Origin of the sequence: Melioribacter sulfuriphilus (assembly GCF_051488685.1) — a bacterium.
Classification (GTDB): domain Bacteria; phylum Bacteroidota; class Ignavibacteria; order Ignavibacteriales; family Melioribacteraceae; genus Melioribacter.
In genome coordinates this window covers 57,672-115,342 of the sequence record NZ_JBPSEH010000008.1, presented here as the reverse complement: position 1 = coordinate 115,342, position 57,671 = coordinate 57,672, and the positions used below count along the sequence as shown (strand labels likewise).

Annotated in this window: 54 protein-coding genes (2 of these 54 cut by a window edge); 4 read left to right on the top strand and 50 right to left on the bottom strand. The window is 36.8% G+C overall.

All coding sequences use genetic code 11. The features are described from left to right. The 5 genes from ACSSV9_RS11765 to ACSSV9_RS11745 form a co-directional block, all read right to left on the bottom strand. Positions 1–824, bottom strand: the 5' portion of a protein-coding gene (locus ACSSV9_RS11765; protein WP_437347454.1) for a hypothetical protein. It extends 1,549 nt beyond the left edge of the window; only the first 824 of its 2,373 coding nucleotides appear in the window; it begins with the start codon at positions 822–824; its stop codon lies off the left edge, out of view. A 22-nt stretch (positions 825–846) separates the two neighbouring features. Continuing rightward, positions 847–1,566 (bottom strand): FecR family protein, encoded by a 720-nt coding sequence (locus ACSSV9_RS11760; RefSeq protein ID WP_437347453.1) that lies wholly within the window; start codon positions 1,564–1,566, stop codon positions 847–849. 5 nt (positions 1,567–1,571) lie between these two features. Continuing rightward, the gene (locus tag ACSSV9_RS11755; RefSeq protein ID WP_437347452.1) at positions 1,572–2,624 is read right to left on the bottom strand and encodes a hypothetical protein; all 1,053 of its coding nucleotides are present in this window, start codon (positions 2,622–2,624) and stop codon (positions 1,572–1,574) included. A gap of 104 nt (positions 2,625–2,728) precedes the next feature. Beyond that, positions 2,729–3,052: a DUF3467 domain-containing protein gene (locus ACSSV9_RS11750; protein ID WP_437347451.1), complete on the bottom strand. Its 324-nt coding sequence runs from the start codon at positions 3,050–3,052 to the stop codon at positions 2,729–2,731. A gap of 75 nt (positions 3,053–3,127) precedes the next feature. Further along, complete coding sequence (locus tag ACSSV9_RS11745) at positions 3,128–4,300, bottom strand: tetratricopeptide repeat protein (RefSeq protein WP_437347450.1); 1,173 nt, start codon at positions 4,298–4,300, stop codon at positions 3,128–3,130. A gap of 179 nt (positions 4,301–4,479) precedes the next feature. Here ACSSV9_RS11745 and ACSSV9_RS11740 point away from each other — a divergent pair, with 179 nt between their 5' ends. Genes ACSSV9_RS11740 through ACSSV9_RS11725 form a run of 4 tightly spaced genes read left to right on the top strand, consistent with a single transcriptional unit; the run spans position 4,480 to position 8,775 of the window. Beyond that, positions 4,480–5,568 (top strand): adenosine deaminase, encoded by a 1,089-nt coding sequence (locus ACSSV9_RS11740; protein ID WP_437347449.1) that lies wholly within the window; start codon positions 4,480–4,482, stop codon positions 5,566–5,568. A 2-nt stretch (positions 5,569–5,570) separates the two neighbouring features. Further along, positions 5,571–5,909, top strand: coding sequence for a hypothetical protein (locus ACSSV9_RS11735; protein WP_437347448.1), 339 nt, complete (start codon positions 5,571–5,573; stop codon positions 5,907–5,909). Then, the gene (gene hutU, locus ACSSV9_RS11730) at positions 5,902–7,557 is read left to right on the top strand and encodes a urocanate hydratase (protein WP_437347447.1); all 1,656 of its coding nucleotides are present in this window, start codon (positions 5,902–5,904) and stop codon (positions 7,555–7,557) included. The genes ACSSV9_RS11735 and hutU overlap by 8 nt, the downstream gene beginning before the upstream one ends. Before the next feature lie 30 nt (positions 7,558–7,587). Next, positions 7,588–8,775, top strand: a complete 1,188-nt coding sequence (locus ACSSV9_RS11725) for an NAD(P)-dependent oxidoreductase (protein ID WP_437347446.1) — start codon at positions 7,588–7,590, stop codon at positions 8,773–8,775. 52 nt (positions 8,776–8,827) lie between these two features. Here ACSSV9_RS11725 and ACSSV9_RS11720 read toward each other — a convergent pair whose 3' ends face one another. The 45 genes from ACSSV9_RS11720 to ACSSV9_RS11500 all read right to left on the bottom strand — a co-directional run. Continuing rightward, a complete protein-coding gene (locus ACSSV9_RS11720; protein WP_437347445.1) occupies positions 8,828–9,574 on the bottom strand; it encodes a type 2 periplasmic-binding domain-containing protein in 747 nt (248 codons plus the stop codon). A 54-nt stretch (positions 9,575–9,628) separates the two neighbouring features. Then, entirely contained in the window at positions 9,629–9,976 is a 348-nt protein-coding gene (rplS, locus tag ACSSV9_RS11715; protein ID WP_437347444.1) for a 50S ribosomal protein L19, read from the bottom strand. Between the two features lie 2 nt (positions 9,977–9,978). Further along, positions 9,979–10,659, bottom strand: a complete 681-nt coding sequence (gene trmD, locus ACSSV9_RS11710; RefSeq protein ID WP_437347582.1) for a tRNA (guanosine(37)-N1)-methyltransferase TrmD — start codon at positions 10,657–10,659, stop codon at positions 9,979–9,981. Next, positions 10,649–11,182: a ribosome maturation factor RimM gene (rimM, locus tag ACSSV9_RS11705; protein ID WP_437347443.1), complete on the bottom strand. Its 534-nt coding sequence runs from the start codon at positions 11,180–11,182 to the stop codon at positions 10,649–10,651. Before rimM ends, trmD begins: the two co-directional genes overlap by 11 nt. Positions 11,183–11,196: 14 nt before the next feature. Further along, positions 11,197–11,430, bottom strand: a complete 234-nt coding sequence (locus ACSSV9_RS11700) for a KH domain-containing protein (protein WP_437347442.1) — start codon at positions 11,428–11,430, stop codon at positions 11,197–11,199. A 68-nt stretch (positions 11,431–11,498) separates the two neighbouring features. Continuing rightward, positions 11,499–11,942 carry a 30S ribosomal protein S16 gene (gene rpsP / locus ACSSV9_RS11695; protein WP_437347441.1) on the bottom strand — a complete coding sequence of 148 codons (444 nt, stop codon included), beginning with the start codon at positions 11,940–11,942 and terminating at the stop codon, positions 11,499–11,501. Between the two features lie 22 nt (positions 11,943–11,964). Then, complete coding sequence (gene ffh / locus ACSSV9_RS11690; protein ID WP_437347440.1) at positions 11,965–13,299, bottom strand: signal recognition particle protein; 1,335 nt, start codon at positions 13,297–13,299, stop codon at positions 11,965–11,967. Positions 13,300–13,378: 79 nt separating this feature from the next. Next, positions 13,379–14,260, bottom strand: a complete 882-nt coding sequence (gene atpG / locus ACSSV9_RS11685; protein ID WP_437347439.1) for an ATP synthase F1 subunit gamma — start codon at positions 14,258–14,260, stop codon at positions 13,379–13,381. Positions 14,261–14,268: 8 nt separating this feature from the next. Beyond that, positions 14,269–15,816, bottom strand: coding sequence for a F0F1 ATP synthase subunit alpha (gene atpA / locus ACSSV9_RS11680; protein ID WP_437347438.1), 1,548 nt, complete (start codon positions 15,814–15,816; stop codon positions 14,269–14,271). 9 nt (positions 15,817–15,825) lie between these two features. Then, the gene (gene atpH, locus ACSSV9_RS11675) at positions 15,826–16,398 is read right to left on the bottom strand and encodes an ATP synthase F1 subunit delta (protein WP_437347437.1); all 573 of its coding nucleotides are present in this window, start codon (positions 16,396–16,398) and stop codon (positions 15,826–15,828) included. A gap of 1 nt (position 16,399) precedes the next feature. Then, entirely contained in the window at positions 16,400–16,945 is a 546-nt protein-coding gene (atpF, locus tag ACSSV9_RS11670; protein ID WP_437347436.1) for a F0F1 ATP synthase subunit B, read from the bottom strand. Between the two features lie 32 nt (positions 16,946–16,977). After that, complete coding sequence (gene atpE / locus ACSSV9_RS11665; protein ID WP_014854956.1) at positions 16,978–17,196, bottom strand: ATP synthase F0 subunit C; 219 nt, start codon at positions 17,194–17,196, stop codon at positions 16,978–16,980. 29 nt (positions 17,197–17,225) lie between these two features. Next, entirely contained in the window at positions 17,226–18,065 is an 840-nt protein-coding gene (atpB, locus tag ACSSV9_RS11660) for a F0F1 ATP synthase subunit A (protein WP_437347435.1), read from the bottom strand. A gap of 6 nt (positions 18,066–18,071) precedes the next feature. After that, a complete protein-coding gene (locus tag ACSSV9_RS11655; RefSeq protein ID WP_437347434.1) occupies positions 18,072–18,386 on the bottom strand; it encodes a hypothetical protein in 315 nt (104 codons plus the stop codon). A gap of 61 nt (positions 18,387–18,447) precedes the next feature. Then, complete coding sequence (locus ACSSV9_RS11650; RefSeq protein ID WP_437347433.1) at positions 18,448–18,693, bottom strand: AtpZ/AtpI family protein; 246 nt, start codon at positions 18,691–18,693, stop codon at positions 18,448–18,450. Next, positions 18,677–19,045 (bottom strand): bactofilin family protein, encoded by a 369-nt coding sequence (locus ACSSV9_RS11645; protein WP_437347432.1) that lies wholly within the window; start codon positions 19,043–19,045, stop codon positions 18,677–18,679. Before ACSSV9_RS11645 ends, ACSSV9_RS11650 begins: the two co-directional genes overlap by 17 nt. Before the next feature lie 9 nt (positions 19,046–19,054). Continuing rightward, a complete protein-coding gene (locus tag ACSSV9_RS11640) occupies positions 19,055–19,900 on the bottom strand; it encodes a M23 family metallopeptidase (RefSeq protein WP_437347431.1) in 846 nt (281 codons plus the stop codon). 37 nt (positions 19,901–19,937) lie between these two features. Then, entirely contained in the window at positions 19,938–20,978 is a 1,041-nt protein-coding gene (locus tag ACSSV9_RS11635; protein ID WP_437347430.1) for a glycosyltransferase family 9 protein, read from the bottom strand. Beyond that, entirely contained in the window at positions 20,966–21,841 is an 876-nt protein-coding gene (locus tag ACSSV9_RS11630; RefSeq protein WP_437347429.1) for a lysophospholipid acyltransferase family protein, read from the bottom strand. The genes ACSSV9_RS11635 and ACSSV9_RS11630 overlap by 13 nt, the downstream gene beginning before the upstream one ends. Before the next feature lie 2 nt (positions 21,842–21,843). Continuing rightward, positions 21,844–23,202: a GWxTD domain-containing protein gene (locus ACSSV9_RS11625; RefSeq protein ID WP_437347428.1), complete on the bottom strand. Its 1,359-nt coding sequence runs from the start codon at positions 23,200–23,202 to the stop codon at positions 21,844–21,846. 136 nt (positions 23,203–23,338) lie between these two features. Next, positions 23,339–24,367 (bottom strand): PorV/PorQ family protein, encoded by a 1,029-nt coding sequence (locus ACSSV9_RS11620; protein WP_437347427.1) that lies wholly within the window; start codon positions 24,365–24,367, stop codon positions 23,339–23,341. A gap of 20 nt (positions 24,368–24,387) precedes the next feature. Beyond that, on the bottom strand, positions 24,388–27,669 hold the full coding sequence (locus ACSSV9_RS11615; protein WP_437347426.1) for a T9SS type A sorting domain-containing protein: 3,282 nt from the start codon (positions 27,667–27,669) through the stop codon (positions 24,388–24,390). Between the two features lie 31 nt (positions 27,670–27,700). Continuing rightward, on the bottom strand, positions 27,701–30,709 hold the full coding sequence (locus tag ACSSV9_RS11610) for a TonB-dependent receptor (protein WP_437347425.1): 3,009 nt from the start codon (positions 30,707–30,709) through the stop codon (positions 27,701–27,703). A 392-nt stretch (positions 30,710–31,101) separates the two neighbouring features. After that, on the bottom strand, positions 31,102–31,425 hold the full coding sequence (trxA, locus tag ACSSV9_RS11605) for a thioredoxin (RefSeq protein ID WP_437347424.1): 324 nt from the start codon (positions 31,423–31,425) through the stop codon (positions 31,102–31,104). Between the two features lie 11 nt (positions 31,426–31,436). Then, the gene (locus ACSSV9_RS11600) at positions 31,437–32,579 is read right to left on the bottom strand and encodes an acyl-CoA dehydrogenase family protein (RefSeq protein WP_437347423.1); all 1,143 of its coding nucleotides are present in this window, start codon (positions 32,577–32,579) and stop codon (positions 31,437–31,439) included. A 30-nt stretch (positions 32,580–32,609) separates the two neighbouring features. Then, the gene (locus tag ACSSV9_RS11595; RefSeq protein ID WP_437347422.1) at positions 32,610–33,419 is read right to left on the bottom strand and encodes an enoyl-ACP reductase FabI; all 810 of its coding nucleotides are present in this window, start codon (positions 33,417–33,419) and stop codon (positions 32,610–32,612) included. A gap of 84 nt (positions 33,420–33,503) precedes the next feature. After that, complete coding sequence (gene dnaE, locus ACSSV9_RS11590; RefSeq protein ID WP_437347421.1) at positions 33,504–36,965, bottom strand: DNA polymerase III subunit alpha; 3,462 nt, start codon at positions 36,963–36,965, stop codon at positions 33,504–33,506. 14 nt (positions 36,966–36,979) lie between these two features. After that, a complete protein-coding gene (gene dut / locus ACSSV9_RS11585; RefSeq protein ID WP_437347420.1) occupies positions 36,980–37,435 on the bottom strand; it encodes a dUTP diphosphatase in 456 nt (151 codons plus the stop codon). A gap of 93 nt (positions 37,436–37,528) precedes the next feature. Next, positions 37,529–38,992, bottom strand: a complete 1,464-nt coding sequence (locus ACSSV9_RS11580; RefSeq protein ID WP_437347419.1) for a lipopolysaccharide biosynthesis protein — start codon at positions 38,990–38,992, stop codon at positions 37,529–37,531. A 315-nt stretch (positions 38,993–39,307) separates the two neighbouring features. Beyond that, a complete protein-coding gene (locus tag ACSSV9_RS11575; RefSeq protein WP_437347418.1) occupies positions 39,308–39,718 on the bottom strand; it encodes an acyl-CoA thioesterase in 411 nt (136 codons plus the stop codon). A 26-nt stretch (positions 39,719–39,744) separates the two neighbouring features. Further along, complete coding sequence (locus ACSSV9_RS11570) at positions 39,745–40,695, bottom strand: acetyl-CoA carboxylase carboxyltransferase subunit alpha (protein ID WP_437347417.1); 951 nt, start codon at positions 40,693–40,695, stop codon at positions 39,745–39,747. Positions 40,696–40,697: 2 nt separating this feature from the next. Then, a complete protein-coding gene (locus ACSSV9_RS11565; RefSeq protein ID WP_437347416.1) occupies positions 40,698–42,698 on the bottom strand; it encodes a glycosyltransferase in 2,001 nt (666 codons plus the stop codon). Between the two features lies 1 nt (position 42,699). Continuing rightward, entirely contained in the window at positions 42,700–43,416 is a 717-nt protein-coding gene (locus tag ACSSV9_RS11560) for a polyprenol monophosphomannose synthase (protein WP_437347415.1), read from the bottom strand. 16 nt (positions 43,417–43,432) lie between these two features. After that, positions 43,433–44,836, bottom strand: a complete 1,404-nt coding sequence (locus ACSSV9_RS11555) for a sugar transferase (protein WP_437347414.1) — start codon at positions 44,834–44,836, stop codon at positions 43,433–43,435. An 18-nt stretch (positions 44,837–44,854) separates the two neighbouring features. Beyond that, positions 44,855–46,042, bottom strand: a complete 1,188-nt coding sequence (gene lhgD, locus ACSSV9_RS11550; protein WP_437347413.1) for an L-2-hydroxyglutarate dehydrogenase — start codon at positions 46,040–46,042, stop codon at positions 44,855–44,857. A gap of 4 nt (positions 46,043–46,046) precedes the next feature. Continuing rightward, on the bottom strand, positions 46,047–47,180 hold the full coding sequence (locus tag ACSSV9_RS11545) for a glycosyltransferase (protein WP_437347412.1): 1,134 nt from the start codon (positions 47,178–47,180) through the stop codon (positions 46,047–46,049). Continuing rightward, complete coding sequence (locus tag ACSSV9_RS11540) at positions 47,177–48,283, bottom strand: glycosyltransferase family 4 protein (protein WP_437347411.1); 1,107 nt, start codon at positions 48,281–48,283, stop codon at positions 47,177–47,179. The genes ACSSV9_RS11545 and ACSSV9_RS11540 overlap by 4 nt, the downstream gene beginning before the upstream one ends. Positions 48,284–48,291: 8 nt before the next feature. Further along, positions 48,292–49,530, bottom strand: coding sequence for an O-antigen polymerase (locus tag ACSSV9_RS11535; protein WP_437347410.1), 1,239 nt, complete (start codon positions 49,528–49,530; stop codon positions 48,292–48,294). Then, the gene (locus ACSSV9_RS11530) at positions 49,527–50,960 is read right to left on the bottom strand and encodes a flippase (protein ID WP_437347409.1); all 1,434 of its coding nucleotides are present in this window, start codon (positions 50,958–50,960) and stop codon (positions 49,527–49,529) included. The genes ACSSV9_RS11535 and ACSSV9_RS11530 overlap by 4 nt, the downstream gene beginning before the upstream one ends. 27 nt (positions 50,961–50,987) lie before the next feature. Then, positions 50,988–51,926: a glycosyltransferase family 4 protein gene (locus tag ACSSV9_RS11525; RefSeq protein ID WP_437347408.1), complete on the bottom strand. Its 939-nt coding sequence runs from the start codon at positions 51,924–51,926 to the stop codon at positions 50,988–50,990. A 160-nt stretch (positions 51,927–52,086) separates the two neighbouring features. Beyond that, the gene (locus ACSSV9_RS11520) at positions 52,087–53,319 is read right to left on the bottom strand and encodes a GumC family protein (RefSeq protein ID WP_437347407.1); all 1,233 of its coding nucleotides are present in this window, start codon (positions 53,317–53,319) and stop codon (positions 52,087–52,089) included. A 14-nt stretch (positions 53,320–53,333) separates the two neighbouring features. Beyond that, complete coding sequence (locus ACSSV9_RS11515; RefSeq protein WP_437347406.1) at positions 53,334–54,797, bottom strand: SLBB domain-containing protein; 1,464 nt, start codon at positions 54,795–54,797, stop codon at positions 53,334–53,336. Positions 54,798–54,885: 88 nt separating this feature from the next. After that, positions 54,886–56,085 (bottom strand): glycosyltransferase family 4 protein, encoded by a 1,200-nt coding sequence (locus ACSSV9_RS11510; protein ID WP_437347405.1) that lies wholly within the window; start codon positions 56,083–56,085, stop codon positions 54,886–54,888. A gap of 15 nt (positions 56,086–56,100) precedes the next feature. Then, a complete protein-coding gene (gene rfbB, locus ACSSV9_RS11505) occupies positions 56,101–57,120 on the bottom strand; it encodes a dTDP-glucose 4,6-dehydratase (protein WP_437347404.1) in 1,020 nt (339 codons plus the stop codon). 11 nt (positions 57,121–57,131) lie between these two features. Next, positions 57,132–57,671, bottom strand: partial view of a hypothetical protein gene (locus tag ACSSV9_RS11500; protein ID WP_437347403.1) — the 3' portion only. Its footprint extends 183 nt past the window's final position; only the last 540 of its 723 coding nucleotides appear in the window; the start codon falls outside the window, past its right edge; the stop codon is at positions 57,132–57,134.

The following is a 57,671-nucleotide window of genomic DNA, read 5'->3' as shown; positions in this document are numbered from 1 at the left end:
TCTAAATTCAAGAAACCGTATGATGCATTTAATGTTGCGTTGATGTTGGAATACTGAGTGCTCGATTCGCTCATGTTTTCAGATCGGGTTTCAGCGCGTATATTCCCTCTTAATTTAAATTGATTTTCCAGCTGCTCCATTGTCTCAGTTGATACAACCTGAACTGAGCGGGATATTGTATGATAGATGTTGCCATCTTTGTTGTACACTTCCACTTTTAGAACATAATTTCCTGGTTCTATATTTATATTCGACGAGCTCAAAATAATCAGATCACCCGCAATAAGTGTTTTAGAACTGACATCTTCGTTGTTTAATAATATCCTGGTCTTCTTTATATCAACTGTTTCAGGGGCTTTCATGAAAGATAAACTTAACAGGAAATTATCTGGGGTTAATTTTTCTGATTGTGCGGGACTTAAAATTAAAATCTCTTTATCTTTTTCAGATGTCGCTTGAACTGCTATTTGAATGGGCGGGGCACCATTAAGTACTCCCTCCGGATAAGTCTCGGTAGATCCGTCTTTCAGATTTATGACAATGTAATATTCGATGTAAGGGCTTTGTACAGACTCGCCGACAATATTAACAGATGCAGTATTACCTTTAATCTCCATCTCTTTAAGACTATATTCATCTTTACCGAACTGTCTGAAAGCAATTTCCATCGAGGAAATATTTTCACCGGATGTCAGATTGGCAGTAATATTTAACGGCGAATTTTCGATGGCTTTACTTACCTGCACATCTGTAATATAATTACTGACCTGAGCATACATTAAGCTCGCCAATAAACACAAAACAATGATATATTTTTTACTCATAAATATACCTTGTAATAAATTTTTATTCTTCGGGAGCGTAGTACTCAATCTCAATTGTACCTTCATCAGTTTCAATATAAATTTTCTTAACTGCTGCATGCTTGGACATATTTAATTTATTCAGGTCTTCCTGATTTTGAGTGCGGAATTGGAAATTGCCATCGGGTGTGATAACAACTGTATTCCCTCCGTTCAATTGTCCACTACCGCCCTGAGGACCTCGAAAAGATAGGTCGGCCATTCCTGATTCTAAAGACATGGTAAAAGTGCTATCCTCGTCAAATTCGAGAAATCCATTCGTGCCTCGTATAGATGCAACGACCGTAGGAGTAGTAAAACGAAATTCTTCTCCCTCGTCTTGTTTATTCACATCAAAGCCGATCATCCCTCTTTGAAGAAACGCATCCTTGTTTAATTTACGTCCTTCCGAGGCACCGTAAATATGAAGTATTGAATTTTCTCGCACTCTTAAGATTCCCGACCCGTCTTTGAATAACACAACTGCCAGGGATTTCGAACCTGTTCTCAGTTCGTTTCCGTCAGAAAGGGGTAACCCAATTTTTGCTTCCTGCCAATTAGATTCTTTTTCGGTCAAGCGAAATGTTACACTATTAAATACTTTTTTAATTAGGGCAATGATTTCCTTTGTATCGTCGGCAGGTTTTTGAAGATTGCCAACTTCTCCACTTTTAAATCCAAAGAGAAGTGGAATAATTAATAAGATAAAAACTTTACTCTTCATTGCCTTCACCTGTTTTTAAACTCTACTGAAATTATAGATTGTTCATTTTGATCAAAGAAATCGAGAAGAGCATTCAAATCGCTGAAGTCAAGTTGATTTCCTTCGCTGTCTGAAATCTTAATCCCTTCGGGAGAAATCTCGCCGTTAAGAAATTTATTTATCAATTCCGAGCTTATCTTGTTTTGAAGGAAATTTGCCAATCGCAATATTACGGGATTGACCTCACGCACATTTGCAGCTTCTCCACCAGCAGTAGAAGAAGTTCTGAAAACTCTTGGTTTACTTCTCAATAATAAAATTTCACCGGCTCCTTCAATCTTTGCAGTAACCGAAACAACCACATTAGTATCCTGCAGGATTTCTCTTCCCAGGTAATTAGTAAGGTTTATTTGAGTGATATTTGCATCGACTTCAAGATTATCCACAAGCGGATTGCCAGAATTAAGAGCGTCTTCGTCGGATGCCTCATCATTCTTATAATTTGCCTTAATTATATAGCTGCTTGCTCCTATTGATTGGTCCCACGTAATTATAATGTTTCCAACATCGACTTCTTCAAATTGGAGAGGCGAGGTGATTTCAGGTGCAGTAGCATTAAGAAATGTAAAAATCCTTTCCACTTCATCTTGTTCACCTGAATTAATGTCCTGTACTTTCAAAACTACCCTGAAAATACCTCTTGGTTTTCCAATACTGACAATATCGGAAATAACATCAGAATTCAATTCGGATTCTTCATAAATTAAATCGTCATTATCCAGTTCGTCGTTATAAAAACTTCTGGATAAAAAAGGGGCGGTTTTGAAGTAGGCAACTTGAACAAAGCCGGAAGTTTCATCTTTTTTCCATTCTACAAATCCTTCAACAATTACTTCTACATTTTCGGGAAAAATTGATACTCTCATAACACGAGGTTGATTGGCGATATTGTTGTCCGGCAGGAATGCCGCAAGGTCTATAGTACTGAGGTCCTGAAAAATATCCAGTTGAATTGAAATCCCTTGCTGTGCATTTAAAGTTGTCGCCAGCAGAAAAACCAAAAGGGTAATTCTCTTCATTGCAGCTCCGATTTATTTTACCAGCCCTAATTGAAGACGACAGAAATGTAATTAAATATTATGATTTACTCAATTAAAATTTCGGAGCTTGCCCGGCGCTGTTTTTAATTTATCTTGTTTTCCTTATCGGGATTTATAAACCCATATTGAGGAGAAGTGTGAGCGTCGATTCGTATTTCGCCAAAGCGTGCTTCAAATTTTTCTATGTTGTCTTTAAGAGCACGCATTAGCATTTTTGCATGTTGCGGCGTTGTTATTATTCTTGCTAACACTTTTGCTTTTGGCACTCCAGGTACCACTCTCGTAAAGTCGATTACAAATTCAGCGGGAGAATGTGTTATTATTGCGAGGTTCGAATAGATGCCTTCGGCTTCTTTTTCACCCAATTCGATATTTATTTGTTGAGCTTTTATTTCGTTCTGTTCCATTGCCGCTCCTGTTTTATAGGGAAGTTTGCATTGCGAGGGAAAAACCGGGGGAAATCAAATTCCCCCGGCAAAAAATTATTTTCTTAACTGATCCGCCTTATTGAAAGCTTCTGCCGATTTTTCTTCGTTGCCAAGATTAGCGTGAACTTTACCCAATAATTCCCATATTGCTGCTTCGTTGGGATTTACTTCCAGATACTTTTCAAGATAAGGAATGGCAGCCTGGAATTTTTCCTTGTACTTAGTTTCGTCTATTTTCACATTTTCATTTTGTTCCATCTCCTCGCGTATCTTTGCACCCCAGCGAATATATGTTACAGCCAGGTTGTAAATTGCATTTGTGTACTGTGGGTCGAGCTCTATCGCTTTTTTGAAATGTTTTTCTGCACCTTCAAAATCATTTGCATTCAAAAGTAGAACACCTAAATTGTACTGATAGAATTTATTTTCGGGATCTTTTTCAACGCCTTTTTTGAAAGCTTCGAGTGCCACGTCGAGCTTATTTGCCGAAATATAAGCATTCGAAAGTCTCAATAAAATTTCGTTGTCATCCGGGAATAAATCTCTTCCTTTTTCAAGTACAGAAATAGCCTTATCAAAATATTCGTATGCTTTAACGCTATCCTGTTCATTTTTAGATTCGCGATATGAATCGATTAAAGTATTACCTTTTTCTGTATAGATTTGTCCTAACATTGAAAATGCTTCTGCCGAATTTCCAAGTGAAGTTAATTTTTCAAGCGGTTCAATTGCATCGTCAATTTTATTCATATTAAGATAAGTATAGACAAGATTAATGTAGCCAACCGACGAATCGGGTTGACACAAAATCGAGTTTTTAAATTGTTCCGCAGCCTGTTCGAAGAAGATTTGCATTGTATCCTTAGAGGCTGTATTGCTGGCTTTATTGAAGAAATTTACGCCTTTGTTGAAGCTCGTTGCCCAGTAATATTTTTTAGAATCTTCAATCTGACTTTTGTACTTATCACTTATTGATAAAGATTTATCGAAAGCATTTAACATTTCGGGAATGTTACCTTCTTCACCATAAATATATCCCAGAAGATACCATCCTTCGTCACTATTTGGATTTTTAGCAATATCTTTTTGAAGTGCTTCTTTAGCTTTTTCGTACTGCTTTTGATTAATATAAAGCTTTGCGCCTGTCAATTCCGCCGAAGCACACTGAAATGCCGTAATCCCCAAAGCCATCCCCAAAATACTTAAAAATATAAGCGCTTTTTTCATTGATACTCCTGAATTTTATCTTAAAAAATACCTCGAAAAATAACCAATTTAAGATTCCTAAGTCAAGATTTTTTTCAATGCTTCACTAAAGAATCTCGCATTGAAGCTCTCCATTTTACTAAATGTCAAATTGATTTTAGAGTGTTAAAAGGATATTTTTAAAAATAAAAGAGGACATAATGAAAACAGAAGAAATCATCAGAAATGTGCCCAAAGTAATGCTTCACGACCATCTCGACGGTGGTTTGAGACCTCAAACGATAATTGAACTTGCAAAACAAATTGGATATAAAAAATTACCTACAACCGACGCAGAGGAACTTGCTGAATGGTTTCATAGAGGTGCAAATAAAGGAAACCTCGTTGAATACCTTCAGGGTTTTGAACACACCTGTGCAGTTATGCAGACGAAAGAAGCTCTCAAAAGAGTAGCTTATGAAATGCTGGAGGATATGAAAAACGACGGTGTATGCTACGTCGAAACCCGTTTTGCCCCGGTCTTTCATACGCAAAAAGGTCTTTATTACGAGGACATTCTTGATGCTGTCCTTGAAGGTCTGGAAGAAGGCAAAAGAGATTTCGGAGTTGGTTATGGATTGATTTTATGTGGAATGAGGAATATGAAGAATACACTCGAGATAGCCGAGCTGGCTGTAAATTACAGAAATCAAGGCGTGGTAGGATTTGACCTTGCGGGCGAAGAAGGCGGATATCCTCCCAAAAAACATCTCGACGCATTCCAGTACATAAAGCAAAAAAATTTCAATATTACAATTCATGCAGGCGAGGCTTTTGGTAAAGAATCGATATGGCAGGCTATTCAAATTTGTGGGGCTCACAGAATAGGACACGCAACACGACTTGTCGAAGATATTGTGTTCGATAAGGATGGCAACGTGGTTCAATTGGGGGAACTCGCACAATATATACTCGACACGAGACTGCCTCTGGAAATCTGTCTTTTGAGCAACGTCCATACCGGCGCAATCGACAAACTCGAAAATCATCCGTTCATCAAACTGTTCCGTGAAAAATTTAGAGTCTTCCTTAATACCGACGACCGCCTGATGAGCAATACTACTCTTACCAAAGAATATACAATAGCAAGTGAGCTGTTTGGACTTAATCTGGACGACGTCGAAAAGCTTAATATAAATGCGATGAAGTCATCATTTATTCCATACAAAAAACGATTATATTATATTTACCATGTTATTAAACCCGGTTTTCAGAAAATGAGAGAAAAATTACTATCATTAAAGGTATAATTATGGCTAAACCACTCTTTAAAAATTATTCTTATGAATTCGACAAGAACGAAAAAAAATTATTAATCACTTTTTGTAAATCAATTGTGAAACAAATGTCGAATGACGAGAGATTTTACACCGAAATTAAAACATTTAACTCGTTGATTCAAAAATTAGAAAGTAAAGATAACCCTATCAAACTGACAAAAGACGAAAAGACAAAACTCGTATTCCGACTGAAAGAAAATGAAAAGCATTTAGAAAAACAGATTAAAAATGCGGGATTCATAAAAAAATTGTTTTTCAAACCTCTCTACAAACAATATAAAAACATAATAGAGACGCACTTTAATGACTAAACGAGTAGTGAAAGCACCAACAGGCACAAAATTAACTTGTAAAGGCTGGATTCAGGAAGCCGCAATGCGTATGCTTATGAACAACCTGGATCCTGAAGTTGCAGAACGACCCGAAGACCTGATAGTCTACGGAGGCTCTGGTAAAGCTGCCCGCAACTGGGAGAGTTTTGATGCTATTGTAAGATCTCTGAAAGAATTAAACAATGACGAAACTTTGTTAATTCAATCGGGTAAACCTGTTGCTATTTTTAGAACTCATGAAAATGCACCGCGAGTTATAATATCAAATTCAATGCTCGTTCCTGATTGGGCAACCTGGGATGAATTCCGGCGACTCGAAAGTCTGGGACTTACAATGTACGGTCAAATGACAGCAGGTAGCTGGATTTATATTGGCACTCAGGGAATACTTCAGGGTACATATGAAACTTTTGCAGCATGCGCCGATAAGTACTTTAACGGTTCGTTATCCGGTAAATTTTTGTTGACTGCAGGATTAGGTGGAATGGGCGGAGCTCAGCCTCTCGCCGCTACTATGAACGGTGCTGCATTCCTGGGAATCGAAGTCGATCCTTCCAGAATTCAAAAACGACTCGATACAGGCTATATCGATGTAATGACCTACGACCTCAACGAAGCTCTTAAACTTGTACTCGATGCCAGAGAAAAAAAAGAAGCACTTTCGGTTGGACTGGTAGGTAATGCAGGCGAAGTGCTGCCGGAAATTCTAAAAAGAAATATCATTCCAGATATCGTCACAGACCAAACGTCTGCACACGACACTCTTAATGGCTACGTCCCGATGGGTATGAGTCTCGAAGAAGCATTGAGTCTTAGAAAACAAAATCCAGAAAAATATATTTCATTGGCAAAGAAAACAATTGTAGAGCATGTAAAAGCACTGCTCGAATTTCAAAAGAGAGGCGCAGTTGCGTTTGATTACGGTAACAATATTCGTGGAGAAGCAAAAGATAACGGTGTGGAAAATGCATTCGATATTCCGGGATTCGTACCAGAATACATAAGACCTCTATTTTGCGATGGTAAAGGACCCTTCAGGTGGGTGGCATTAAGTGGCGATCCAGAAGATATTTATGTTACCGATAATGCAGTTATTGAAGCATTACCAGACAATAAAAAACTTGTACGATGGATTGAAATGGCGGGTAAAAAAGTTCACTTTCAAGGATTGCCTGCGCGTATTTGCTGGTTGGGTTATGGTGAAAGAGCTAAAATTGGGAAAATTTTCAATCAGCTTGTAGCAAGTAAAAAAGTAAAAGCCCCCATTGTAATTGGAAGAGACCATCTGGATTGTGGATCGGTAGCATCTCCCAACCGTGAAACCGAAGGAATGAAAGACGGAAGCGATGCAATCGCAGATTGGCCAATTCTTAATGCTCTATTAAATGCCATTGGAGGAGCTAGCTGGGTATCCGTTCATCACGGCGGAGGTGTAGGGATTGGTAAATCGATTCATGCCGGCATGGTTATCGTTGCAGATGGCACATCTGCTGCTGAAGAAAGACTTGAACGCGTTTTAACTTACGACCCTGGTATGGGAATAGTCCGTCATGCAGATGCTGGATATGAAAGAGCCATCGACAACGCCTTGAAATTCAATATCAATATACCAATGCTCAACAAATAGAAATCATTAACAAACACAGGATAAATTAAAATGAAAGTATTAATAGCCGACAAATTTCCTGAACAGTATATTAAAAAACTGGAAGAAGCCGGTATTGAAGTCATCTATAATCCTAATTTAGGAGAAAAAGATTTGCCGGAAGCTGCACAAGAGGTTGATTGTTTAGTTGTGCGTTCAACAGTCGTCAGCGCCGAGACAATTGAGAAATCGAAGAATTTGAATTTAATTGTACGTGCAGGTGCCGGTGTAAATAATATTAATATACCTGCTGCAAACAAAAAAGGAATTTATGTTGCTAATTGCCCGGGTAAAAATGCAATTGCAGTAGCCGAGCTGGCTATCGGACTAATGATTGCCTGTGACAGGCGTATACCAAATAATGTAATTGATTTCAGGAATGGCAAATGGAACAAGGCCGAATACTCTAAAGCAAAAGGACTTTACGGCAGAACTCTTGCTATCGTAGGATACGGTCATATCGGAAAAGAAGTAGCAAAACGTGCTCAAGCTCTTGGCATGAATATCTATGCAAAAGATATTTCGAGGATTGAGGGTTACGGCGTTAAAGACTTTTCCGAATTCGACAAAGTTTTACCGATTGCAGATGTAGTATCAGTTCACCTCCCATCAACCCCAGAAACCAAAGGATTATTTAACGAAAAGATGTTTAATATGATGAAAGATGGAGCAATATTTATCAATACTTCGCGTGCCGACGTCGTAGACGAAGAAGCATTGATCAAGGCAGTAAAAGAAAAAAATTTGCGCGTGGGACTGGATGTTTTCAATGACGAGCCGGAAGACAAAAAAGGAAGCGTCTCTTCAAAACTTCAAGAACTCGAAAATGTTTATGTTACTCATCATATCGGAGCATCAACAGAACAGGCACAAAACGCAGTTGCTGAAGAAACTGTTAATATCATCCTTGATTATATTAAAAGCGGAGTTATTGCTCACTGGGTCAACAAAGCAAAAGCACCCGATACACACTATCAACTCGTCGTTAAACATTATGATAAGCCCGGCGTGCTTGCTTCAGTACTCGGTATAATTAAAGACGGCGATATCAACATAGAGGAAATTGAAAACATTATTTTCGACGGTGGACTGGTTGCATGCTGCACTATGAAACTTAAAGCTCCTCTCAGTAATGAAATGCTCGAAAAAATTAGACAAAATCCAGATGTAATTACTTACTCTCACGTAATGCTCGATTAATACAAAAAAAGCTGCCTTCCTGGAGGCAGCTTTTTTATTGTTCAGAACCAGATTAAATAAATTTCACGTCAATAATATCATCGATTATTCCGTGATAATATACCAGTTTAATTAGTTCCTGAATAGCTTCTGTTTCGTTGGGCGTTAGTTCATAATAAATTGAGTTAAAATTGTCGGCTATAAAGTTTTTTGTATCATCGCTCAAACCTAATTCATTCAAAATATTGTCGATATTGTCTTCAATCAATGTGTCGATTTTCTTAAATGTATTATTGAATGATTCAAGATTTTGTTTGTTTTCGGACACCAGCAAATAATTAACATATGGCAGATTTAAAAGATCGGAAATTTCATCTGCCAGACTAAGTCCTTTTTTGTATTTACTGTCAATAAAATTTTCGTCTCCAGCAATCAGATAGTCAAATTGAGGAGCTAATTTTAAAGAAGTATCCAGAATTATTTCAGGGTCAACTGAGTAACGTTCTTCAAAGAGAATCTTCGAAATTAAGGCTTCGTTGACGGAAATGTCGCCGCGAAGATATATTTTATCGATGGTTCTTTCACCCTTTACAAAATAGAGATAAGCGGCTGACAATAAACCATCAAATGAGATACCAATTTTCGAAGAAACGAAAATTTCCTTATTGTTGATTAATTCCAGTGAGGGAATAAGACCGATACTTTCTTTATCGTTCAACAAATTTTTTACTACTAAAGACGAAGGAGAAGGGATGATACAATAATTCTGTTTTATTGTAGGTTCATTGGTGAAAATCTGAATAAAGATATTATTTGGCACATACAAATTCATGGCATAGATAAAAAAAGCCGCATCTTAGAGCGGCTTTTCATATTATTTATCATTCTTATTTTTAATTTTTGCGGCTTTACCCGAAAGATTGCGCAGGTAGTAGAGCTTAGCACGCCTTACTCTACCCTGACGGATAACTTCAATTTTGGCAATTTTGGGTGAATTAAAGGCGAAAATTCTTTCGACTCCCACACCACTTGAAATTTTGCGAACCGTAAAAGTTTTTGTTAGACCTGAGCCGCGTATGTTAATTACGTCTCCTTCGAAAGGCTGAATTCTTTCTTTATCGCCTTCAATAACTCTTACGTGAACTTTAATACGATCGCCACTTCTGAATTCTGGAATATCTGTGCGTATCTGTTCAGCTGTCAGTTCTTTTATCTTATCCATTGTTACTCCGTTTTATTTATTTTTTTCCATTTTTCTGTTAAAATTTTCGATTGCTCTTCTTTCCACATTTTAATTCTTTTTTCGTTGCCCGATCGTAACACTTCAGGAACCTCCATTCCTTTATAAACCGCTGGCCGAGTATAATAAGGTGCTTCAATAATATCACCGTCCATAAGTGAATCGTTCAATGCCGATTCGCTGTCGTTGAGTACTCCCGGAATCAATCGAACAACAGAATCAATTATTATTAGAGCTGCAATTTCACCACCGGTCAAAATATAATTACCTACCGAAATTTCGTCGGTAGCAAATTTTTGTCTTACGCGGTCATCGATACCTTTGTAGTGTCCAGCAATAATCATAATATTTTTTGCCAGCGAAAATTGATTGGCAAGTTTCTGGTTGTAAAACTTACCACCGGGAGTCGGGAATATTATATGGTCGTATTTCCGCTGGTCCATTAATTTTTCAATACATTCAAAGAACGGTTCCGGTTTAAGAAGCATTCCGGGTCCACCGCCAAAGGGTTTATCGTCTATCTGCTTATGCTTGTCGTATGCATAATCCCGTAAATTATGAACGTATACTTCAACTTTTTTTCTTTCTTGCGCTCGCTTGAGTATACTGGTATTTAACGGACTCGTAAAAAAATCGGGCACTGCTGATATAACGTCAATCCTCATTGTCATAGAGCAAATCGCTATCGTCTGTTAAGTCGAGTCTTTTTTTAACAGCATCGAAATTTTTAATATAATTTTTTATTGCCGGAAAAAGGATTTCTTTTCCGTCATTGTCTTTAATAACATAGACGTCATTAGATTTAAGAACCCAAACGTCTTCAATTGTGCCAATAAAAAAACCTGCACGGTAGACCTTACTACCTATCAAATCATGGATAAAGAAAGTAAAATCGTCAAGTTCAACTTTGTTTTCTTCATCCACGAATAATCTCTTTCCAATAAACAAAGCTGCATCTTCAGCCGTGTCGAAACCTTTTATTTTCAGTAAGACACGGTCATCTTCAACCACACTCTCCTCGACTTCGAAACGTTTTACATTGCCAAAAAACTCAGCATAAACATAATCGAGGTTGAAGAATCTCTCAATAAAATCGGAATAGGAATCTACCGCAAAAAATCCTTGCTCGCCTGCAACGGATTTAACAACAGCAATTAAGATTAGATCATTTACCGAAGGATTTTGCATCCCGCAGCAAACGATTAATCTAAGATTTTTAATATGGCACGTTTACCTTCTTTAGCAGCGATAGCTGTCAGCAATGTACGCATTGCTTGAGCAGTTTTTCCCTGTTTTCCGATTACCTTACCGACGTCGTCAGCACCGACTTTAAGAGTAAGTTCAATGGTTTTTTCGTCGGGAGTGGATTCTTCCAGCTGTACAGTATCGGGATTATCCACAAGGTGTTTTGCGATAAATTCAATAAATTCCTTCATGAGAGTACCTATAATATTGTAAATAACGGGTACCTAATTTAGAGTACCTGTTTCCATAATTATCGGATTCAGGCTTCTTCGGAAGCAGTACCCTGTGCTTCCTGTGAATCTTTAGACTTTACTTCATCCGACTGTTTTTCTTCTTTTTTGGTTTTGGCTGCTTTCTTATTCAGTTTAGCTTCTAAATTAGCTTGCTTCATTTTTTTCCATTCTTCGAGTTTTGTCTCTATTTCCTGCTCAGACAAACCCTTTTTTTGTAGTTGTCTTTTAAGGAAAATTCCCTGAGCAGAAAGCAGATTTCGAACCGTTGTAGTCGGTTGAGCTCCAACATTTAACCAGTAGAGAGCACGTTCCTCTTTAATTTCTACTGCAGCCGGTTCAGATTTGGGATTATACGTTCCAATTGCTTCGATAAATTTACCGTCTCTTGGTGATCTCGAATCGGCAGCAACAACTTTATAGATAGGCTGCTTCTTTTTTCCCATTCGTTTCAGTCTTAATTTAACCGCCAATTTATTTATTCCTCCTTTATGTTTAATTTAATCCAAATTTTTTCAAATTCAACATCCCCCTTCCACCACCTTGTTTATTGATCATCTTGATCATTTTCTGCATTTCATTAAACTGCTTAATAAGTCGATTGACATCCTGAATCGAATTACCACTACCCCGTGCAATTCTTTTGCGTCGACTACCATTAAGAATTTTTGGATTTCGACGTTCTTCTTTTGTCATCGATTGAATAATTGCTTCCACTTTTACCAATTGTTTATCGTCAATGTCCGCATTTTTAATTGCCGAACCGACTCCCGGGAGCATTGAAATGATCGATTTTAAAGAACCCATTTTTTTTAGCATCTTAATTTGTTTCAAAAAATCGTCGAAGTCAAACTTATTTGCTAATAATTTTTTTTGTAGCTCTTCGGCTTCCTTTTCGTCGACCTGCTTTTGAGCCTTTTCGACGAGGGAAATGATATCGCCTTTCCCGAGAATTCTGGAAGCCAGCCTGTCGGGATAAAAGACTTCGATCGAATCGAGTTTTTCGCCAGTACTTACAAATTTAACCGGGCGATCGACAACGGCGCGTATTGAAAGGACACAACCGCCTCGCGAATCGCCGTCCAGCTTTGTAATTACAATACCGTCAAAGTCAACTTTTTCATGAAAAGCCTTTGCAGAATTAACAGCATCCTGACCGGTCATCGAATCGACAACGAACAAGGTTTCAGTCGGCTTGACCTTTGCTTTAATTGCAGCGGCTTCTTGCATCATTTCTTCGTCAATATGCAATCTGCCCGCAGTGTCGATAATTACGGTATTGAGCTTATTTCCTCTGGCATACTCGATAGCTTCTTCGGCAATTTTCACCGGATCCATACAGCCGTCAATCGAAAAGACTGGAACGTCGATCTGTTTGCCAAGTATTTTCAATTGGTTGACAGCTGCAGGCCGATAAACGTCGGCAGCAACTAAAAGAACATCTCGTTTTTTGCTTTTTAATAAACCTGCTAACTTGGCGCTGAATGTAGTTTTACCACAACCCTGAAGTCCAATGAGCATAATGGTTGTAATTCCGGAGGGATTTAATTTAATTTCCGCCCCGTTACTGCCAAGTAGCCTGGTTAATTCGTCATAAATAATTTTTGTAATAAGCTGACCGGGAGTAATGGAAGTAAGAACTTCCTTCCCAAGTGCTTTTACCTTGACATCTTCAATAAATTGCTTTGCAACTTTATAATTTACATCAGCATCCAAAAGAACACGACGAATTTCCCGAAGAGTTTCAGAAATATTTTCTTCGGTTAATTTTCCCTGTCCAGTTACTTTCTTAAGTACCCGTTCGAATTTTTCAGTCAGTTCTTCGAGCATAGTTAATCAACTCTCGTTAAGATAATAAAAAGGTGATGAATATCAAACTATTTCAGTTCCGGCTTCTATTCTAACGGGTTTATCCTTCTTTAAGTGCATTTGCCCCGGATACAATTTCAATTATCTCTCGAGTAATAGTTGCCTGTCTTTCCTTATTATATGTTATCTGCAAGTTTCTGATTAATTCTTTGGCATTTTCAGTAGCCATATCCATTGCCGTCATTCTGGCGCCCAATTCTGCAGCATACGATTCGAGCAACACTTTCCACATTTGTGAATTGAGATGCTTGGGAAGCAATGAATTGATTATGCCAACTTTATCCGGTTCGTATATATACTCAGCTACGTTCACTTCTTGATTTTCTTCAACAAATGGTACAATCGGTAATAATTGTTCTACAACTGTTTTTTGTTGAATAATTGACCTGAACTCGTTATAAATAACAACGACTCTATCAATTTGCACGTTAATAAATTTATGCGTCAGTTCTTTGATTAAGCCGGAAGCGAATTCAAATTTCAAGCGAGAAAAAATTCCGGGGTGTGCACCAGCCACTTTGTAATTTCGTGTACTAAAATAATCGAGTCCTTTTTTGCCTACACAATAAAGTTCTAATTTGCCTTCTTCATAATATCTATTGTAGTCGTTTTTGATCAATTCTTCGGCTGTACGGATAACGTTCATGTTAAAACTGCCGCAAAGCCCTCTGTCGGAAGTAACGATAACAAAGGCAACGCTTTCTACTTTGCGATCAGTTAAAAACGGGTGGCTGAAGTTCTTTTCGATCTTTAAGAGGTGAGACAACACTTCGGAAATTTTACGCGAATAAGGACGAGCATTAATAATATTTTCCTGCGCCCGGCGTAGTCGCGCCGCTGCTACCATTTTCATTGCTTTGGTTATTTGCTGCGTGCTCTTTACGCCAATAATTCTTCTTTTTATGTCCCTAAGCGTTGCCATTCTTATAATCAGGATTTATTGAATTTTTGTAAAAATTCTTCTGCTGCCTTTTTAAGCAGTTCTACAGTGTCTTCTTTCAATTCTTTTGTAGTACGGATATTTTCATAAATTTGAGGATACTTCAACTCCACATATTCATGAAATTCTTTTTCAAATCTTTTTACGTCTTTTACTTCTATTGTTTCAAGGTAATCGTTCGTCCCGATAAAAACGCTTACAATTTGTTTCTCAACGGGTATCGGTGTATACTGACCTTGTTTGAGCAACTCAACGAGGCGAGCACCTTTAGCAAGCGTTTTCTGTGTAGCTTTATCGAGGTCCGAGCCAAATTTTGCGAACGCTTCGAGTTCACGATACTGTGCTAAATCGAGTTTGAGTGAACCTGCTACTTTTTTCATAGCTTTGATTTGTGCGTTACCACCCACACGTGAAACCGATATACCCACATTGATTGCCGGGCGTACACCTGCGTTAAACAAATTTGGTTCAAGATAAATCTGACCGTCTGTAATCGAAATAACGTTTGTAGGAATGTATGCCGAAACGTCACCCTGTTGTGTTTCGATAACTGGTAATGCCGTCAGGCTTCCTCCGCCAAGATCTTCACTTAATTTGGAAGCACGTTCGAGTAAGCGGGAGTGAAGATAGAAAACGTCGCCAGGATAGGCTTCGCGTCCTGGAGGTCTTCTCAAAAGAAGCGATAGTTCTCTATATGCAGCTGCTTGCTTCGATAAATCGTCATAAATTACAAGTGCATGACGACCCGAATCTCTAAAATATTCTCCCAGCGCAGTACCTGCATACGGCGCAATATACTGCAAAGGAGCAGGAGCCGAAGCCGGTGCGGAAACTACAGTGGTATATTCCATAGCTCCATTTTCTTCAAGTTTAGCTACTACCTGCGCAACTGTAGAATTTTTCTGCCCGATTGCAACGTAAATACAATAAACGGGTTTAATACCGTATTTTTTCGCTTCCTCGGTATGAGTATACTTTTGATTAATAATTGTATCGATAGCAATGGCAGTTTTACCAGTCTGACGATCACCAATGATAAGCTCTCTCTGGCCTCTTCCAATTGGAATCATCGAGTCGATGGCCGTTATACCAGTTTGAAGCGGTTCTTTAACTGGTTGACGATAAATTACTCCGAGGGCTTTTCTTTCAATTGGAGCGTATTTTTCGAATTGAATAGCGCCTTTGCCATCAAGAGGCTGACCGAGCGGGTCAACCACTCTGCCCAATAGTTTTTCGCCGACGGGAAACGAAGCAACTCGTTTGGTTCTTTTTACAGTATCGCCTTCTTTAATTAAGCTCGATTCGCCAAAAAGTACGCAACCGACACTGTCCTCTTCGAGGTTGAGCACCATTCCAATAACATTATTTGGAAATTCCACCAGTTCGCTTGCCATTACTTTCGACAATCCATAAATACGCGCAATACCGTCACCCACCTGTAATACAGTTCCGACATCATAAACTTCAACTTCGTTGTCGTAGCCGGCAAGTTGTTTTCTTAAAATTGCCGATATTTCGTCAGGTCTGATTTCTACCATTTTTCTTTCCTAATTGTTCGATAAACTAATATCTTCAGATAATTTTTTTCTCAGGCGTCCCAGTTGACTCTTTACAGAGGCATCAATTATAGTATCTCCGTATTGAGCCTTGAAACCACCCATTATTTTTTCATCTACATTGTAAGTAGGAATAATTTGTTTTCTGGTAACTTTCTCAAGATTTTTTTTCAATTCCTCCTTTAATTCGTCAGGAATATCCACCGCGGTAGTTACCTGTGTTCTGAGTATTCCTTTTTTTTCATCATAGAGAGAAAGGAATTCGTGCATAATTTCTTTGAGAATATCCTGTCTGTTTTTTTCGAGAACGAAATCGATAAAATCAACAATAACTTTAGAAATTTTGTTTTCAAAAATCGAATGGAGAATAGCTTTCTTATCAGAATGCTTGACTACTGGATTTTTCAGAATCGCTCTAAGCTCTCTGGAAGCTTCCAGCGTACTGAAAACAAAATCGACATCCGAAGCTGCTTCGTCGAGCAAAGCCTCGTTGTCTTTTGCTTTTTCAAGCAATAAACTGAAAAGTGAATTGGCATAACGATATGCAACTCTGTATACACTCATATCAATTCTTAGATAGATCTTCCAGGTACTTTGTGATAATTTTAATTTGTTTTTCTTTATCGAGATTTTCTCTCAATATTTTTTCTGCTGCTGATACTGCAATGTCTGCCACCTGATCTTTTAATTTAGAAAATGCTTCGGCATTTTTACGTTCGATTTCTTGGGTAGCTTCTTCAATCATTTTCTTGGCTTGTTGTTTGCTGTCTTCGAGAATTTGTTCACGTAACTTATCGGCATATTGCCGACCCTGTTCAATAATTTTTTGAGCTTCAGCTTCGGCTTTTTTGAGGTTTTCTTTATTTTGCTCGAAAAGCTTTTCAGCCTCAATTCTTGCCTTTTCAGCTTTTTCAAGAGATTCTCGTATTAAATTTTCCCTTTCATTTAAGGAATTAAGAATCGGTTTCCAGGCTATCTTCTTCAAAATAACCAGCAACAGAGCAACAGTAACGAGTGTCCAGATTATAAGTCCCGGGTTAACATCAAGTGGACTACCTGGAGCCTCGCCTGTGTTAAAGAGAAGCAGAGCAAACATTTTCCCAAGTATCATTATAATGATTCCTTAAATAAAAGAGTCAAATATTATTTTAATGCCAGAAGAATACAAATAACGAGCGCAAAGAGCGAAATACCTTCGATTAATGCTGCAGCAATAATCATAGAAGTTCTGATATCACCTGCAGCTTCAGGTTGACGACCGCTGGCTTCCATTGCTGAGCTGGCTAATTTACCGATGCCAAAGGCACCGCCAATAACTGTTAATGCTGCTCCAAAACCGGCTGCTAAATATGCGAAATCCATTTAATTCCTCCTTTAATATCTGTTATTAATTAATGTTCTTGATGATATGCCATCCCGATGAACAGGGATGAAAGCATTGTAAAAATGTATGCCTGTATTAATGCAACCAAAATTTCGAGCAAATAGATAAAAAGAGCAAATGCAACTGAAACAGGAACAACAATATATGTTTTAAGAATAAATATCAAACCAAGCAGAGCCAATATAACAATATGTCCAGCTGTCATATTTGCGAAAAGACGAATTGCCAGTGCAAATGGCTTTGTAAAGAGTCCCAATATTTCAACGACAAACATAATAGGTATCAGCCAGACCGGTATACCGTGCGGTATTAGACCTTTGAAATAACCGAAGAATCCATTTTTAATTATGCCACCAATCTGAATAACAAAAAAAGACATAGTGGCCAATGTAGCTGTAACGGCTATATTACTCGTGGCAGTTGCAGCATACGGCACAAGTCCTAAAAAATTACAAGTAAGTATGAAGAAAAAGACTGTCAAAAGGTATGGGAGAAACCTATCGTATCCACTACCGATGGTTGGCCGTGCAATTTCGTCGCGTACGAAAACAATCAGAACTTCCATTAAATTTGATACGCCGTGAGGTACGTGCGATTTCCGGTATTCCTTAGAAACTTTCCAGAAGATAAAAATTAACATTAAAGCAGCAACCCACATAAAGACTACATGTTTGGTAATCGACAGGTCAATTCCAAAAAGGTGAATTTCTGGTAGATGAATAATGCCAAAAGGCTCGAAATCGAGTTCTCTCGAATCGAGTATGTGGTGCATTATCCAACCGGAATCATTTCCTCCCGATTCCGCTGCTTTCAAAGTATCTGTTACTGCAGAGGTATTATACCACATTTTTAATTATTTACCTTTTATTGCATCCGCTTTTGCCTTTACGGCTTTTATCTCGACTATTAAAAACAAAATATACCATATAAAGAATGCAAATATAAACCCATATTTATCAATTTTCAAGAATTTTAAAGAAAGAAAAATTAGAAGCAAAACCAGAATCATCCTTAAACCCATACCTCCCAGGTTATAAAGAAGAAAAATTTTATTCCCTTTTTCTGTCGACTTTTTATACAATAATGAAAAGACAATAAAATTTATGAAAACAATACCACTGGGCACCATTATAGAGATAAATAGACCTGAATTTATAATATTTGTCATAAAGGTCATAAGAACAGTTAAATTCAAAAACATATATAGAACTAATATATTTTTAGCTGCTCTAATCATTTTTTTTCTTATTTAAACTCATAACAGCTTTTATAAAATTGTAAATTCCTGCAAATCCGCCGAAAAACGAAAAAATAATCGTTAACCAGGGATGCAAATTGAATTTTTTGTCGAGCCACCTTCCCAGAAAGAACATTAGTATGATTGTAGCAGCCAGTTGTGTACCCAGACCGAGATACGGACCGACAGTTTTGTAAGTTTCAGTAAGTTTAGACGTTGTGTTATTTATTTTCTTCATTAGATAGCTTGGGTGCATTCATACTGCTATTTCCGTCGAAGACCGCACCTTCTTCTACAATTAATATTCTTGATATAATATCACCCTTGACGACCGCTTTCGATTCAAGGCGCAATTTTTCGGCAGCTATAATTTTACCTTCTACTTTGCCGTTTGTAATTACATTACGTGCTTTAATTTCTCCAATAACTTGAGCTTGCTCGCCCATAGTCAAATTTCCATTAACTGAAAGATTTCCCCTAACTATTCCGTCAATTCTTACGTTTCCTTCGCTATTAATATTACCTTCGATTTTTACGCCGTTGCTAATTATACTTACTTCCTCTTCGTTAATTTCTTTTTTCAATGCCATATTAAACTCCTATTTAATTAGAATATATTGCTCGGGGTCGACAGGTTTGCCTTTAAACCACAATTCGAAATGGAGATGTGGTCCTGTGGTTTTCGTACCCGAATTGCCACTTAGAGCGATTAATTCGCCAGCCACCACATAATCCTGCGGCTTCTTCAAAAGCTCAGAGCAATGTTTGTAGATCGAAATATAATTGTCATCATGTTGAAGAATGATTGTATATCCATAGTCAATTGTATAGTTGGCAAAGATAACCAGTCCACCGGCTGCGGCATAAATTGGAGTCCCTTCTTTAACTCCCAGATCAAGTCCCATATGCCCTTCGGAGGGATTAAATTTTTTTGTGATGACACCTCTGACGGGTGTAAAAAAAAAGATTGGTTTCCCGGTTTCTTTATCTTGCTCGGATAATTTATAATATAATAACGAAATCGCTTTCAAAATATTCCCGCCAAGTTCGATTCGTTTTTTAATATTCTTTTGAAGTGAGTCGTAAAGAATACGCGTAGAATCGGATGAATCTGAATTTGCCAGCATTACCGCATATTTTAACTTTTCATTGGTAGAAGCGATTTTTTCGAGCTGTGAAGTCAATAAGTTTACTTTCCCCTGCAGTTCGTTTATTTTTTCTCGCTGGAGTTTCAGTTCCTGATTGTCCAGTACAAACATAAAATTCTTGATTGGTGTAACTGAAAGAATGAAAATCAGGATGAACCATGCAACTACAGTATAGATAAAAACATAGGCACTTGCACGGAGTAGACTTAACTTATAAGTTTTTGTACCCGAGTCGGGAATATTCGGGGTAAGAAGGAAAAATATTTTTTTGAATTTTTTTAAGTTAAGCCAGTTCATCAATAAATTCCGTGATAGACAGCCTTAAAATAACAATTTAGTTAGATTTTTGCTTTCGAATTAGCAAGCGTTCCAATTCATTAACAATAATGTCCGGCTCGAGCATATACCCGCAATCGAATGATTTAATAGGACATGAATTATGTCCATGAATGCCGCACGGTTTGCATTCGAGACCTGCGTAAGAGACAATCGAACTGAAACGGCTATATGGGTAAAAGCCAAATTCGGGAACCGTTGAGCAATAAACGTCGATAACTGGCGTATCTGTTGCCATAGCCATATGCACTGGTGCACTGTCGTTTGAAATCAGCGCATCGCAATTCATCAGCAAAGCCACGCTTTCAATTACTGTTAATTTTCCTGCTAAAGAAATTAAATCCGTCATGTCGAAGTTTTTACTCAAATTTTCGCATAGAGAGATGTCGTCTGGTCCTCCGATCAAAATTACGAAATAGTTCTTTTCAATTAATTTTTTTATTACTTCGTCGTAGCGTGGGTATCTTTTGGTAGACCATACAGAGCCAGGAGCTATGCATATTATTTTCTTTTCCGAAGATGGCAAAAGAGATTTAACTTTTATCAATACTTTTTCTTCTATTAAAAATTCAGGAAATATTTTCCAGGAATCATCTTTTTCATTCTGCCCAGCAAGTCTGAGATTTCTTTCCACCTCGTGAATAGAATTATGATACTCAGCGCGATAATTATAAACCCAACTCATTGCAGCTTTATCAAATCCCGCTCTGAATTTTATCCCTGACATTAATGCAACGAGAGAAGAACGGAAAGAACGGTGTGGGGAATAAAGTCGCGTATATTTTTTACTTCGTATTCCTTTAATAATAGAGAAGAAAGTATTGAAAGATTTATCCCTTCTTTTGTCGTATAAAATCAGTTCATCCACAAAGGGAGAATTTTCAAATATCTCTTTTGATTGCGGTATAGTAAGTACGTCAATAATACTGTTAGGAAATGAATCTTTTAATTTCCTTATTAGCGGTAGAGTGAGGATTGCGTCGCCCATAAAAGCAGTTTGGATTACGAGTATTTTTTCATGTTTATTCAGTACTTCCATATTTTGTGCATCCAGAAATACTGCGAGGGATATTTTCTGATATAGCTTTCGAGGAAGGAAATATAGTTTTGAGTTATATAAATTAATTTTTCATTGTATTCCCCCTGTACTAAATCGAGCTCTAATTTACTTGTATAAATTTTATATTTGAAATCATGCTGACGTACAGCAACAAGCAAAAGAATATCGCTACCTGTTTTTAGCGCAAACGCTGCAGCTCCGGTATTTAGAGCCGTTGGTACATCAAAGAAGCTGAATCGAAACGCATCTGCTGGTCCTCGCTGGTCACCGGCAATGCCAACCACTTCCCCATTTTTAAGTGCACTAAATATTTGTTTAACCGTTACACCAGAGGGAATAACCCTAATATTTCCGCGCTTGCGTGTGCTTTCTAACCACTTTGTAATGTAAATATTTCTTTGTGGTTTAACCAGAACATTATAGACAGCTGGAATATTAACAGCCAATGCCGACATAATAACTTCCCAATTGCCAAAGTGACCGGTAAGTAGTATCGTTCCTTTTTCATTGTTAATTATCTCTTCAATATGCGCCTTATTTTCAAAAATAATTTCGTTTTTGATTTCTGTGTCTTCAAGAGAAGGCAAAATCATCAGTTCGGAAAATGTAATTGACATATGAACATAATTTTGCCTGGCAATTTTATGAATTTCTTTTTTAGATTTTTCCGGGAATGCTTTTCTTAAATTCTTCAGTACGGTAGATTTTCGAATAGGAATTAAATAATAGAATAAGAAGCCAATAATACGTGCTAATTTTCTGGTACGATTAAGACCGATTTTATTAAAAACTGCAACCAGACTTCTAAAAAGAAAGTACTCGATTTTATTTTTGTCGGGCATTCTTATTGAGTGGTTTTTAATCTGTATTGCCAGTTGTCGTCCCGCACTTCACCGCGTTTGTCGGAATGGAGCAACTCATAATTTCCAAATCCGGTCACGTCCCCAAAAATAAAAGTTACACCACCTTCGATTTGATTATAGAACCAGACCTCGTAAGGTTTCATGTTCGATTGATTAGGATATCGATCCCGCTGGTCGGGTTCGCCGTATATGAGATAAACGCGTCCCCTGTCCGTAAGATATCCTGGACGTGTATAATTACTGAAATTTTGGTTCACATACTCAAGTCGACGCATATAATCTTCTTTAAATTCATTTATAGATGTCGATGGATCAGGGTCTCTTCTTTGCCAGAATGTATAAAGAAATTCTCGTTTGCCGTTGAGAGAATCGAGCTTTTTATACTGACTGATTTCATTTCCCGATGCAATATATTTTATCTGGTCGAACATTTTATCGCAATCTTCAGAAGTCATTATGGCAAACTCGCTACCGGCAAATCCTCTATTAATTCTGAAATTTGTAGCCGTATCAACGAACTCAGGGTTATAATAATAAAATCTTTTCGAAGACACATATCCTTCATTCGTACTATTATTTACTAAACTCAACTTAAGAGTGTAAGAATCTGTAGGTAATTTTGACAAATTAAAGAATCCGATATCGACTGTTGACTTATCGTTTTGAGGAATTTTTCTCGATTGTCCATCCACCTTCTTGCTACTGCTATTAAAAAGCTCCTTGTATAGTGTAAAGTCTGCGTTCGGATCTTTAAGTTTGAGATTGTACAATTCCACGTAGTAAAAAAGAACAGGCATTTTATGGCTGAAAATCATCGAGGGATTTGGAATTACTTCGAGAGTATTTTTATAGAAAATTGAATTTGGATTGGCACCTTCTTTTTTAATATTTGTAGCTATCTGGATATCACTCAAAGCATATTTATCTTCTTTAATTGGGATTGCTTCAATAATTTCATTTATTTCCTTCGATAACGAAGGATTATTCGAATCGTAAGCTTTGATATACAGAGAATATTTCCCCTTGGGAATGACCATACCAACTACTCCGGTATACGACTTCAAAGTGTTAGTAGTATCGACAGAATTTGCAATTTTCCAGTCTTTCCTAAAAAACAAAGTATCGGTAGTCAAATTCTTAATTTCGATGTGAACAATTGCTTCGATTTTAAGGTCATTAGAAACCGTCATTTGGGAAGGCATTAAGTCGTAGTAGAATTCGATATAAACAGAGGATGTATCATATTTGAATCGTGCGTAATCAAATTCGAAAGCAAGTTCGTCCTGACCAAAAATATTTATAGTAGAGAAGATAAATAGAATAAAAAATAATTTTTTCATTATAGAATAACCCCACCAATAATTTTGATGATGCATATTTAACGAAATGAAAAAAGAGAATCAAATCTCAGCGATAGATTTAAAAAGCAGAAGCCCTCTATTCGAGGGCTTCCTGCTGTGAATTAATGTATCCGAATCACAGTCCTAAAGTTACTGTAAAGACATGATTATCGTTGAAGAACTTCATTTCCCTGAAAGCATAATCGATTTTAAATCCGAGACCACCGAGGTTATAGTTAATACCAAAGCCCGCTGTTAAACCGAAGGTGTTGCTGTCGCTGTCGAGCTCAGGCATAAAAGTATAACCGCCGCGAACGAAGAATAAATCGTTATAAGCATATTCAGCACCGAACCTGTATTCGTCGCCGTAGAAATTGCTGTTCTGGAAAACGCCGTTAACGATTAATGAATTGGTCTCGTTAAACTGGTAATTATAGCCCAGTGCTAATTCCAGAGTTGAAGGCAACTCGAAGGATGCAGCGTCGATTTTGTAATACTGAGTAGGTCTCGAAAGATCTGTGGAAATAGCCTTAACATTAAGACCGCTGCCATCGTAGTCCATTTGTGGACCGAGGTTTTTCAGAACGACAGCAAAGCTCAAACCGTCGATATTACCGAGATTTTTATAGGAGATACCGAGGTTGAAGGCAATACCAGTCGCAGAAACAAGGTCTATTTTTTCAGATACTATGTTTGCCGTAAGACCAACCGAAATACGATCGCTCAGCATACGAGCATAAGTCATACCAACGGTTATAAAAGAAGGGCTGAAAGTTTGGCCTGTACCGTCGGGATTTTGAACAGTAGTAACAGGGATATCGCCAACTGCAATTGATTTAATCGAGAAAGCGAGTGCGCCAATGCCTTCGATATTAGTAGAAACTGCGCCGTATTCAACATTAATGTCGGCAAAGTAATTCATATGAGAAAAGAGAGCATAGGTATTGTACTCACCGCGAGCTAAATTTGCCGGGTTCCAGTAGAGAGATTCTACCCCAGTAGCGTCAACAAGAGTAGCACCAGCCATCGATATACCTCGCGCACCAACAGGAACCAGCAGCTGAGTTGCTCCGGCAGTTCCATTACGACTACCACCGCCTGCAAATAGGCTGCCTGCGATGAATAGTGTTAATAGTACTAAGGTTATTAAATTTATTTTTTTCATTTTCAATCTCCTTCAATTTTTTAGAATCGATCAAGAATTTGCTGTTCTTGAATTATAGCGACTTTGAGTATCTTCGTTTTTCCTAAATCCGGCATATCAATATGTACTATGTACAATCCGCTTGCTACCGGAAGGTCACTTTCATTGTTGAGATCCCATCTGAAGAATTGATCCGGTGTATCTTTATGGAGCGTTCTAACCAATTGACCAGCAAGATTAAATATGCGAATTGTAGCCTTCTGTGGTAAGTGGTTGAAAGTTACAAAACGCTGGTATTTGTTTATTTCCTGCGGATTGACTCCATAGTACGGATTCGGAAATACGTTGACATCCTCAACGTCTTCTTTTGCCAGTTCGGGATCGTTTACAACTGAAGGAGCCTTGAAAGTATATTTATCTTCAGCACTTATCGGTTTATTATAGTTAATTCTGATAACTGTTCCTGCTGGTGGCATTTTTCCGTCGCCGTCAAAATCACAGACGACAAATCTACCAATCGGATAAACAAAGCCGCCATGGAAATCAGCATTATAATCACCTGCATTTGGATCGACATCGAATGCGTAATTGTATGTTGCACCTGCACCACCAGATTGGATACACGTGTTTTCAAATTGTTTATAACCAACATCTCCTGGTGTTCTATCCTTCGGATCCATCCAGTAGACCCAGTCAGAAGCGGGATAACCAAAATACGGGTCCTCACCTGTTGCCCAACCCCATTGATCGGATGTTGCAACATTTTCAACTAAAAATGGAATCATTCTAAAATCGTCTGAAGGATCATCTGGTGTACCGATACCAATGTTCCAGAGTTCAAATGGAACTCTTGCAATTTTATCGTCAGTGAATGCAAAAACAGCGTACCCACCATTTTCAGTAAATCTAAATTCGTAATCGTATGGTGCAGCATAATTTACATATCTATATAAACGGTCGATAGTGCCGCTACCACCACCAGCACTAACATAATATCTATCACCGCCTGAAGAATTAAGACTGTGCCATACTTTGTTGCCTTTGTACGGTGCACCAGCAGCATCGTATTTCGAGGGATCAAGTGGAGCACCTGCATAAGCAACTTCAACCATACCATCACCTTCGCCAGGACCTTTAATCATTGCTGGAGCATCTTGAACCCCAATTTGTATACCATCAACGATAATAAATTCATTATCATCGCCGTAATGGGTTTGATTTGCAAGAACAGTTTGTCCATTTCTCAGGACATTCCATGTTTTGTTGCCTTCCGCGTCAATATTAAATGTAACTGTATAGTCAGCACCGGTTAACTTTGTAGGATCTACAACTATCGGTGTTACGATACCATCACTGAAACCTGCAGAATGTGTTACATCGAGAACCTGTCCCACTTCACCTTCGTAACGTATACCAGGTTTTGGAGATTGAGGTACAACTTCGATGACATTCATTGGATTTTCCAGCACTCTCGGTACTGCTGCAGGATCAGGATTATAAGCGTAAGCAGTTACTGCAAAGTAATATTTACTGCCATTATTTAAAGGTAATCCGCCTTTGAATACATCATTCTTAATACTGATATATCTCTTTATACCAGAGTCGCTACCAAATTTAACAACGCGATCGAGAACTACGCCTGAAGTAGCATCAAATTCTTTATCTGTAATCTTAAGAACGCCGTCAACAACATCATAAGTAGCAATCAAACGGGCCTCGCTTGCCTGAGCTGTTTTTGTTGGTAACTGGTATACACAGTAACCCTGGAATTCAAACCCACCTTTCGAATAAGTTTCGGTGGCGTTTACTTTTGCAGGGTCGCTGCCCCAGGATAAAATAATTTCTTCATCCATCTCAGCTACATTTACTACAGGAGCCGGAGGTGGTGTTGGAACGTTAAAGAAGTTGTCGTAAGCTAATTGAGCCTGCAGGTCGTAGAATTTCAATAATTGTACAGCGCCTAATCGATCGACACCTTCAACTGCTCCAGCAGCAATTTCAGCAACTACAACTTCCTGAGTATCACCATAAGCCATTTCAAATGGACCGGATACAGAACCGATACGACGATCTCCTGGTGGATGAAGCATACCATCTAACCAACCAGTTCCAGTTATAGGATCACCAGCTAAAGTAAATTTCGTTGGTTGACCGGTTGTGGGGTCAACAAAAGGATCTCCTGTAGTTGATACTCTTCCTCTAAATAAATTGTACCACTGCAAAGTACCGGTTTCATACAATCCCAGATCAGGGTCACTATAAACATTGTCGCCGTTTATGAAGAAGTAGAATGCCGTCATCGGCAAATTCTTTTTGCCCTGTATATATTTACCTTTGTAGATAGCAACATCTTCAGCTTCGCCATCAACAATAGGTCCCTGGAAGAAGTCGAAACCAACTGCTGGTGGTGGAAGAGGATTATAAACAGCATCTGTAGCGTTTGCATTATAAGCAAAACCTAAACTGAGAGTGGTATCGCATCCCGCAAAGTCGTCGCCTGCATCACCAACATCGGGGTCTGACCACATGGAGACATACATCTCCGTGAAAGGTTTTTGCTCGGGATTTTTGTTGATAATTATATATTTACGGAACAACATATTTCCCAGAGCTCCGGTAGCATTATAACCCCATATTGTAACTTGTTCTTCAATTCCCATCGGTAAAGAGCCGTACATAAAGTCGGTTTGAGCGGGGTCTAAGTCGTTACAAACGAACCAGATAGTTTGATCAGCTCCGGGAACCCCAGGTATATCGACAGCAGGGTTATACTGGCCGTCACCATTAACATCTTCAAACGGAGCGCCCTGGCTTGCTGGCCATTCATTCCAGTCTTTTTCATACTGTGCTCTGATAGCTTCGATCGTAGGTCCATCACCATCAGCCAATTCAGCGCTTAAATCGCCATCTTTATAATCTCTTCTAACACGATAAATTCTTACATCCGGGTCAGCTGGATTAGCAGGAGTACCATCTGGTAATATTCTACCTGGTACAGTCCCCTGCCGATAAGTCGAGCCACCAACACGAAATTGATCATCTACTTTACCTCCCCACAGGAAGCCCGACTGGAATACAGCGGTTCTGTTACTTCCTTTTGGGAAAACAAATCCTGAATTACCGTTTTGATTAATATCGGATTCGCCGTCATTTTTAATCCAAGTAGAGATATTATTGATATTGAACTTTGTATAAACAGGTTCACCCAACGCTTTGAAAAGAGAATTGGCTTTCTTTTCGCCTCCTCCCTTGGCAAAGGTTAGCGCTGTAAACGCCAACAGCATTAGCGTTAAGTTTATTAGTCTGATTAATTTTTTATTCATGTTTTACTCCTCTTTTTTTCAAACTTTATGATTAGTATTCCAATCTTACACCTAATCTAATCTGACGAGGCGGTCCATACATTAAATTAGTAAGCGCACCCGGCACTCCGCCATAACCTTCTTGATAATCAACATTGATAGCTTTGTATAAATCAATATATTTTTCACCATATGTCTCAATCAATTGTTGTGATAATTCGGGGTTATAAATCACACCGTCGTCTTGGGGAGAACCGGTTCTTAAGAATACGTTGCGAATATTGAGATTATCAAAGAGATTAATTACATAGACATAAACATTCATAGAAAGTTTATCCATCAATCTGAAAGTTTTATCAATACGTAAGTCTACCTGGAATTCTCCCGGTGTAACTGAACTATTCAAAGCTTCGAGCGGTTGACGGAATCGAGCGTCGGTTTCGGCATTCAAAGCACCAATACCACGTGTGAAGGGATGACCACTATTAAACATAGCAAGTACTGATACTCCAAAATCATGCAGCAAAGCTGGACCATCGTTCGGACCGAATCGATAATCAAGATTGACATTTCCTCTCAAAGCCTGATTGTAGGAAAGAGGACTGATATATTTTGGAACAAAGATTGTAACACCATCAAGAGGAGCACCTACAATACCACTATTAGAATAGGGATTTGATCCTGTACCGCGTGCATCCTGGAACGAAAGGGATGCATTCATTGACAGCCTTTCGTATCTTCTCATGTTAAGCGTAATTTCAACACCCTTCGTAGTAGCATAATCCCCATTAGTCAATACGTTATAGTTCTGGAAAGCTGAATTACGATCTACTGGCTGATTAGTGAATTGTACTTGATCTTTAATGTCTTTATAATAACCGGTAATATCGATAGACATAAAATCTGTTAACTGCTGAGTAAAGCCTAACTCGTACTGAGTGGTTCTGGTGGGTCTCAAATTGAAACCTGCTGGTTGAGGTATAAAGAAACCACCTTTAATTTCGAATCCTACTCTATACAATCCACGGTAAGCAGTACTTAATGCGGGTTGTTGTATAAATTTACCAAACTGAGCGTGGAATACAGTTTTATCTGTAACAGGGAAAGAGAAACCTAAACGAGGACTTACTGCACTGAAGGTAGGTACTTTTTCCCATCCTTCTTCATATAGTTCACCCGTAGTTGGATTGATGCCGAGATCTGGTTTAGTGGGATCTACAAGTTTGAGATTATCAATATCGATATAATCGAATCTTAAGCCAGCGTTAATTACGAGATCTTCGTATTCAATTCTATCCTGGATATATGCAGCTGCAAAAACAGGTTTGTGAGGAGCATCGAAGTATCCATCGTCAACTTTATTTCCAAAAACGTCGTATCCATAGTTATTGACACCGCGTGTAATTAAAAGCTGCCGCTTGTATGCATTTAATGAAGCTTCGGTTCCATCATAATTTGAAGAATTAATAAACTGATCGACAGATGCTGCCAGACCTACCTGCGAAACTGTTCCAAGTGTCCAGTTTCTTAAAGTATAAGTTTGATATTCACCACCTACTTTGAAAGAATGATTTTTACCGACTAAAAATGAAAGTGATGCATTAAGTGAAATTCCTCGTCTGTCATTCTTTCCATAGCCAATCGGAACTGTACCGTCTCTTACAAAATCAAAACCATAGATATTAGCATAAGTTGGGCTTACATATCTGCCATATACACCGTTTTCAATATCTTTTGGCGTTCTGGGTATTGTCCATCCAGCTTCTGCATTTGCAACACTATCGCCATAAACCCAGATATTCGAGCCAAGTCCTGGTGTATATTCTTCATAGTTTGAGAAATAATAACCTGCAGATACTTCATAATACATAGTAGGAGTTAGCACATGCGTAATTTTCAAGTTAAGAGCGCCATTATTCGATTCAAATTTCCCGCGTCTTGTCTGAAGTAGATCCTGTATTGCAGAGTAGGCAGATGTAGCACCATTTTGTGTAGTATAGGTTCCAGATAGTCTTATGATTACTGGTTTTAAATCGAAATTAAGAGTTCCAGTATATGTAATAAATTCACTTTGTTGTCCTTTCAGAGGTCCTGCGGGATAATAGAAATTAATTGTATCATTGGAAACGGGATCGCCAATTACGCCAAGGTTCATCCCCGGCCATGGCTGCGGGTTGCCATCTCTATCATATCTATAGTTTACATTAGTAAAGAATTTAACTCTATCAGAAAAGAGAGGACCGCTCAATGTGGCGCTTTGTTCGTTGTAGCCCCACCAGTAAGCACCAAGACGTTTTTTGCCGTCAAATGCGTCTTTTTTGCTCTTAAATGTTACATTATCTGTTATATACTCATAGCTTACTTTCAATTCTGGTCCGCCGGTTTTGAACTGCTGGCGAATAATACCGGCATTAGCTCCACCAAATTCAGCAGTGTAACCACCAGCCTGTACTTGAATTTCCTCGAGAGCATCCTGAGAGATAGTAACCCCTCTCCGTCCGGTAATTGGGTTTTTAATCGATACACCTTCCAGATAATAACCTACTTCGTCATTACGACCACCACGGATATAAATATCTCCGTTTTGGAGCGTTACACCTGCTGTTAGAGCAATAATGTTATTTACTCCGCGCACAGGTAAAGCTTCGATATCTTCACTTGATGTAACACGAATTGCATTGGTGTTATCTTTTTGTATTAGCGGTTTTTGAGCCACAATTTCAACAGTGCCTACCTGGATATCTTCACTAGGTAGTTGGAAATTGAGTTCAGTAGTAAGATCTGCACTAACACGAACATTTGAAATTGTTATGGTTTGATAACCCAGATATGAAGCTCTTACCTCATAAACACCGGGCTCAAGGTTAATAAGTAGATATTCACCGCTAGCATCCGTAGCTGCACCAATCGTTGTTCCCATAACGATCACATTGGCACCGATTAGCGGATCTCCGGTTTGCATATCTACTACTTTTCCTTTAATCCTACCCCTTGTTCCCGCCATTAGTAGCGCAGGAATAAGAGTAAGAAATAGCAAAAAGTATAAAATTCTTCGATGCATACTTTACTCCTTAATTTGTTGGTTTATAAAAGAAAGGATATCTGAAAGGTAATACGGTAAACATCACTTGCAATAGCTACCTCCTAATTTTGTGTGTAAAAGGAATTTATTTGTATTATTCAATAAGCCCTAGAAAAGAATTAAACACTTAATAGCTCCTTTTAGCTTTGCTTCATATTAAGCGTTATTAATATAAAAGAATAACTTTATTTTTGTCAAGCTAATTATGAAGTATTTTCACAAATAATCATTCAACTTTACCAATTTTTATTTCATCAATCCAACACTAACAAACTTATTTTTATTATTCCTTTTCAAAAAAAGATGCAGATAATTTTTCTTTATTACTTTATAAGAAATTTTAAAAAAATTCTCTTAATAATTTAGTCAAATTATCCCAAAAGTTTGCCTACTTTTTCAACAAAAACACTTTTAGGCACTGCCCCGATGATAGCGTCGACCACTTCTCCATTTTTTAGGAAAAGTACTGTTGGAATACTCCGGACGCCATATTTAATTGCCGTCTGCTGATTCTCGTCGACGTCGAGCTTGCCGACTTTTATTTTGCCATTGTATTCTTCAGCAAGTTCTTCAATTATCGGTGCAATCATTCGGCAGGGACCACACCAGGCAGCCCAAAAATCAACTATTACAGGTATATTTGATTTCAAAGCTTCGGCTTCGAAATTTCCGTCCGTAAATGTAAATGGTTTCATGACAACTCCTTTTATAATTTACCGTTTTTCTTTAGAACGTGACGAGCTATAATGCCCTTTTGTATTTCGTTTGTACCTTCGAAAATTCTATTAATTCTTGAATCACGATAAAATCTTTCAATTGGCATTTCGCGTGAATATCCCATACCACCATGAATCTGAACAGCATAATCGGCAATTTTATCGAGTGCTTCGGAACAAAATAATTTTACGATAGCAGATTGATGGGAAATATCTTTCTTTAGGTCGTAATCGACCGCCGTACGATAGACCATCGATTCCATTGCGTATATCAAAGAAGCCATTTCCGAGAGCATGAATTGAATTGCCTGAAAATTTGCAATTGTGGTATCAAATTGTTTGCGTTGTTTTGCATAGCGAGTCGATAGTTCGAGAAGTTCCTTCGAAGCTCCCAAACATGCAGCTCCTAAACCGAGTCTACCTGCATCCAGCGTTTTCATGGCAAGTATGAAACCTCTACCTTCCTGGCCTACCATATTTTCTTTTGGAATTCTAACATTGTCGAATGTAATCGGATTGGTTGTGCTACCTTTAATACCCATCTTTTTTTCAGGTGGTCCGGCAGAGAAACCCGGTCGATCGGTTTCGACTATAAATGCTGTAATTCCTTTTTCTGTTCTTGCAAAAACTGAAACTATATCAGCAATTCCTCCATTGGTAATCCATAGTTTTTCACCATTAATCACCCATTCATCGCCGTCGAGATATGCGCGTGTTTTCAGATTAAAGGAATCGGAACCCGCTTGAGCTTCTGTTAGACAAAATGCGCCTATTTTCTCGCCTTTTGCAAGAGGGACGAGATATTTTTGTTTCTGCTCTTCGTTACCACCGAGGTAAATTACATTTGCACCTATAGATTGATGCGCACCGATAAAAGTAGCTGTAGACATACAGCCGCGTGCAATTTCCTCCTGCATAATACAATATCCTACTTCACCGAAACTGCCCCCTCCGTATTCTTCGGGGAACGATATGCCGAGTAGACCTAATTCTCCCAATTTCTTGATAAGGTCTTCAGGAATTTTTTCTTCAGCATCGATTTTTGCAGCAATTGGTTTGATTTCATTGTCAACAAAATCCCTTACGATGCTGCGGAGCATATTCTGCTCTTCAGTAAAGGCGAATTCATTCATTTTTACGTCCTGTATCTATTTATGATGGCATTATTTATCGCCAATGTAATTTACAATGTATTCGCCACCGTCGACGCCAATAACATTACCTGAAATCCAATCGCACTTTTCATCGCAAAGAGCTACAATCGCTCTGGCTACATCTTCGGGAGTTGTAAGGCGTTTTTGTGGATTTTTATGCTCAGCGAAATAGAGCATTTTATCGAAGTTCGGGATTTTACGCCCTGCTGGAGTGTCGGTTACCCCGGCCATTATTGCATTGCATGCCACTTTCATGCTACCGAGTTCAACCGTCAATTGTCTTATATGAGATTCAAGAGCAGCTTTTGCTGCCGATACAGCACCGTAATTCGGAATGACCGTATGAGACCCGGCGCTGGTCAATGCAAAGATACGTCCCCGCTCGGCAAGCAAATTTCGAAATACCAGTCCCTGAGTCCAGTATACCAGCGAGTGCGCCATTACATCGAGAGTCATACTCATCTGTGCGGGTGTTATACAATCGGCGGGATTGGGTCCGATATACGGTTTTAAGGTACCGAAAGCTAAAGAGTGAATCAGAACATGAACTTTATCGCTCTCCTTATCGGAGGCAAAACGTTCTTTAATCTCGTCCAGAGTATCGTTAATTTTTATGTGGTCTGCAGCATTTATATTAAAAAATACAGCTTGCCGTCCTTCCTTCTCAATCTTCTTAATAATTTTATGAACATTAGGCATTGTTGCCTGACGGTCGAGATGGATTCCGAAAATGTTATAGCCAACTTTAGCCAGCTCAACGGCAGAGGCACCTCCGAAACCGCTCGAAGCGCCCAAAATTAATGCCCACTTATTTTTCATTTATCTTCCTCTTGTTGATTGATGTGGTGCAAACTTAAGAAAATGAAAAAACAATTCAAATCTTTCGTAATAAATAAATTTTTATTATGATGTTAAATAAATAATGTTGTCGTTCCCCAAAAGTTTTTTCAATTCTTCGATCAACTCGTCTTTCAATTCGACCTGATAATCGCTCGTGTAGTCTTTGTGATTACCATTTTTTTTTATTCTAATCATTACGGGAATGCTACCACTGAAAGTATCAAATAGATCATGAAGTTTATCTACTGTTGATTCATTGTGTAATCTTGAATTCAAAATTAATCCGAGTCTTCTTGTCAATTTGTTTCTTGCATCGGCAAGGTCGTAGGCTTCGTCGACCTGGAGTTTAACCGCATCTCCACTACTTTCAGCTTTTCCTATAACAATTACCGTTGATTCTGACTCGATTAATTTACCAAATTCAGAATATGCTTTGGCAAACATAATACATTCACAACTTCCGTAATAGTCATCGAGCCTAAAGAAGGCCATCTGTTTACCTTTCTTGTCGGTTCTTATGCTCACATCAGTAACCACACCGCATGCTCTTACAATGTCATTCGTAATCGTATCGTGCTCGGCATCGAGATGGAAAGTTGCAAACGATCTGTACTCTATATCATATTTATTAAGGGGATGATCGCTCAAATAAAAACCGAGCACCTGTCGTTCTTTGGCCAGTCTTTCTTTACTGTCCCACGGTTCGACGTCTGGCAAAGGAGGCTCTTCATAAGTAAAATCTTCAGAAGCATCTGCAAATAGACTGTTTGAATGTAACTCGCGGGCTGCTTTAATTTTTGCCCCGATTTCGATAGCTTCTTCGATCGCTGCATAATACTGCGAGCGAGTTCCTCCAAGTGAATCAAAAGCTCCAGCCAATACAAGTCCTTCGATTGCTCGTTTATTAACTATCCGCGTATCAACGTGTGAGCAAAAATCATAGATACTTGTAAAATCCCTGCCGAGATTTTCATGTGCTTTTTTAATTTCTTCAACAGCCTGGATACCTACGTTTTTAATTGCTGCCATACCAAAAATTATTTTTTTATTCTTCACCTGAAAGTTAACCGTAGGATGATTAATATCAGGTGACATCACTTCGACACCTAGCTTTCGGCAATCATCGAGTAGTATTGTTATTTTATCAGTGCTGTCGAATTTATTCGAAAGGTTGGCAGCTAAAAATTCTTCGAGGAAATGGGCTTTCAAATAAGCCGTTTGATAGGCCACAACACTATATGCAACCGCATGACTTTTATTAAATCCGTAATTGGCAAATTTGTCGATAGCTTCAAAAATTTCTTCGGCAATTTTTTTATCGATATTATTTTCGACGGCACCTTTAATAAATTTATCGCGCTGCTCCTTCATTGCCTCGAGGTCTTTCTTACCCATTGCCCTACGCAGAAGATCTGCCTCGGCAAGACTCATACCTGCAACTTTATTTGCAATCTGAATTACCTGCTCCTGATAGACAATTATTCCATAGGTTTCTTTAAGAATTGGTTCGAGTATGGGATGAAGATAAGTAATTTCTTTCCTGCCGTGCTTTCTGTCGATGAAATCATCGATGTACTGCATCGGACCGGGACGATAGAGAGCATTCATTGCAGCAAGGTCTTTAATGCTGTTAGGCTTAAGCTTACGTAAGTATTCTCTCATCGGAGCGGATTCAAATTGAAATACTGCAGTAGTTTGCCCTTTGCCAAAAAGTTCGAATGTTTTTTCGTCGTCTGTCGGAATATTCTCGATGTCGATTTCAATTCCTCGATTTTGTTTTACAAGTTCGATCGTATCTCTGATGATCGAAAGAGTATCCAGACCGAGAAAATCCATTTTTAGAAGGCCAGCCTCTTCGAGGTCCTTCATGTTGAATTGAGTTACTGTGGCAGTTTCTCCTTGCTCGCCGTAAATTGCAAGTGGGACATAATCACTAACTTCACCTGGAGTAATTACAACACCCGCAGCGTGTTTCGAGGCGTTACGATTCATTCCCTCGAGTATTTTCGCATGCTTGATTAACTCCTGCATCATCGGATCGGTAGTTGTGTTGAGCCATTGTAATTCGGGCACTTCTTTCAAAGCCTGTTCTATAGTATACACTTTACCGAATTTTGAGGGAATGTATTTTGTGATATTATCCACCTGAGGAATTGGTATTTTAAGAACACGCGCAACATCCCTGATGACCTGCTTGGAAGATAAGCGGTTGAATGTAATAATCTGAGCAACAGAATTTTCGCCGTATTTTTCTTTGACATAATTAATAACCTCGCCTCGCTTATCGTCGGCAAAGTCGACATCGATATCGGGCATCGATCTTCTTTCTGGATTTAGAAATCGTTCAAACAACAGGTCGTATTCCAGCGGATTAACATTAGTTATTCCGAGTAAGTAGGCCACGAGACTGCCGGCTGCACTACCTCTGCCAGGACCAACCGGTATTCCCCTTTTTCTGGAGGCATTAATAAAATCCTGTACAATAAGAAAGTAACCCGCATAACCCATTTTAATAATTACGTCAAGCTCATACTTCATTCTATCTTCGATTTCTCTCGTTACTTTTTTGAAACGTTTATGTAATCCTTCGTATGCCAGTTGAGTTAAATACTCTTCGAGCGTTTTTGCATTGGAATCTTTGGGTATAGGGAAGACCGGATAGTGGTGACCTTTGAATTCGAGTTTAAGATTTATCTTTTCTTCAATTTCGAGTGTGTTTTCGATTGCACCTTTATATTTGCCCAAAACTTTTTTCATCTCGTCGGCAGATTTGAAATAGATTTGATCGGTGCCATATCTCAATTCTTCATAATTCGAGTTGCTCGATTTATCGCCGAGCATGATAAGAATGTTATGAGATATTGCATGTTCTTTTTCGATGTAATGAGTATCGTTAGTTGCAACTAACTTAATGCCAAGTTCATTTGCTAATTTTGGCATGCCTTCCAGAATTGGTTTTTCGATCTCCATTCCGTGATTTTGAATTTCAAGATAAAAATCCTCGCCGAACAATTCCTTAAGTTTAATAGCAATCTCTCTGGCTTTATCCCATTCGTTATTGATGAGCGGAGTCGAAATTGGGCCGGCAGGACATGCCGAAGTGCAAATTAAACCATCTTTATATTTGCTTAATACTTCCCAATCGATTCGTGGTTTATAATAAAATCCTTCAGTATGACCGATTGTTGAAATTTTCATAAGGTTCTTATAACCGACCTCATTTTTTGCGAGCAGAAGAAGATGGTTATAATGCTTAGAACGTTTTCTGCCGTCGACTGCATCGACTTTTTTGTCGAAACGGCTTTTTTCAAAATCGACGTAAGCCTCCATTCCAATAATTGGTTTGATTCCAGCTTTAATTGCTTTTTTATAAAACTGAAGGGCACCGAACATCACGCCGTGATCCGTTAAAGCAACGGCATGCATATTATTTTTAACTGCTGCCTCAATCAAATCCTCAACTGTGCAGGCTCCATCCTGCAAGCTGTAATGCGAGTGATTGTGAAGATGAATAAAATCTGACATTAATACACTTCTCCTTATTTGCTGCCCGTGTGACCAAAACCACCTTCTCCGCGAGTGCTGGCATTGAGGTGCTCAGTTTCAATAATTTCGGCGCAATATACTTTTGATATAACCATTTGTGCTATCCGGTCACCTCTACTAATAACGAAATCCGAATCACCAAAATTGAAAAGAATAACTTTAATTTCACCTCTGTAATCCGAATCGATTGTGCCGGGCGAATTTAGAACTCCAATACCGTGTTTAGCAGCCAGTCCACTGCGCGGTCGTATCTGAACTTCGTAGCCAGAAGGAATTTCAATTCGTAAATTGGTCGGCACGAGCGCCACTTTCCCCTTTTCGACTACAATTCTATCTTCTACGGCGGCTCTTAGATCGAGTCCGCTGCTTCCCGAAGTTGCATAGGCGGGTAATTCTATATCATTAAATTTTTTGTCTATTCTTTGAATTTTTATTTGAACTTTTTCCACAATAGTTCCACAATTAATTGATTTGTTTATGTTAAAACCCAAGAGAGATTAAGAACAAAGGTACAAAAATTAGCAGAAAAATTTAGGGGGAATTTATTTCCTGATTACGAGACGCTTTGTCAAAAAAAGTAGTTCATTTAAATCGACAACTTTTGTTATAAACAGCATAACAACATAAACCAGCAGAAAAAGAATTTTAATCTGAACGTTCAATATCCCCTGATAGTATAGAATGTAATATGCAACTGAAGTTATAAAAATCAAAAACAATACTCTTGCTATCTTAGCGTATTCATATTTAATGTGGTAAACTTTTTGAGAAAAGTAAAAGAGCGTTAATGCCATTGTAATATAACTTAAAAGGGTGGCCAGTGCTGCTCCCATTATTCCCATATAAGGTATCAATATGTAGTTTGATGCAATATTGACAAGCGCTCCGCTACCAGTCACAATCGGAAAATATTTCGTTTTTTCCTCAATGTAGAGACCTGCCTGAAAATTGACATACATTCCATGGAAAATATATGCCAGTAAAATTATCGGCACTATTACCAGTCCACTCCAGTATTTATAACCGATGAGACTTACACCGCTCCAGAAACGAATTGTGGCAATCTCATCAATAAATAACGACAAAATAACCCAGAGCAACGATGAAGCAATTAAAAATAGAGTCAAAACTTTGGCAAATATTTCCTTAGCATTTTCTTCTTTCGAGTTGATCAATAAAAAAGGCTGCCAGGCAAACTGGAACATTTGCACAATCAGCATCATAAAGATCCCAAGTTTATAACTGGCTTGATAAATACCGAGTGTTTTCTCGTCTGTCAATGCCAGTACAATCGGGCGGTCAACCACCTGAACCAGCGTGGCAGCCATACTTGCCGGCAGATACGGTACGGCAAATTTCAACATTAACTTCAGATACTTTGAGTCGACTCGAAATTCAAAATTTCTATAAATATCGGGTATCAATACAATAAACGAAAAAGCCGACGCTGCCAGATTGGCTATAAATATTGCTTCAATACCCATCTTAAATTTGAGAATGAGAATAAGATTGAGCAATATGTTTAATGAGATATTTCCAAGTTTTATTAAAGTGAATTTGATCGATTTTCTCTGAAGTCTCAAATTTGCAAATGGAACTATCGCGAGTGTATCGAAAAGAATTATAAATATCAGATAATTATAGAGAACCTCGTAAGAATGCGGAATTTCCATCAGTTGAATCATACCGTTTCTACACACAAAAAGAAGAGCCGATAATATAAGCGATGTGAATGCAAGAAATAGGTAAGCGGTTGAATATGTCAGCTTTTTATCCTTTTCGTTTGCGGCGGAATTATACTTCATAAATGCCGCATCCATCCCATAAATGAACACCACATTTAAAAATGCAATATAAGCGTAAATGTTCGAATAAATTCCTACACCTTGCGGTTCGAAAACATTAGTGTAAAAAGGTACAAGCAGAAAATTTAGAAATCTGCCTACAATTGTGCTTATACCATAAATAGCAGTGTCTTTAGTTAATTCTTTTATTTTATCGAACATAGCAGACTGAAAATTATAATTAAAAGTTACAAAAAATTATTGAGATAACTTCGAAGTGTTGTGTAAACTCTTTCTACTTAATTCAAAGTTGTTTTATGCTTGGTTCTGGGTGCTTTGTTCTTTGTTTTGGGGTTCTTGGTTTTGGGGTGCTTAGTTCTTTGTTTCGAAGTGCTTGGTTTTTGGAGTTATTGGTTAATGAGTACTTAATTTTCGAGATGTTTTTATTCATTCGGGCGTTTAATCTATGTGTGGTAGTCATTAAAATGTTAGCACAAAGGTTTCAGTATGTAAAACGAAAAACTTCATCAGGGATAATTATTCAAAATATTTTTTCAGGGCATCTACATAAATTTTCGGTGGGCGCACAGCCTTTTTAGTATCGGTTTTAATGAAAACGTGAGTTGTGTAACCTTTAGCAATAAGCGTTCCGTCTTCCTTACGTTTGATTTCATATTCAATATGTACGCGAGGTGAATTAAGTTCATTTAACGATGCTGTTATTTGAAGTATATCGTCATACCTGGCAGGCGAAATGTACTGAACTTTTGCTTCAATAAGTGGAAGTTGATAACCGTTTTCTTCAACTTCAGAATACGACAGTCCTGTTGAACGGAGAAGTTCAGTTCTACCTACTTCAAAATATTCGAGATACTTGCCATTATAGACAAATTGCATTTTATCTGTGTCGGCATATCGTACTCTAATTTCTGTCGTAAAAGAGATCATCTGCGGTAGCTGTAATTAATCAAGGATTATTCTTTGTAAACACCCATCTTGCCGAATTTTTCCAGTCTGTACTGAATTAATTTATCGGGTTTAATTTTCAACAGGTCATTCAATTCTTCAATAAGAATTGATTTAAGAATATCGGCCATTTTCTGTGGGTCTTTATGAGCGCCTCCAAGAGGTTCCGGAATAATTTTGTCAATTATTCCTTGTTCGAGAAGATCGTCGGCTGTTAGTTTCAGAGCTTCGGCAGCCTGTTCTTTGAAATCCCAGCTGCGCCATAGAATACTGGAACAGGATTCGGGACTTATCACGGAATACCATGTATTTTGTAGCATAAGGATCCTGTCGCCCACTCCGATTCCGAGGGCACCGCCACTTGCGCCTTCACCAATTATAACCACAATAATTGGCACTCTAAGACGGCTCATTTCAAGAAGATTTCTTGCAATGGCTTCTGCTTGTCCTCTCTGTTCAGCTTCTAATCCGGGATATGCACCAGGTGTATCGAGCATTGTAATAACCGGCTTGTTAAATTTTTCGGCAAGTTTCATAAGTCGAAGTGCTTTGCGATATCCTTCTGGATTTGGCATACCAAAATTACGATAGAGATTCGATTTTGTATCTCGCCCTTTTTGATGACCGATTATCATGACCTTCAACTCGTCGAGTTTTGCAAAACCGCCAACAATTGCTTTATCGTCTTTAAAAAGTCTGTCGCCGTGTAATTCCACAAAATCTTTCGTCATCATATAAATGTAATCGAGTGTAGAAGGTCGTTCAGGGTGGCGTGCAAGCTGGACTTTCTGCCAGCGTGTTAGATTCTGATAAATATTTTTTTTCAGCTCTTCAACCTTTTCTTCTAATTTTTTTATTTCACCCGATATGTCGAGTTGCCCTTCATATTTTTTCATTTCTTCGATTTTATTTTCCAATTCTACAATTGGCTTTTCGAAATCGAGCATATTTCTTGCCATTATTACTCCGTCCTTAAAATCATTTTGGAAAATGTCCTACCGATTATTTCTAAATCGAGCCAAATATTTTGATTTTTTGCGTAAAATAAGTCCATACTTTTTACTTCAACTTCGTCATTCAGATTAATATTTTCTACGTACCAGAACCCCGTCAATCCAGGTTTGCCAACGTAGAGGTCGCCGTAATATGATTTATTTTTGGGACCGACAAAACTTTTCTTTCCTCTGATCACCAGAGGAACCTGTAGAACAAAATTACGAAAATCTCCTCTTGAGCTTTTTCTATTCCGGAATTTTTCGGTTAAATATATAAAAGGATATATTAATAGCAAAATGAAGATTAAACTCAAAATTTTATCGAAAACAAGTTTGGTAACGCGATGCCCAAATGAAGAAATGTTATAATTAATTTTTAAAAGAGGTATATCTTCGAGCATCGTTACAGACGATTTCCCCACAAGATAATCGAGTTCTTTACCAGAAACCATAAAATCGACATTTAATCCCTGCGACTCGGAAACGGCAAAAAAAATCTGGTCATAGTTAATTTCATCTGAAGAAAAGATCACTTTTTCGATTTTATGTTCGGCTATTATTTTTCTTAAATTATCAAGCGAACCAATTACTTTGTATCCGCCGATAATTTCGCCAATTTTTTTTCTATCTGTAGAAATTAATCCCTTAACTTGATATAAAGAAATGATATTCGATTTTAATTTGGAAGCCAGTTCGGCGGCTCGGGCAGGCGAAGCAACGATAAGAGTTCTCGCTTTGCGAGATTCACTTACAAGTCCCAATCGGGTAGACACCTTAAAAATTACCCGCCACAAAGAGAAAGTAACAAAAGAAAATCCGTATGTTATTAGAACTACTGCCCTGCTAAAAGCAAATTGTTTGAAGAAATAAGTCAGGGCTGAGAGGATAATCAATCCATAAACAAGTGCTATTAAACTTCTCAGGACTGAAATCGCATTTTTTTTGTAAGCACCTGCTATGTTAGATATAAATACTTGAAGCAATGAAGGGATAAAATAGACCCATGGTTTTGCGTAGTCCGGAAATCCGCGCCAGTGTTCATTTGCATAAATCTGCTCGGAGAGATAAACTGCTCCGCACATAAGAGCAAAATCAAAGAAGATACTGAGTAGTACAAGTTTATAAACATTTGTAAAAGTAATCAGTTTTCTGAAAAATATAGCAAATCTTAAAATTCCCTGAATAATGAAGGAGGAAGACAAATGCTTTTTAACAAAGAGATGCATTGCGTCGTAAAAATATTTTGTTTCGTCAATGCTACTCCTTTTTGTGCTTTCGCCCTTGTAATGAAATATTTCTGTTGAATGTACATAGTAAACTTTGTAGCCTGCCTTTTGTGCACGATAACATAAATCTAGGTCTTCGCCATACATAAAAAATTGTGGGTCGAATCCTCCAATCTTTTCGTAAACTTCGCGTCGCATCATCAAGAAGGCTCCACTGACAGCGTCCACTTCATAAGTTTGATTTTCATCTAAATAAGTCAGGTTATATCTCGCAAAGAATTTGCTTTTTGGGAAGAGGCTACTTAGACCCATTACTTTTGTAAAAGATGTCCAGGGACCCGGAAAGCTGCGTCTGCAAGCAAGTTGAAGAGTGCCATCTGGATTTAATACTTTACAACCTGCAATTCCAGCATCGGGATTTTTTTCGAAGAATTCAATCATTTTACTGAAAGTATCTTCTTTTACAATTGTATCGGGATTAAGCAATAGAAGATATTTGCCCCGTGCTTTTTTCAACGCAATATTATTGGCTGCGCCAAATCCAACGTTTTTTTCATTGACTATTAATACAACTTCAGGAAATTTCGCTTTAATTGCTTCCACACTTCCATCTTCAGAAGCATTGTCAACTACAATTACTTCAATGGAAAGGTTATTTGTGGCTTTTCGTATCGACTCGAGCAGATTAAGAAGGAATTCCTTAACGTTATAGTTTACTATGATAATCGAAAGGTCGATCATTTTAGTTATTCAATCCAAATAAACTTTTAAAGCGAAGTTTCCATACCATAAAGACTGCCTCGCGTACAATCTTACGGGACATTTTGGAAGTGCCCTGCACTCTGTCGGCAAAAGTTATTGGAATTTCCGTAATCTTAAAATTCTTTTTCCAGGCATGGAAATTCATTTCTATCTGGAACGAATATCCGTTCGATTTAATCTTATCCAGATCAATTGATTCGAGCACCTGCCGTCTGAAACACTTGAATCCACCAGTGGCATCTTTGACTGGCATACGAGTGATAACTCGTGTGTATACATTTGCAAAGTAACTCAGTAATAGACGACTAATAGGCCAATTGATTACTCTTACACCATTTATATAGCGGCTGCCTATGACCAGATCATACTCTTTAATTTTCTCGAGAAAGTTTTCAATTTCGTCGGGATCGTGCGAAAAATCGGCATCCATCTGTATAACGGCGTCGTATCCGTTTTTAAGCATGAATTTAAAGCCTTCAACGTATGCCGTCCCGAGTCCCAATTTTTTTTCTCTTTTTATAAGGAAAACTCTGTTATCCTTTTCGGAAAGTTCTTTTATATAATCCGAAGTACCGTCGGGCGAATTATCGTCGACAACTAAAATATTCAAATCGGTGTATTTATTCAGAATATAAGGAACAAGCTTTCGGATATTATCGAGTTCATTATAAGTTGGTATTATTACAAGAGTTTTCATAATTAAATTTCTATAATTATTCGTAATGACCTTTACCGAATAAAACGACAAAAACAGTTCGTAATATAATCTTGAAGTCTAATCGTAAACTCATGTTTTCTATATAAAACAGATCGTAACGCAATTTAATTTTAACGTCTTCAATCGATTCGTCGTATTTATGTTTTACCTGTGCCCAGCCTGTTAGACCAGGACGTACTTTAAGTCTTCTCTTATACAAGGGAATCTCTCTGGAAAGTTTCTCAACAAAAAATGGTCTTTCAGGTCGAGGACCTACAAAACTCATATCGCCTTTGAGAATATTGATTGCCTGAGGAATTTCGTCCAATCGTACTTTACGCAAAAATTTGCCTACTTTAGTAATTCGTGGGTCTCCTTTGGAAGACCAGACTGGCCCTGTATGTTTTTCGGCGTCTTTAATCATTGTACGGAATTTAATTATCTTAAAAATTTTTCCGTTCATGCCCACACGTTCTTGTTTATAGAAAACAGGACCTTCACTTTCGAGTTTAATTGCAATGGCAGCCAAAATTGTTACGGGTGAAGTTATGATGAGCAAAAGCAATGAGAAGAAGATATCCATTATCCGTTTTATTTTCTTTTCCCATTCGGGCATTAACTCCGGCATTACGTCGATTAACGGGGAGCCATAAAGTTGAAGTATCCTGGCTTGCCCGCTTATTATATCGTAGAGGTCTGCAACCATTTTAATTTCCACTTTTGTACTATCACATTTGTCGATCACCTTGATTATCAAATCTTCGTCGTGTTTATCCAGCGCAATAATTACATTACGAATTTCATCCTGCCCTATAATTTTTTCGAGTTCATCGATTGTGCCTTTTACGTAAATATTGTCGTGTGAATTGCCAGTATCTTTTTTTTGAGGAGCAACAAAAGCTACGACATCGAGTCCAAATTCGGGGTGGCGTTTAATCGAACGAAGTAATTCCTTAGCCTTATCGTTAAATCCGATAATTAGAGCTTTTCTACGACCAATACCGTTTATCAAAAGATGGCGCTGTAAACTTCGTACAAAGAGTCTGCCCGAACCGACAAAAAATAGGAATATACCCCAGTAAAGAAGAATGAAAAGACGAAATGACATTCTGCCATTCGTGGAATAGTCGTCCATTACAATTAAGAAAAAAAGGATAAAGATTCCAACGAAAGAAGCCTTGAAGAGAGTCGAGATTTCGTCGAAGCGCGAAAGTGCAAACCACGTACGGTACATACCGACGAATATGAAAATTAACAGCCAGTAAAAATAAACGGCAAGCATGGGAAGGAAAAAGTCCGGTTGAGATATCAGCTCGAACCAGCCTGTGTTGACTCGTAAATAAAAGAAAAGAAACCAGGCAACATTAATTGTTATAAAGTCTGTAACGAGCAGAAGAATTTTTTCTGTCTTTTTATTCAAACTTTGCTCCGAGAGAAACTATAGTTTGTTCAATACTGATTTTGATATTTGTTCGCCGATGGATAACGACGCTGTTGCTGCAGGCGAAGGCGCATTGCACACGTGTACGACCCTTTTGCTTTCCAGTATATAAAAGTCGTCGAGCAGATTTCCATTTCGGCTACAAGCTTGAGCTCTAACGCCAGCACCGCCGGGAATCAAATCGTCGGCAGTTATTGACGGCACTAATTTTTTCAATTCTTCCACAAATGCTCTTTTGCTAAAAGAGCGGTAAAATTCGCCCAATCCCACTTTCCAGTATTTAAATGCAATTTTATAAAATCCAAGCCATGAAAAAATATCAAAACTATCTTTAAGATTAAAATCGAATTTAGAATAACCTTCTCGCTTAAAACTCAGAACAGCATTTGGACCAGCTTCCAGTTCGCCATTGATCATGCGTGTAAAATGAACACCAAGAAACGGAAATGCAGGATTTGGCACGGGATAAATAAGCCCATTAACGATAGAATGATTTTTTACTTTGTAATACTCACCACGGAACGGAATTATACGTAAATCCAATTGCGGATGAGTTAATTTAGCAATCCTGTCTGAATGTAAACCTGCACAGGAGACCACTAATTTTGAAATGTAAGTTCCTCTGTCGGTAACTACTTCGCATTTATCCGTATTAATTCTAATATTCTTAACGCAACTGTTCAGTTCGATTTTTCCGTTGAGTTCGAGTATTTTGTCGAGATAAGTCCGGGCAACTTTTTTGAAATCGATAATACCGGTTTGAGGAACGTAAATAGCTTTGATTCCTGAGGCATTAGGCTCTATCTTTTTTATTTCTTCTTCGCTGATAATTTTCAATCCAGTTAATCGATTTTCAATCCCTCGCTTGTATATATTATCGAGCAAGGGAATTTGTTCACTGCTAACGGCTATAATAAGTTTGCCCGTCAGTTTATACTCGATATTATGCTTGTTGCAAAATTCAAGCAATAAATCGTATCCCCGTCTGCAATTCAGTGCCTTTAGGCTTCCAGGTTTATAATAGATACCAGAATGAATTACTCCGCTATTATTCCCAGTTTGATGGGATGCAATCTGTGATTCTTTTTCTATCAGCAGGATTTTTAAATCTGGATTTGATTCCAGAATTTTCAATCCTGTAGCCAGTCCTACAATGCCCGCGCCTATAATTATAATGTCGTGCATAAATTTATTGATTTAATAGCCGTTTATAAATATTCATATATTTTTCTGTCATGACATTCAATCCGAATTTTGATTTTAAAGATAAATTATATCTGATAATCTCTTCTTTATTTTCCTTTATAAATAATAATTTCTCCATAAATTCATTCAAATTATTCAACTTATAGAGCTGTCTAAAGTCGTTATTAATAATTTCTGGATTACCTCCAACGTCAGTAGTAAGTATTGGAAGGCCAGCAAAAAGCGCTTCCAGTAAACTTATCGAAAGGCCTTCGTACCTTGAAGGAAGGACGAAAAGATCAAAAGCTTTAATATATTTGTATGATTCTTTTATTGCTCCCACTAAAAAGAAATCTTTTTCAAATCCCATATTTTCTATTTTCTTTTTGTACTGAGCACCGAAAGGTCCATCACCAATTATAATTATTTTTAACGTTGGTATATATTTTTTAACAATAGCAAAGTTATCTATTAAAAAATCATAATTTTTTTGGTACGACAACCTTCCTGTAGAACCGATAATAAAACAGCCGTCAAAATTATACTTGCAGAGTTTACTGAAGAATTCAATAGCTTGTTTTTTAGATAAATATTCCATTTCCTCTTCTGCAAGACCATTATAAATTACTTCGCCTGAACTAACGATTTTATAACGAATTGCCTCTTTAAAATTTATTTCGCTTACGAAAACAGATGCGTCCAATAATCCTGACAATGCTTTGAAATAGTATTTTGTAATAAACTTAAAAATTCTATGAGACTGGTAATTTTTATCCAGCAAAGAAAGACCATGGAAAGTAAAGACTATCTTAGGTTTGTACTTCAAAAAAAAAGTCGATATTGTAGAGAGCAAAGTATTGGTACTATTTAGGTGTATTATCTGAAATTTGTACTTTTTCAAGAGTCGATAAATATCACAAACAAAGTAGAGGGCGTTGAAAAGGTTTACATCGCGTTTCAGAGATTTTAGATAATAATATTGGATATTATGCTTTTCTAATTCATCGAAAAGATATCCCCCTTCGCCAGCAGCAACTGTAACATCTACGCCTTTTTTTTTTAATTCTTTCGCGAGATTTAATACAAATACCTGCGCACCGCCAATTTCGGATTTTGTAATTACAAGAAGAACTTTCATGATTTCATATCATTTATTATGGTATAAAATTTATGTGTTATAGTACGGATATCAAATTTTTCAGCCTGTTCTAAGGCTCTCTTTTTCATTAAAACATATTTGTCGTTATCATTGATTAATAGTATAATAGTGCGAACAAAAGCGTCAACATCAAAGGGATCAATTGTAAAGCCACCTTCTCCAACAACTTCAGGCAAAGACGAAGTGTTTGAAGTTATTACTGGTAATCCACATTTCATTGCTTCGAGGGGTGGTATGCCAAAGCCTTCGTAAAAAGAAGGGAAAAGGAATAAAAATGCTTTGTTGTAGAGAATATTTAATTCTTCATCATTGACATGATTAACAATAATTATTTTATCATATCTCTTCTCAAGTTCACCTTTGAGTTCGTTATAACCGTAATTAGCTTTACCAACAACGATTAATGGTAATTTATACCCCTTATTCCATAAAGCATCGATAATGTTAATCAATCCAATGACATTTTTTCTTTTCTCGATTGCACCAACATACAATAAGTACTTATTTGGGAGTTCAAAACTAAATTTTTGTTCATGCAATTCATCATTTAGTGGATAAAAGCATTGGCTGGCTGTATTGTAAGTAACATCTATTTTATTACTGGGAATATTAAAGAGTCGAATAATATCTTGTTTCGAATGTTCTGATACTGTTAGTACCTTATCTGCCACTTTCAGGCTACGAGGGATAACAATATTCAAATAAGACCTATAACTAAAAGAATAATACTCTTTGTATATGAATGGGATAACGTCATGAATTACCGTGATATATTTAACTTTACCAATTTTTTTAAATGGTAAAATAATGTTTGGTGAAACAAAAACATCGATATTATACTCTTTAAGGAACTTTGGTATAACAATATTCATCCAAAATGGAGAAAATAACTTATAAGGAAGACCGGAGTTATACTTAATAATTTTATAGAAGTTAGTATCAACATATAATTCTTCTGTTGTAAACAAATAATATTCGTTATACCTATCAACTTGAGGAAGCATCTCCAATATATTTTGTAGATAGCGACCAGTACCGGTTAGTCCTTTGTTAAGTACCCTGGAATCGATAGCAACGTTCATATACAACACTATCTAATAATAAACATTGTTGTTATATATAAGACTATAATATCAAAAATATAAAATAACCAACTGAGCATAGGATTAAAAAAAGAAAACATAATAACCATTACAAAAACACCATACATTGTTATTGTGTTAACATTAGGTTGAATTCTCATCCTATAGTAAAGGAAGGAAGACACTAAACCAAATATATAAGGTAAAATCATAATACCGAACACATAGAAATCTCTAAAATTGACAAAAAACATACCATAGGTATTATAATTATAATTTATCAAATAAGGGTTGTCGATATAATTAATATACTCATGCAGCCAGTGTTTTATGCCACTTATAGCAAATAAAAAATCGAACGACGATAATCCATAAGTAAATTCTTCTAATTTTGGAGTTGCATATGCATAGTTTTCTAAATTCATTGATATATACATATATGGTTCAGTAAATACCGAATAATCGGCACTGTATTTCATCTGAGAAACATAATGAAAATACTGAAGAATCAGACTTCCAGCTCTTAAGGAAAGGATTAAATAAGAGATTCCAGTCAAAAATATAATTAATATAACAAAGGTTTTATAGTTAAACTTATTTGTTCCATAATAAATAAATACAGTAGAAAGTATTATAGTTATAAACAAACCAAACCTTTGTAAAAGAAAAAGGAAGCTAGCTAACGTAGTTAAAAAGATAATAGCTAATAATGATTTCTTTAAGAATCTCTTTTTAGTCACTACAAAATAAATAACAATGAAATATAAAATTAGAGGAGCTAAATGAATAAGCAATCCAACACCGAATAGACTCCATTTAGTTCTAGCCTCATTAGGATATTTGGTAAAAAGAGGGACATAACCTAAATATAAATAAATTGCTAAATACGAAATTGCATACACTAAGAACAAAATTAAAATGGATTGAGATAATTTTTTATCATTCAGTTGAATACTACCCAATCTATTTCTAATTGAAGTCAGCGGTATAATTTCTTTATCAAAATAAATTACATACATAGTAAAGATACCAGCCAGTACAGAAAACACAGGTATTAATAAGTAGATCCAGCTAATTACAGGCCATTCAAATTGTAATCTACTTAATTTGAGATGTGTAACTCCTATTGATAGCATCCATACAACTGAAAACAGCCTTCCCGGTGACAAAAGATCTAATTTTCTTGTTAATGAAAATATTAATGTAAAAAGAAGTAATATAAACAAAGATAAACTGATTTCATTCATTTAGTTTTAATCTTATATTTCAAAGGATTTATAAGAATTCTTTCTTCACGATTTAAAAATATAAAGTAACCGTAAACAAATATATATATAATAGCAATAATAAATTGAATCAATAATGATTTAATATAGGCTAATAAAAGAGCAAGTATTATTATAGAGACAAAAAATGATAGCGTTGTTTTATTTACATACCAATTTTTACAAATGTTATAGTTGAAAAAGATATAGGTTATTAATATCAATAAATTTGTTATGAATCCTGTCCATACTAAACCGAGTACACCATATTTGTGAATAAAAATTATATTCATAACAATACTAACTATGGTTACAATGAAGACGGTATACGCTCGTAAATTTTGCTTATTAGCTGTCGTAAGCAGTAAGCCTAGTGGTTCTATAAGAAACCGGATAGCAATAATTAAAACATAATACTTAAGAATCTCTGCGGATTTGTTAAAATCATTATCATAAACAAAATTTATTATATCTTTAGAATTCAGATAAATGATAATTGCTGCTGGAAAAATTATTATCATCAGGAACTTATTAAATAAATAAGAATATTTTTCCCAGGCTAATTTGTTTTCGTTATTTAATCTTGAGAGTGCTGGCAATAAAGCATTGTTTATGATCTCAGGAATTATTAGTAAAATAACCAATAACTTAAATGCAGCTTGAAAGATACCTACTGCCCTTTCATTAAGTATATATGCCAATAACAATGTATCTATATTATAGTATAAATAATTAAAAATATAATGCAAGCCGAATATACTGACCTTATTTCTATATTTATTGATTAAGCTAAAATCAAATTTAATTTTTATACTGCTTATAAAACGTAATAAATCGTAATAAGCTATAGCTAAAGAAAAAATCCTAAATACTACCAATGAAAGAGCTATATAAATAATTTTGAAATTGAAAAAGTAGAGCAAAGCAATAAGAACAATAACACACAGATTATAAATAAATGTAACCTTTGTCTCTATTTCTAATCTTTCTATACCTTTGAAAAAAGCAAAAAAATAATTTAGTAAAGATGATGTAATTAAATAAAAACTCAGAATAATAAGTAATCCAGAAGTTACTTTACCAATATCAACAATGATTATATACACCAAGAGTAAAGAAAATGAAAAGACTATAAAAATAATTTTAATAGAAAACAATTCATTGAAAATAGAATCAATGATAGAACGATTTTTGGGTAGTTCTGTTGCCAGCAAAATATCTATGCCAAAATCAGAGATGTAAAGGAAAATTGTGATTGTAGTAAAAGCATAAGTGAATTGTCCAAACACTTCCGGTCCATAAAATCGTGCTATGGTCAAGAAGAGAAAAAAATTAGCTATAACACGAAGAGATGTAGTTAAAAAAGAAAAAAAAGAATTTTTCTTAATACTTCTTTCTTCGCTTTTATCCAACTCTGCTCTAATCACATTTTTATAATTTCAGTGTAATTGTTGATAAATATTCAGATGTATCTTTGCAATATTTTGATAATTGTACAAAGATAGATCCCCATAATTCAAATTACGGCGTATCTCCTCGTTTTTAACATCAATTCTATGAAGGGCCTCTAAAAACGAGCTCTCATTTTTTAATTCAAAAACTAGCATCTGGTTATTGTGTCTCATGTTTAACTCAATAGAGGTTGGTATGTTTGAAATTATTATTGGAACATTTTGACTCATTGCTTCAATTATAGGCATACCAAATCCTTCGTAAATTGAAGGGAAAATAAATCCCCTACTAAATTTGTACAATGCCGGTATGTCTTCATCATTAACATAACCAAGGCTCAGTATTCCATTTTCTTTAGTGACTAGTCCTACGAATTCACTAGATCTCCACCATTTTAAGCCTCCCAGCACAAGCAAAGTATTTTTATCGATTATCTTTTCTTTTTTGGCCTTGATAAAAGATCTGAGCAAAAATTCCATATTTTTTCTTTTAGACAAGCTTCCTAAAAAGAAATAGTAACTATAAGGTTCTAAATTATATTTATTCAGCTGTTGAATTGATGGATTGGAAATTAAAAATAGGTCCCTAATACCATCATAAGCAACATATAATTTTTCTTCCAATTTACTTCCAAACATATTCAATATTTCGTTTTTAACTGAATGTGAAGGTGTAATAATTCCATCAGCTCTCTTCAACGCCTTCTTAATTGCATGTCTATTATAACTGACATATATAAAAGGGACAGTTTCAGGATAGAAAAATACACCGAGATCATGAATTGTTACAACTTTTTTACTCTTGGAATTAATAAGGGGGACATAGTAATTTTGATAGTGTATTATATCAAATCTACGAAACGGATGTAAAATGTTAATTAAGGCATCAATTGCAAATTTTCTCAATCCTTTCGGAAAATATTTCATTGTCGAATAATCTGTTATTGAACAGTCAGCAATACGAGAAAGATGCTTATATAATAGTAATGCATGATAACCTATACCAGTAGGATACCTGTAACTCGACATTCCCTCGTCGATAAGTATTTTCAGTTTATGCGACATTTAAGATGATTTACTGGTAATATTAATTTTGTTTCCTTTTAATCTTTAACCAACCTGTCAATTCTTCATATTTACCTGGATTAATAGATTTAATCTTATAAAATAACTCGAGAATAAATATGATAAATATGCCGAGGATTACTGATCCAACAAAACTTACTGCCGCATATATACTTCCCTTGGGTTTTGCTTTTCTGTCTGCAGGACCAGCTTTATCAAGCACAAGCACACTGGGAGTATTGCGTACTTCTTCTACTTTAGCCTGCTCGTATAATGGCTGAATAAATTCTAATATTTTGTACTGAATTTCCAGATTCCTGTAGATTTTCAGATATTCATTTCCCAATTCTGGCGCTTCCTTAAATGGAATTAACAATTTTATATTTTTCTGGGATACGTCCTTGCCAGAATTAAGCAGGTCAATTTTCTTTTTAAGTTCATTTAGTTCTATTTCCGTTGTGTGTACAAGAGGATGATCTATACCATAAATCTGTTTAACAACATTAAATTCAACTTCTTTACGGTACATATCCAAATAAATGCCCGACATCGATTTAACAGTTGCTTCAATTTGCTCTGGGACAGCTATTACTCCATATTTTTCCTGAAATTTCTGCATTTCAGTTTCAAGGTTTTTAATATCCGTAAGATTCTGCAAATACCTTTTTTCAATAAATTCTCTGTTAGCTTTGGCATTCGTAATACTCAATTGTGTATTGATTTCATTAAGTCTGTTAACCATATAATTTGCTATATCCGCAGCTTTTTGAGGATCTTTATCATAGACTGTAATAGTTAAATTACCTTCATCCTGGATTTCTAATTCAAGATTAGATTGCCATTTTTTAACTACTTTTTCATAATAATCATCTTCCATATCGTATTCTTCTCGGAGTCTAAATTTTTTAATTATTTCATCGGTCAACGTTGCACTCTTTAGTATTGCTATATATCGATCCGTTTCAGTATTTCCACCCGTTAATGCAGCCAAGCCTTTACTAGCAGAAAATCCTTTCGCCAGACTCGACAAACCAGATAGAGTAGATAATATATCGTTTCTTTCTGCAGCCAATACAGAAGCTGTCGACTTGTACCATTTGGGTGCAAGCAACGCATATATTGTGGTTCCAGCAGTTATCGTAAAAATGAACCAGAATAAAAACTTTCTATATTTAACAAGCACTGATAAAAACTCTATAAACGAACTTCCTACTATTTCTACTTGATGTTCTGTTGATTGATTAATCCGATTCATTACTGTTCCAAAATTTATTTAGTAATTTGTAAAATCAATATTATAATAGTCGTTATACTCCCTATTATGCTCAACACGGCTCCTGTTCTTGCTACATAAAACCATGTGGTCCTTGGTATGTCTTTCGGCACATAGATATAATCACCAGGTTCAATCTTCAACTTTTCTATTTCTTTTGTAACCCAATTTTTTCCTTTCCCTTTAATAACAACAACGTGGTCATCGCCTTTTGCTGTTTCGGCTAGACCCCCAGCTTTTTCGATGTAATATTTATAGTTCATATCAGGGACATACTTAAAGTACCCTGCTTTAGCAACTTGCCCGAATACATAAACGTATTCGAATTTCGAGGGAACCAAAATCACATCACCGTCTTTAACCAAAAATTTACTTTCTTCGGATTCTGGATTCTCAATCTTTGTAAAGTCTACCAGCGATTCACTTTCCAAAACCCGAAGTTGGTTATCGATATTAAAGAATAGTGTATCTTCCTCTGTTAGATTGGCAAGACGCATCATTTCCAGTAGTTTTTTCTTCTGTTCAAGTTGAAATTGTGTTTCGGGCAGGAGTAAATTATCGTTACTTTCAACAAAATCTCTTGACAGCTGATTTTTCCTCAAGATACTTTCCGGTGCGTCATTCCTAAGTACTTCTGCTCTATATAAATCTGCGTTAACAGTAAAGCCTCCGGCTCGCTTAATTACTTCATAGACAGGCAATCCTTCGGCAGTTAGATAAACATATCCGGGATTCTTCACTTCTCCAAGAACAAGGGCTTTATAATCATGTCGCTTATTCTCTTCGGCAATTATTTTAATACGATCACCTCTTCTGAGTTCAATATCATCCGAAATATTTGTTTGAATAATTTCTTCATTCAAACCGTCCGCCGAAAGTCGATAAATTTCAGCTCTACTAACATTTTCGTATGATTTACTAATTCCACCAGCAAACAAAATCGCATCGGATAAACGGTCACCTTCCACATATTGAAACTTGATCGGCTTGTTTACTGCCCCAGAAATGTCGACAAAATCTTTTTCTTCGTCGTAATCGGGGAAAATAATTACATCGTCATCTTTAAGATAAGGGTTGTATTTAAAGTCTCCGGTCAATCTGAATTTCAATAAATCAATAATCATTTCACTTCGGTCTGCCCTCATTAATTTAATTCCCCGCAAAGGATAGCTCTCCAATTGCTTCTTTACTATATTAATTGTTTCTAGCTGCGTAAGCGAAGCTAATGCCTCTCGCTGCGACTCAATAAATAGATTCGTAATAAAATGATCGAGCCTTTGTACCGACAAAGCAGTAAAAGAACCGTTTACAATAAAATTACCACCGATAGTAACAGTTATTGGCTGTGTGAATAAGGTCGACTTGTCACTATTTGTCGTATTATTATCGTTTTGCTGCGCAGATATTATTGATGACAATAAAAATAATTGAAGGACGAGATATCTTATGTTTATTCTCATTTTCTAATGCCAATTAATTTAATAATATTTTCTGGATGTTGAACCAAAAAATAGAACTTTTAGACCACCCAAACAAATATTTCTTAGTCTAATATTCTTTTAATACTTTTTCGTATATGTTTATCAACTTTTCATAATGCAGAGTTCGATTAAATTTATTTCTTGCTGTATGAAGAGCACGGCTACACATATCGAGATATTTTTCCTCGTCAAGGCTATAAGCACTTTTAAGTGAACCAACCAACGAATCGATATTATTTGGTAGGTAAAGAAAACCATTTTCCCCATTTTCAACTATTTCAGGGATTCCACCCAGAGCTGGTGCAATTACAGGTCTACCAGCCGCAAAAGCTTCAATAACAGCATATGGATTATTTTCGTATGTTCTCGATGATATAACTACAAAATATGATTGTTTTATTGCATCTTTAATTTCCTTTCTCGAAAGGTTGCCTAAAAACGTTACATTCTTACTGGATGTAAGTCTTAATGTATCAAGAAGCCTACCCTCACCCGCTATAATCAATTTAAAAGAATTCAAGCGCCTGAATGCCTCGACCAGTAAGTCGACTCCTTTGTTATATTCAATTCTTCCGATAAACAAAAAATCCCGCCTCACTGTCTTCGTAATTCTGTTTTCAATTTCATCAGTAAAATTGTACAGTACTTCCGATTTTTTTTCTAAGTCGGGAAATAGACTAAGAAATTTGTTTCTCGTAAAATTGCTCACAAAAATGAAGTAATTAAAATACCTTCTGAAATTAAGAAACAGGTCACGAAAATAACTATCTACTGCCAGTAAAATACTTCTTGTCAGGCCTTCATTCGAGCAACTGTTCAATATGCAATGATAATATTTTCCTCCTGCGCATTTTTCGCAGACGCCCTTTTTTCTGTTATAAAATTCCCAGACAGGACATAAATATTTGAAGCCGTGTATTGTAGTGACAACTGGAATTTTGTGTCCCTTCAAAACAGGCAGAATTGAAAATGTTAGTCCACCGTTTATATTATGAACGTGAGCAATCTCTGGCTTAAACTTATCAATTACTTTTTTAAGCGCATATATCGAATTAAATGAATAAAAAGAATCTAAAGCCCTCAGTAATCTGTTTTCAGGACGTGATGGAAAGTATTGCAAATATTCAGAATTGTAATTAACAGTCGATTTTAAACTAAATGGAATTGCGGTATGCCCTTTGTCATTGAGTAATTTTTCTGTTGATAAGAAGAGAGTTTCGACGCCTCCGCAATGGTAATAATTTTTATTGCAGAGTAATATCTTCATCTCCTAAGAATATAATTAGTCCCTGCCGTACTGTGTCTTATAATATTTTTTATATTCGCCCGAAATAACCCTTTCCCACCAGCTTTTATTATTGATATACCATTCGATAGTTTCATCCAGTGCAGTTTCAAACTTAAGTTTTGGTTTCCAGCCAAGTTCATTCTGGATTTTTGAAGAATCGATAGCATAACGGCGGTCATGCCCCGGTCTGTCTTTTACGTATTCAATGAGGTCTTCTGATTTATTCAATTTTTTTAGTATCAGTTTGACAATTTCGATGTTTTTCATTTCTCTACTTGCACCGATATTATAAACTTCACCAGCTTTCCCTTTTTCAAAAACGGTTTCGACAGCTCTGTTGTGATCATACACATGAATCCAGTCCCTCACATTCAAACCATCGCCATAAACCGGAAGTTTTTTATTATTAAGAGCATTGATTATCATCAACGGTATTAATTTTTCAGGGAATTGATATGGACCGTAATTGTTAGAACATCTCGTTATTACAACCGGAAGTCCATACGTGTGATGAAATGCCAGTGCCATCATATCGGCCGCAGCTTTGCTTGACGAATAAGGACTATTTGGCGATAGAGGTGTCGATTCTGTGAATAATCCTTCTGAGCCCAAACTTCCGTATACTTCGTCGGTCGAGATTTGCAAAAATTTTTCTACACCATACCTTCTTGCAGCTTCCAGCAGTATATTTGTTCCGATTACATTTGTTCTGTAAAAAATTTCCGAACCAAGGATACTTCTGTCGACATGAGATTCGGCGGCAAAATTGATTACAAATTTGATACGATACTTTTTAAAAAGATAATCGACCAGCTCTCTGTTTGTAATGTCTCCTTTTACGAAAGTATAATTCTTGTTGTTCTCAACTGGTTTCAGATTTTCCAGATTCCCGGCATAAGTTAGTTTATCGAGGTTAACGACAAACCAATCGTCATGTTCTGGCAATAGATTGTTAATAAAATTACTTCCAATGAAGCCCGCACCGCCAGTTACAAGAATAGACTTTAAGCTCATCTTTTACCCTCTCAGTAAGAAAAGAAACCGAAATAAATTCCTGTTTGAATAAAGAATGTATTTGAATTCAAATCCGAAGGAACACCCTCTATATTTTTACCATTATTAATTTCCCACTCGCCTCCAAAATTGAAACTATAGCCCGCTCCTACTCTGAAGGCAATAAATCGATTAATTGGAATGTCAAAATTTATAGTTGGTGCAATGAGATAAGAAGTTTTAGACAATTTATCGCTTACTTCCTGAGTTTTATTATTTCCCTTCTGCCATAAATTTTCCCAGTTATAGTTCATACTCGATTGATAGATTTCAATTTCGGTTGAAGTCATACCAATAATGCCTCCAACAGAAATTGCGATGCGATGGACAGACGGGAAAGTGTATTCAATGGTTAGACCACCCAGTCCGTAGCCGTATCTTACTTCTTTATCGAACTCGCCTACTTTGCCTGATGTATTCATCGAGCCGCTTAAACCAACACCACCTATTCGGAGATTTTCCACAAACATTATATAAGCATAACCACTACCGCCCCATGCAATCATACCGTT

Bases quoted from the DNA above. Each gene is read 5' to 3' on its own strand.
- ACSSV9_RS11760 (WP_437347453.1), bottom strand. From the start codon at position 1,566: ATGAAGAGTAAAGTTTTTATCTTATTAATTATTCCACTTCTCTTTGGA.
- ACSSV9_RS11755 (WP_437347452.1), bottom strand. From the start codon at position 2,624: ATGAAGAGAATTACCCTTTTGGTTTTTCTGCTGGCGACAACTTTAAAT.
- ACSSV9_RS11750 (WP_437347451.1), bottom strand. From the start codon at position 3,052: ATGGAACAGAACGAAATAAAAGCTCAACAAATAAATATCGAATTGGGT.
- ACSSV9_RS11745 (WP_437347450.1), bottom strand. From the start codon at position 4,300: ATGAAAAAAGCGCTTATATTTTTAAGTATTTTGGGGATGGCTTTGGGG.
- ACSSV9_RS11740 (WP_437347449.1), top strand. From the start codon at position 4,480: ATGAAAACAGAAGAAATCATCAGAAATGTGCCCAAAGTAATGCTTCAC.
- ACSSV9_RS11735 (WP_437347448.1), top strand. From the start codon at position 5,571: ATGGCTAAACCACTCTTTAAAAATTATTCTTATGAATTCGACAAGAAC.
- hutU (WP_437347447.1), top strand. From the start codon at position 5,902: ATGACTAAACGAGTAGTGAAAGCACCAACAGGCACAAAATTAACTTGT.
- ACSSV9_RS11725 (WP_437347446.1), top strand. From the start codon at position 7,588: ATGAAAGTATTAATAGCCGACAAATTTCCTGAACAGTATATTAAAAAA.
- rplS (WP_437347444.1), bottom strand. From the start codon at position 9,976: ATGGATAAGATAAAAGAACTGACAGCTGAACAGATACGCACAGATATT.
- trmD (WP_437347582.1), bottom strand. From the start codon at position 10,659: ATGAGGATTGACGTTATATCAGCAGTGCCCGATTTTTTTACGAGTCCG.
- rimM (WP_437347443.1), bottom strand. From the start codon at position 11,182: ATGCAAAATCCTTCGGTAAATGATCTAATCTTAATTGCTGTTGTTAAA.
- ACSSV9_RS11700 (WP_437347442.1), bottom strand. From the start codon at position 11,430: ATGAAGGAATTTATTGAATTTATCGCAAAACACCTTGTGGATAATCCC.
- ffh (WP_437347440.1), bottom strand. From the start codon at position 13,299: ATGCTCGAAGAACTGACTGAAAAATTCGAACGGGTACTTAAGAAAGTA.
- atpG (WP_437347439.1), bottom strand. From the start codon at position 14,260: ATGGCAACGCTTAGGGACATAAAAAGAAGAATTATTGGCGTAAAGAGC.
- atpA (WP_437347438.1), bottom strand. From the start codon at position 15,816: ATGGTAGAAATCAGACCTGACGAAATATCGGCAATTTTAAGAAAACAA.
- atpH (WP_437347437.1), bottom strand. From the start codon at position 16,398: ATGAGTGTATACAGAGTTGCATATCGTTATGCCAATTCACTTTTCAGT.
- atpF (WP_437347436.1), bottom strand. From the start codon at position 16,945: ATGATACTTGGGAAAATGTTTGCTCTGCTTCTCTTTAACACAGGCGAG.
- atpE (WP_014854956.1), bottom strand. From the start codon at position 17,196: ATGGATTTCGCATATTTAGCAGCCGGTTTTGGAGCAGCATTAACAGTT.
- atpB (WP_437347435.1), bottom strand. From the start codon at position 18,065: ATGTGGTATAATACCTCTGCAGTAACAGATACTTTGAAAGCAGCGGAA.
- ACSSV9_RS11655 (WP_437347434.1), bottom strand. From the start codon at position 18,386: ATGACAAATATTATAAATTCAGGTCTATTTATCTCTATAATGGTGCCC.
- ACSSV9_RS11650 (WP_437347433.1), bottom strand. From the start codon at position 18,693: ATGAAGAAAATAAATAACACAACGTCTAAACTTACTGAAACTTACAAA.
- ACSSV9_RS11645 (WP_437347432.1), bottom strand. From the start codon at position 19,045: ATGGCATTGAAAAAAGAAATTAACGAAGAGGAAGTAAGTATAATTAGC.
- ACSSV9_RS11640 (WP_437347431.1), bottom strand. From the start codon at position 19,900: ATGAACTGGCTTAACTTAAAAAAATTCAAAAAAATATTTTTCCTTCTT.
- ACSSV9_RS11635 (WP_437347430.1), bottom strand. From the start codon at position 20,978: ATGGAAGTACTGAATAAACATGAAAAAATACTCGTAATCCAAACTGCT.
- ACSSV9_RS11630 (WP_437347429.1), bottom strand. From the start codon at position 21,841: ATGCCCGACAAAAATAAAATCGAGTACTTTCTTTTTAGAAGTCTGGTT.
- ACSSV9_RS11625 (WP_437347428.1), bottom strand. From the start codon at position 23,202: ATGAAAAAATTATTTTTTATTCTATTTATCTTCTCTACTATAAATATT.
- ACSSV9_RS11620 (WP_437347427.1), bottom strand. From the start codon at position 24,367: ATGAAAAAAATAAATTTAATAACCTTAGTACTATTAACACTATTCATC.
- ACSSV9_RS11615 (WP_437347426.1), bottom strand. From the start codon at position 27,669: ATGAATAAAAAATTAATCAGACTAATAAACTTAACGCTAATGCTGTTG.
- ACSSV9_RS11610 (WP_437347425.1), bottom strand. From the start codon at position 30,709: ATGCATCGAAGAATTTTATACTTTTTGCTATTTCTTACTCTTATTCCT.
- trxA (WP_437347424.1), bottom strand. From the start codon at position 31,425: ATGAAACCATTTACATTTACGGACGGAAATTTCGAAGCCGAAGCTTTG.
- ACSSV9_RS11600 (WP_437347423.1), bottom strand. From the start codon at position 32,579: ATGAATGAATTCGCCTTTACTGAAGAGCAGAATATGCTCCGCAGCATC.
- ACSSV9_RS11595 (WP_437347422.1), bottom strand. From the start codon at position 33,419: ATGAAAAATAAGTGGGCATTAATTTTGGGCGCTTCGAGCGGTTTCGGA.
- dnaE (WP_437347421.1), bottom strand. From the start codon at position 36,965: ATGTCAGATTTTATTCATCTTCACAATCACTCGCATTACAGCTTGCAG.
- ACSSV9_RS11580 (WP_437347419.1), bottom strand. From the start codon at position 38,992: ATGTTCGATAAAATAAAAGAATTAACTAAAGACACTGCTATTTATGGT.
- ACSSV9_RS11575 (WP_437347418.1), bottom strand. From the start codon at position 39,718: ATGATCTCTTTTACGACAGAAATTAGAGTACGATATGCCGACACAGAT.
- ACSSV9_RS11570 (WP_437347417.1), bottom strand. From the start codon at position 40,695: ATGGCAAGAAATATGCTCGATTTCGAAAAGCCAATTGTAGAATTGGAA.
- ACSSV9_RS11565 (WP_437347416.1), bottom strand. From the start codon at position 42,698: ATGATCGACCTTTCGATTATCATAGTAAACTATAACGTTAAGGAATTC.
- ACSSV9_RS11560 (WP_437347415.1), bottom strand. From the start codon at position 43,416: ATGAAAACTCTTGTAATAATACCAACTTATAATGAACTCGATAATATC.
- lhgD (WP_437347413.1), bottom strand. From the start codon at position 46,042: ATGCACGACATTATAATTATAGGCGCGGGCATTGTAGGACTGGCTACA.
- ACSSV9_RS11545 (WP_437347412.1), bottom strand. From the start codon at position 47,180: ATGAAAGTTCTTCTTGTAATTACAAAATCCGAAATTGGCGGTGCGCAG.
- ACSSV9_RS11540 (WP_437347411.1), bottom strand. From the start codon at position 48,283: ATGAACGTTGCTATCGATTCCAGGGTACTTAACAAAGGACTAACCGGT.
- ACSSV9_RS11535 (WP_437347410.1), bottom strand. From the start codon at position 49,530: ATGAATGAAATCAGTTTATCTTTGTTTATATTACTTCTTTTTACATTA.
- ACSSV9_RS11525 (WP_437347408.1), bottom strand. From the start codon at position 51,926: ATGAAATATTTTCCGAAAGGATTGAGAAAATTTGCAATTGATGCCTTA.
- ACSSV9_RS11520 (WP_437347407.1), bottom strand. From the start codon at position 53,319: ATGAATCGGATTAATCAATCAACAGAACATCAAGTAGAAATAGTAGGA.
- ACSSV9_RS11515 (WP_437347406.1), bottom strand. From the start codon at position 54,797: ATGAGAATAAACATAAGATATCTCGTCCTTCAATTATTTTTATTGTCA.
- ACSSV9_RS11510 (WP_437347405.1), bottom strand. From the start codon at position 56,085: ATGAAGATATTACTCTGCAATAAAAATTATTACCATTGCGGAGGCGTC.
- rfbB (WP_437347404.1), bottom strand. From the start codon at position 57,120: ATGAGCTTAAAGTCTATTCTTGTAACTGGCGGTGCGGGCTTCATTGGA.